Annotated in this window: 57 protein-coding genes, 1 tRNA gene and 1 pseudogene (2 of these 59 running past the window's edge); 46 read left to right on the top strand and 13 right to left on the bottom strand. The window is 62.8% G+C overall.

Translation table 11 applies throughout. The features are described 5' to 3' along the window. From ACQ4W7_RS10595 to ACQ4W7_RS10575, 5 genes are all read left to right on the top strand, one after another. Positions 1 to 345, top strand: partial view of a sugar dehydrogenase complex small subunit gene (locus ACQ4W7_RS10595; protein ID WP_436530293.1) — the 3' portion only. The gene continues 315 nt to the left of window position 1, outside the view; 345 of the gene's 660 nt are visible here — the last part of the coding sequence; the start codon falls outside the window, past its left edge; the stop codon is at positions 343 to 345. Next, on the top strand, positions 342 to 2000 hold the full coding sequence (locus ACQ4W7_RS10590; protein WP_436530291.1) for a GMC family oxidoreductase: 1659 nt from the start codon (positions 342 to 344) through the stop codon (positions 1998 to 2000). Before ACQ4W7_RS10595 ends, ACQ4W7_RS10590 begins: the two co-directional genes overlap by 4 nt. Next, positions 2000 to 3466, top strand: coding sequence for a c-type cytochrome (locus ACQ4W7_RS10585; protein WP_436530289.1), 1467 nt, complete (start codon positions 2000 to 2002; stop codon positions 3464 to 3466). The genes ACQ4W7_RS10590 and ACQ4W7_RS10585 overlap by 1 nt, the downstream gene beginning before the upstream one ends. A 151-nt stretch (positions 3467 to 3617) precedes the next feature. Continuing rightward, positions 3618 to 4025, top strand: coding sequence for a GtrA family protein (locus ACQ4W7_RS10580; protein WP_426070669.1), 408 nt, complete (start codon positions 3618 to 3620; stop codon positions 4023 to 4025). Between the two features lie 75 nt (positions 4026 to 4100). Continuing rightward, entirely contained in the window at positions 4101 to 5399 is a 1299-nt protein-coding gene (locus ACQ4W7_RS10575; protein WP_426070668.1) for an NCS2 family permease, read from the top strand. An 82-nt stretch (positions 5400 to 5481) separates the two neighbouring features. Here ACQ4W7_RS10575 and ACQ4W7_RS10570 read toward each other — a convergent pair whose 3' ends face one another. After that, positions 5482 to 6189, bottom strand: a complete 708-nt coding sequence (locus ACQ4W7_RS10570) for a GntR family transcriptional regulator (protein ID WP_436530286.1) — start codon at positions 6187 to 6189, stop codon at positions 5482 to 5484. Between the two features lie 415 nt (positions 6190 to 6604). On the opposite strand from ACQ4W7_RS10570, the gene ACQ4W7_RS10565 reads away from it, so the two are divergent. After that, positions 6605 to 6680, top strand: a tRNA-Asn gene (locus ACQ4W7_RS10565). A gap of 148 nt (positions 6681 to 6828) precedes the next feature. Here the strand turns inward: ACQ4W7_RS10565 and ACQ4W7_RS10560 are convergent. Next, complete coding sequence (locus ACQ4W7_RS10560) at positions 6829 to 7212, bottom strand: hypothetical protein (protein WP_426070666.1); 384 nt, start codon at positions 7210 to 7212, stop codon at positions 6829 to 6831. Positions 7213 to 7549: 337 nt separating this feature from the next. Between ACQ4W7_RS10560 and ACQ4W7_RS10555 the strand changes: the two genes are divergently transcribed. Beyond that, a complete protein-coding gene (locus ACQ4W7_RS10555; protein WP_436530284.1) occupies positions 7550 to 8341 on the top strand; it encodes an alpha/beta fold hydrolase in 792 nt (263 codons plus the stop codon). A gap of 39 nt (positions 8342 to 8380) precedes the next feature. After that, a pseudogene (locus ACQ4W7_RS10550) lies at positions 8381 to 8475 on the top strand (VOC family protein); the annotation flags it as partial. A gap of 30 nt (positions 8476 to 8505) precedes the next feature. Here ACQ4W7_RS10550 and ACQ4W7_RS10545 read toward each other — a convergent pair. Then, positions 8506 to 9222 (bottom strand): hypothetical protein, encoded by a 717-nt coding sequence (locus tag ACQ4W7_RS10545; protein WP_436530283.1) that lies wholly within the window; start codon positions 9220 to 9222, stop codon positions 8506 to 8508. Between the two features lie 138 nt (positions 9223 to 9360). Between ACQ4W7_RS10545 and ACQ4W7_RS10540 the strand changes: the two genes are divergently transcribed. The 4 genes from ACQ4W7_RS10540 (at position 9361) to ACQ4W7_RS10525 (ending at position 16031) form a co-directional block, all read left to right on the top strand. Further along, entirely contained in the window at positions 9361 to 10200 is an 840-nt protein-coding gene (locus ACQ4W7_RS10540) for a M15 family metallopeptidase (protein ID WP_436530282.1), read from the top strand. Between the two features lie 216 nt (positions 10201 to 10416). After that, on the top strand, positions 10417 to 14250 hold the full coding sequence (gene tssM, locus ACQ4W7_RS10535) for a type VI secretion system membrane subunit TssM (RefSeq protein ID WP_436530280.1): 3834 nt from the start codon (positions 10417 to 10419) through the stop codon (positions 14248 to 14250). Next, positions 14247 to 15227 carry a type VI secretion system-associated protein TagF gene (gene tagF / locus ACQ4W7_RS10530; protein WP_436530278.1) on the top strand — a complete coding sequence of 327 codons (981 nt, stop codon included), beginning with the start codon at positions 14247 to 14249 and terminating at the stop codon, positions 15225 to 15227. The genes tssM and tagF overlap by 4 nt, the downstream gene beginning before the upstream one ends. Positions 15228 to 15236: 9 nt before the next feature. Continuing rightward, a complete protein-coding gene (locus ACQ4W7_RS10525; protein WP_436530276.1) occupies positions 15237 to 16031 on the top strand; it encodes an OmpA family protein in 795 nt (264 codons plus the stop codon). Positions 16032 to 16045: 14 nt separating this feature from the next. Here the strand turns inward: ACQ4W7_RS10525 and icmH are convergent, their stop codons facing one another. From icmH to tssJ, 3 genes are read right to left on the bottom strand one after another with little or no spacing between them, the layout of a single operon-like run. Beyond that, positions 16046 to 16831 (bottom strand): type IVB secretion system protein IcmH/DotU, encoded by a 786-nt coding sequence (icmH, locus tag ACQ4W7_RS10520; RefSeq protein WP_436530274.1) that lies wholly within the window; start codon positions 16829 to 16831, stop codon positions 16046 to 16048. Continuing rightward, positions 16828 to 18198 (bottom strand): type VI secretion system baseplate subunit TssK, encoded by a 1371-nt coding sequence (tssK, locus tag ACQ4W7_RS10515; RefSeq protein WP_436530272.1) that lies wholly within the window; start codon positions 18196 to 18198, stop codon positions 16828 to 16830. Before tssK ends, icmH begins: the two co-directional genes overlap by 4 nt. Positions 18199 to 18241: 43 nt before the next feature. Beyond that, positions 18242 to 18841, bottom strand: coding sequence for a type VI secretion system lipoprotein TssJ (tssJ, locus tag ACQ4W7_RS10510; protein WP_436530270.1), 600 nt, complete (start codon positions 18839 to 18841; stop codon positions 18242 to 18244). A gap of 278 nt (positions 18842 to 19119) precedes the next feature. Between tssJ and ACQ4W7_RS10505 the strand changes: the two genes are divergently transcribed. From ACQ4W7_RS10505 to ACQ4W7_RS10450, 12 genes are all read left to right on the top strand, one after another. Then, positions 19120 to 19716, top strand: coding sequence for a hypothetical protein (locus tag ACQ4W7_RS10505; protein ID WP_426070656.1), 597 nt, complete (start codon positions 19120 to 19122; stop codon positions 19714 to 19716). Positions 19717 to 19754: 38 nt separating this feature from the next. Further along, a complete protein-coding gene (gene tssB / locus ACQ4W7_RS10500; protein ID WP_426070655.1) occupies positions 19755 to 20264 on the top strand; it encodes a type VI secretion system contractile sheath small subunit in 510 nt (169 codons plus the stop codon). Position 20265: 1 nt separating this feature from the next. Then, on the top strand, positions 20266 to 21756 hold the full coding sequence (tssC, locus tag ACQ4W7_RS10495; protein ID WP_436530267.1) for a type VI secretion system contractile sheath large subunit: 1491 nt from the start codon (positions 20266 to 20268) through the stop codon (positions 21754 to 21756). A gap of 35 nt (positions 21757 to 21791) precedes the next feature. After that, a complete protein-coding gene (locus ACQ4W7_RS10490; RefSeq protein WP_034750126.1) occupies positions 21792 to 22283 on the top strand; it encodes an Hcp family type VI secretion system effector in 492 nt (163 codons plus the stop codon). A gap of 66 nt (positions 22284 to 22349) precedes the next feature. After that, the gene (gene tssE / locus ACQ4W7_RS10485) at positions 22350 to 22826 is read left to right on the top strand and encodes a type VI secretion system baseplate subunit TssE (RefSeq protein WP_436530265.1); all 477 of its coding nucleotides are present in this window, start codon (positions 22350 to 22352) and stop codon (positions 22824 to 22826) included. Then, entirely contained in the window at positions 22823 to 25477 is a 2655-nt protein-coding gene (tssH, locus tag ACQ4W7_RS10480) for a type VI secretion system ATPase TssH (RefSeq protein WP_436530263.1), read from the top strand. Before tssE ends, tssH begins: the two co-directional genes overlap by 4 nt. 34 nt (positions 25478 to 25511) lie before the next feature. Then, a complete protein-coding gene (tssA, locus tag ACQ4W7_RS10475; protein WP_426070651.1) occupies positions 25512 to 26543 on the top strand; it encodes a type VI secretion system protein TssA in 1032 nt (343 codons plus the stop codon). A gap of 48 nt (positions 26544 to 26591) precedes the next feature. Continuing rightward, a complete protein-coding gene (locus ACQ4W7_RS10470) occupies positions 26592 to 27386 on the top strand; it encodes a substrate-binding periplasmic protein (protein ID WP_426070650.1) in 795 nt (264 codons plus the stop codon). 34 nt (positions 27387 to 27420) lie between these two features. Continuing rightward, positions 27421 to 27933 carry a lipocalin family protein gene (locus ACQ4W7_RS10465; RefSeq protein WP_426070649.1) on the top strand — a complete coding sequence of 171 codons (513 nt, stop codon included), beginning with the start codon at positions 27421 to 27423 and terminating at the stop codon, positions 27931 to 27933. A gap of 264 nt (positions 27934 to 28197) precedes the next feature. Further along, positions 28198 to 29952 (top strand): methyl-accepting chemotaxis protein, encoded by a 1755-nt coding sequence (locus ACQ4W7_RS10460; protein WP_436530260.1) that lies wholly within the window; start codon positions 28198 to 28200, stop codon positions 29950 to 29952. A gap of 95 nt (positions 29953 to 30047) precedes the next feature. Then, the gene (locus ACQ4W7_RS10455; protein WP_436530258.1) at positions 30048 to 30728 is read left to right on the top strand and encodes a tRNA-uridine aminocarboxypropyltransferase; all 681 of its coding nucleotides are present in this window, start codon (positions 30048 to 30050) and stop codon (positions 30726 to 30728) included. Between the two features lie 80 nt (positions 30729 to 30808). Further along, on the top strand, positions 30809 to 31999 hold the full coding sequence (locus tag ACQ4W7_RS10450) for a PA0069 family radical SAM protein (RefSeq protein ID WP_436530256.1): 1191 nt from the start codon (positions 30809 to 30811) through the stop codon (positions 31997 to 31999). 143 nt (positions 32000 to 32142) lie between these two features. Here the strand turns inward: ACQ4W7_RS10450 and ACQ4W7_RS10445 are convergent, their stop codons facing one another. Both ACQ4W7_RS10445 and ACQ4W7_RS10440 read right to left on the bottom strand, forming a co-directional pair. Next, positions 32143 to 32745, bottom strand: a complete 603-nt coding sequence (locus tag ACQ4W7_RS10445; protein WP_426070872.1) for a gamma-glutamylcyclotransferase — start codon at positions 32743 to 32745, stop codon at positions 32143 to 32145. Positions 32746 to 32806: 61 nt separating this feature from the next. Then, complete coding sequence (locus tag ACQ4W7_RS10440) at positions 32807 to 33772, bottom strand: LysR family transcriptional regulator (protein ID WP_426070645.1); 966 nt, start codon at positions 33770 to 33772, stop codon at positions 32807 to 32809. Positions 33773 to 33910: 138 nt separating this feature from the next. Here ACQ4W7_RS10440 and ACQ4W7_RS10435 point away from each other — a divergent pair, with 138 nt between their 5' ends. From ACQ4W7_RS10435 to ACQ4W7_RS10365, 15 genes are all read left to right on the top strand, one after another. Further along, complete coding sequence (locus ACQ4W7_RS10435) at positions 33911 to 34444, top strand: VOC family protein (protein WP_426070644.1); 534 nt, start codon at positions 33911 to 33913, stop codon at positions 34442 to 34444. Positions 34445 to 34506: 62 nt separating this feature from the next. Next, positions 34507 to 35535, top strand: a complete 1029-nt coding sequence (locus ACQ4W7_RS10430) for a fumarylacetoacetate hydrolase family protein (RefSeq protein ID WP_436530253.1) — start codon at positions 34507 to 34509, stop codon at positions 35533 to 35535. Positions 35536 to 35549: 14 nt separating this feature from the next. Beyond that, positions 35550 to 36206, top strand: coding sequence for a maleylacetoacetate isomerase (maiA, locus tag ACQ4W7_RS10425; protein WP_436530251.1), 657 nt, complete (start codon positions 35550 to 35552; stop codon positions 36204 to 36206). Between the two features lie 131 nt (positions 36207 to 36337). Beyond that, the gene (locus ACQ4W7_RS10420; RefSeq protein WP_436530249.1) at positions 36338 to 37117 is read left to right on the top strand and encodes a uracil-DNA glycosylase family protein; all 780 of its coding nucleotides are present in this window, start codon (positions 36338 to 36340) and stop codon (positions 37115 to 37117) included. Positions 37118 to 37155: 38 nt separating this feature from the next. Continuing rightward, a complete protein-coding gene (gene ybiA / locus ACQ4W7_RS10415; RefSeq protein WP_436530247.1) occupies positions 37156 to 37707 on the top strand; it encodes a riboflavin biosynthesis intermediates N-glycosidase in 552 nt (183 codons plus the stop codon). A 200-nt stretch (positions 37708 to 37907) separates the two neighbouring features. Next, positions 37908 to 38384 (top strand): Fe-S cluster assembly transcriptional regulator IscR, encoded by a 477-nt coding sequence (gene iscR, locus ACQ4W7_RS10410; RefSeq protein WP_426070639.1) that lies wholly within the window; start codon positions 37908 to 37910, stop codon positions 38382 to 38384. A 38-nt stretch (positions 38385 to 38422) separates the two neighbouring features. Beyond that, a complete protein-coding gene (locus ACQ4W7_RS10405) occupies positions 38423 to 39679 on the top strand; it encodes an IscS subfamily cysteine desulfurase (protein WP_426070638.1) in 1257 nt (418 codons plus the stop codon). A 54-nt stretch (positions 39680 to 39733) separates the two neighbouring features. Further along, a complete protein-coding gene (iscU, locus tag ACQ4W7_RS10400) occupies positions 39734 to 40120 on the top strand; it encodes a Fe-S cluster assembly scaffold IscU (protein WP_436507494.1) in 387 nt (128 codons plus the stop codon). A 157-nt stretch (positions 40121 to 40277) separates the two neighbouring features. After that, positions 40278 to 40598 carry an iron-sulfur cluster assembly protein IscA gene (gene iscA / locus ACQ4W7_RS10395; RefSeq protein WP_010399774.1) on the top strand — a complete coding sequence of 107 codons (321 nt, stop codon included), beginning with the start codon at positions 40278 to 40280 and terminating at the stop codon, positions 40596 to 40598. A gap of 66 nt (positions 40599 to 40664) precedes the next feature. Beyond that, entirely contained in the window at positions 40665 to 41180 is a 516-nt protein-coding gene (hscB, locus tag ACQ4W7_RS10390; protein WP_426070637.1) for a Fe-S protein assembly co-chaperone HscB, read from the top strand. An 88-nt stretch (positions 41181 to 41268) separates the two neighbouring features. Continuing rightward, complete coding sequence (hscA, locus tag ACQ4W7_RS10385; protein ID WP_436530244.1) at positions 41269 to 43149, top strand: Fe-S protein assembly chaperone HscA; 1881 nt, start codon at positions 41269 to 41271, stop codon at positions 43147 to 43149. A gap of 195 nt (positions 43150 to 43344) precedes the next feature. Further along, on the top strand, positions 43345 to 43686 hold the full coding sequence (gene fdx, locus ACQ4W7_RS10380; RefSeq protein ID WP_034750070.1) for an ISC system 2Fe-2S type ferredoxin: 342 nt from the start codon (positions 43345 to 43347) through the stop codon (positions 43684 to 43686). A 13-nt stretch (positions 43687 to 43699) separates the two neighbouring features. Further along, a complete protein-coding gene (iscX, locus tag ACQ4W7_RS10375; RefSeq protein ID WP_426070635.1) occupies positions 43700 to 43894 on the top strand; it encodes a Fe-S cluster assembly protein IscX in 195 nt (64 codons plus the stop codon). Further along, complete coding sequence (locus ACQ4W7_RS10370; protein WP_426070634.1) at positions 43881 to 44807, top strand: class I SAM-dependent methyltransferase; 927 nt, start codon at positions 43881 to 43883, stop codon at positions 44805 to 44807. Before iscX ends, ACQ4W7_RS10370 begins: the two co-directional genes overlap by 14 nt. Positions 44808 to 44888: 81 nt before the next feature. Further along, positions 44889 to 45656 (top strand): rRNA pseudouridine synthase, encoded by a 768-nt coding sequence (locus tag ACQ4W7_RS10365; protein ID WP_436530241.1) that lies wholly within the window; start codon positions 44889 to 44891, stop codon positions 45654 to 45656. Here ACQ4W7_RS10365 and ACQ4W7_RS10360 read toward each other — a convergent pair. The 5 genes from ACQ4W7_RS10360 to ACQ4W7_RS10340 form a co-directional block, all read right to left on the bottom strand. Next, positions 45653 to 46081, bottom strand: a complete 429-nt coding sequence (locus ACQ4W7_RS10360) for a group III truncated hemoglobin (protein WP_436530239.1) — start codon at positions 46079 to 46081, stop codon at positions 45653 to 45655. The two genes, ACQ4W7_RS10365 and ACQ4W7_RS10360, sit on opposite strands and share 4 nt — an antisense overlap. 63 nt (positions 46082 to 46144) lie before the next feature. Next, entirely contained in the window at positions 46145 to 46678 is a 534-nt protein-coding gene (locus tag ACQ4W7_RS10355) for an RDD family protein (protein ID WP_426070631.1), read from the bottom strand. Further along, complete coding sequence (locus ACQ4W7_RS10350; RefSeq protein WP_436530237.1) at positions 46668 to 47405, bottom strand: DUF3106 domain-containing protein; 738 nt, start codon at positions 47403 to 47405, stop codon at positions 46668 to 46670. The genes ACQ4W7_RS10355 and ACQ4W7_RS10350 overlap by 11 nt, the downstream gene beginning before the upstream one ends. A gap of 2 nt (positions 47406 to 47407) precedes the next feature. Beyond that, the gene (locus tag ACQ4W7_RS10345; RefSeq protein ID WP_426070629.1) at positions 47408 to 47812 is read right to left on the bottom strand and encodes a DUF3619 family protein; all 405 of its coding nucleotides are present in this window, start codon (positions 47810 to 47812) and stop codon (positions 47408 to 47410) included. Further along, positions 47809 to 48378: an RNA polymerase sigma factor gene (locus ACQ4W7_RS10340; RefSeq protein ID WP_426070628.1), complete on the bottom strand. Its 570-nt coding sequence runs from the start codon at positions 48376 to 48378 to the stop codon at positions 47809 to 47811. The genes ACQ4W7_RS10345 and ACQ4W7_RS10340 overlap by 4 nt, the downstream gene beginning before the upstream one ends. A gap of 495 nt (positions 48379 to 48873) precedes the next feature. On the opposite strand from ACQ4W7_RS10340, the gene ACQ4W7_RS10335 reads away from it, so the two are divergent. From ACQ4W7_RS10335 to ACQ4W7_RS10305, 7 genes are all read left to right on the top strand, one after another. After that, on the top strand, positions 48874 to 50604 hold the full coding sequence (locus ACQ4W7_RS10335; RefSeq protein ID WP_071076340.1) for an acetolactate synthase 3 catalytic subunit: 1731 nt from the start codon (positions 48874 to 48876) through the stop codon (positions 50602 to 50604). Between the two features lie 2 nt (positions 50605 to 50606). Then, entirely contained in the window at positions 50607 to 51098 is a 492-nt protein-coding gene (gene ilvN, locus ACQ4W7_RS10330; protein WP_010399754.1) for an acetolactate synthase small subunit, read from the top strand. A 75-nt stretch (positions 51099 to 51173) separates the two neighbouring features. Further along, positions 51174 to 52190: a ketol-acid reductoisomerase gene (ilvC, locus tag ACQ4W7_RS10325; protein ID WP_426070627.1), complete on the top strand. Its 1017-nt coding sequence runs from the start codon at positions 51174 to 51176 to the stop codon at positions 52188 to 52190. Then, entirely contained in the window at positions 52171 to 52698 is a 528-nt protein-coding gene (locus tag ACQ4W7_RS10320; protein WP_436530234.1) for a hypothetical protein, read from the top strand. The genes ilvC and ACQ4W7_RS10320 overlap by 20 nt, the downstream gene beginning before the upstream one ends. 232 nt (positions 52699 to 52930) lie before the next feature. Next, complete coding sequence (locus ACQ4W7_RS10315) at positions 52931 to 54157, top strand: MFS transporter (RefSeq protein ID WP_436530232.1); 1227 nt, start codon at positions 52931 to 52933, stop codon at positions 54155 to 54157. A 200-nt stretch (positions 54158 to 54357) separates the two neighbouring features. Then, positions 54358 to 55125, top strand: a complete 768-nt coding sequence (locus ACQ4W7_RS10310) for an SIMPL domain-containing protein (protein WP_436530230.1) — start codon at positions 54358 to 54360, stop codon at positions 55123 to 55125. 112 nt (positions 55126 to 55237) lie between these two features. Then, on the top strand, positions 55238 to 55580 hold the start of the coding sequence (locus tag ACQ4W7_RS10305) for an SIMPL domain-containing protein (RefSeq protein WP_436530228.1). 425 nt of this gene lie beyond the right edge of the window; 343 of the gene's 768 nt are visible here — the first part of the coding sequence; its start codon is at positions 55238 to 55240; its stop codon lies beyond the right edge, outside the window.

Here is a 55580-nt window from a genome sequence, read left to right as displayed (position 1 = left end):
CTGCTCGTCACGGGCCAGGAAGCCAAGGCGCTGCTGGCGGCCGCTACCGCCGCGGACGCCAGCTTGCGCGAGCTGGCGCTGGCCATCGTGGGCGCCTGGTACACGGGCACAGTGGCCGGCAACGCGGCGCAGGGCACGAAGTCCGTCGTCGTCGCCTATGCGGAAGCCTTGATGTACCGCACGGTGGCCGATGGCCAGGTCGTGCCCACGTATTGCAACTATGGCCCCCTGTGGTGGCTGAAGGCGCCGCCGGTCGTGCGCGTTTCCGCGCCCGTGGCGCCGAAACCCGTACCGGCCCCGGCCACCACTGGCACTCCCGAACCGAAAGGCAAGCAAGCAAAATGAAATCACCCCAATTCAAGAGTAATGGCGACGTCGTCGCCGATGTTGTCATCGTTGGCACCGGCGTGGTCGGCGCCATGATGGCCGACCAGCTGGCTGCCCAAGGCCATGCCGTGATCATGCTGGAAGCGGGCTTGCGCATCGAGCGGGGGCAAGCCGTGGAAAACTGGCGCAACATGCCGTTCGAGAACCGTGTCGGTTCGGACTTCCAGGGCCTGTATCCGCAGGCGGACAATGCGCCCGCACCGCTGTATTTTCCAAAAAACAACTATGTGGAATTGTCCGGCCCCAGCGGCAGTAGTTTCCAGCAGGGTTATCTGCGCACGGTGGGCGGCACCACCTGGCACTGGGCCGCGTCGTGCTGGCGTCATTTGCCGACCGACATGCGCATGAAAAGCGATTACGGGGTAGGGCGCGACTGGGCCATTTCCTACGATGAACTGGAACCGTACTATTGCCGCGCCGAGCAGGAAATGGGCGTGGCCGGCCCCAACGATCCCGCCTTGCAGTCGCCCAGCGAGCGCAGCGCGCCGTATCCGATGGACATGGTGCCCTGGGGTTATGGCGACCAGCGCTTCGCCGAAGTCGTCAACCCGCACGGCTACCGCTCCGTGCCGATTCCGCAAGGGCGCTCGACGCGTCCATGGCAGGGGCGTCCCACCTGCTGCGGCAATAATAATTGCCAGCCCATCTGCCCTATCGGCGCCATGTACAACGGCATCCACCATGTGGAACGGGCCGAGCTGAAAGGCGCGGGCGTGCTGGCCGAGGCCGTCGTCTACCGCATCGACACGGACCAGAACAACCGCGTGACGGCCGTGCATTGGTATGACGCCAAGAAACAGTCGCATATGGCGACGGGCAAGGCCTTCGTGATTGCCTGCAACGGCATCGAGACGCCCCGTTTGTTGTTGCTGGCGGCGAACCAGAACAATCCGAACGGCATCGCCAATAGTTCCGACCAGGTGGGCCGCAATATGATGGACCACTCGGGTTTTCACTGTACTTTCCTCGCCAATGAGCCGATCTGGACGGGCCGTGGCCCGGCGCAGAGCAGCTGCCTGGTGGGGCCGCGCGACGGCGCCTCCCGTGCGCAGTATTCGGCCAACAAGATGATCTTGAACAATATCACCCGCGTGGGACCGGCTACCCAGCAGTCGCTCAAGCTGGGCCTGGTGGGCAAGGACCTCGACGATGAAATCCGCCGCCGCGCCGCGTTTGGCGTGGACCTGTCGATCAGCCTGGAACCGCTGCCCGAGGCGCACAACCGCTTGACCTTGAGCAAGACGCGCAAGGACCCGCTGGGCCTGGCCTGCCCCGACATTTATTATGACGTGGGCGATTACGTGCGCAATGGCGCGAAGGCTGCGCATGTACAGCTCGAGCACATCGGCAAGCTGTTCGGCGCCGTGGAATTCAATATCACCAGCAGCCTGAACGCGAATAACCACATCATGGGCGGCGTCATCATGGGATCGAACCGCGCCGATTCCGTGGTCGATGGCAATTGCCGTGCCCACGACCATGCCAATTTGTGGCTGCCGGGCGGCGGCGCCATGCCGTCGGCCAGCGTGGTCAACACGACCCTCAGCATGGCCGCGCTTGGTTTGCGCGCTGCCGACGACATTGCCCGCACCCTGGCAAGGGAGGTCGCATAATGCGCCGCCTGTGCTTCGCTCTCAGCCTGGCGTTGCTGACTGGCAGCGCTGTAGCAGCCGTGCCCGCCTCTGCGCCGCCCGTCACCCTCACACCTGACCGCCCGGCCGCGCCTACGGCTGCCAGCCCTGATGCGCGCCTGGAGCGGGGCCGCTACCTGGCCATCGCCGCCGACTGCATGGCGTGCCATACGGCGGCCGGCGGCAAGCCGTATGCGGGCGGCTATGCCATCGACTCGCCGCTGGGCACGATTTATGCGACGAATATCACGCCGTCGAAAAACGGCGGTATCGGCCACTACACGGAAGCCGACTTTGCGCGCGCGCTGCGCAAAGGCGTGCGCGCCGACGGCAGCCATCTGTATCCGGCCATGCCCTACACCAGCTATGCGCAGCTGACGGATGAGGACGTGGGCGACCTGTATTATTACTTCATGCAGGCCGTCAAACCTGTCGATGAGCCAGCGCGCCAGACGGTCCTGCCATTCCCATTCAATATGCGCCTGTCCATGCTGGGCTGGAATACCTTGTTCCTCGACAATAAACGCTTCGTGCCCGATCCAGCGAAGAGCGCGCAAATCAACCGCGGTGCCTACCTGGCCGAAGGCCTGGCGCATTGCAGCGCCTGCCACACGCCGCGCAATATGCTGATGGCTGAAATCGGCAGCCAGACGCTGGCGGGTGCCGCGCTCGGTTCCTGGCATGCGCCGAACATCACGTCCGACAAGGTCAGCGGCATCGGCGCCTGGACGGACGCGGAACTCACTGCCTACCTGAAGACGGGCCATGTGGAAGGCAAGGGGCAGGCGGCGGGCGGCATGGCCGAAGCCATCCAGAACAGCCTGCAATTCCTGCGCGACGACGACGTGGCCGCCATCGTGGCGTGGCTGCGCACCGTGCCGCCCGTGCGCGCGCCGGGGCAGACCAAGGCCGCGTTCAGCCATGGCAGTGCCGGCAGCGAAGAACCGGTGCTGCGCGGCATGGCCAGCTCCACCGAGCACCATTCTCTGAATAGCGGCGCCGTCTTGTTTTCCGGGTATTGCGCCAGCTGCCATTCGGCCAGCGGCGCCGGCAGTACAGGCCAGGCGTATCCGGCCCTGTTCCGCAATACGGCGACGGGCGGCGCCACGCCGGCCAATCTGGTCTCGGCCATCCTGTTCGGCGTCGAGCGCAAGATCGAAGGCGAGGAGCACGAAGCGTTCATGCCCCGTTTCGACCAGCGTTCCTACGTGCAGCCATTGACGGACGAGCAGATCGCCTCGATCGCCAACTACGTGCTGAAGCAGTACGGCAACCCGGACGTGTCCGTCACCCCCGCCGACGTGGCGCAGGCGCGCAGCGGCGGCGAGAAGCCCGTGCTGGCGCGCATGCAGCCCTTCATGCTGCCCGGCGGCATCGTGGGCATCTTGCTGCTGATCGCGTTGTTCGTGTGGCTGCGCCGGCGCCGGTGCCGTCAATCCAACACCTGAGCGCCGTAGCGGTGGAGAAACGGCGGAGAATATGAACGTTGGGCGCAACTTGCAGTAAAATGCAGGCTGAAAAATGGTTACGAGCAATCGTAGCCATTTTTTATTCTGGCACTATCCTGCCGATTGCTTTCGCCTCATTTGAAAATTGACAATGTCCCATTCCCTGCATCACCAATTTTTACGTTTCGCCGCCGTCGGCGCTTCCGGTACGGCCGTGCAATACAGCGTGCTGTGGGGCGGCGTGGAATGGGCCGGCATCAGTGCCGCCGCCGCTTCCGGCATTGGCTACATCCTGGGTTCCGTCGTCAACTACCTCCTCAATTACTTTTTCACGTTTAAGAGCGACAAGGGGCATGGCGAGGCGGCTTCCAAGTATTTCACCTTGCTGGGCATAGGTTGGTGCATCAATACGGGCCTGATGTGGCTGCTGGTACACCAACTGGGCTGGTATTACTGGCTGGCGCAGGTGTTGGCCACCGGCATCGGGCTGGTCTGGAATTTCGCGGGCAGCCGCTGGTGGGCTTTCAAGCCGGCCAGCGCGGACCAAGTAAGCAAGTAAAGAGTTGTTGCAAGAAAAAAAGATGCGCATAGTCCAAGACCAGGCGCGCGGTTTTACCAAAACAAGGGGTTAATCATGCAGTTCCTGGAACGCTATTTCAAACTGAAGGACAACGGGACCAATGTGCGCACGGAGCTGCTGGCCGGCCTGACCACATTCCTGACGATGGCCTACATCATCTTCGTCAACCCCTCCATCCTTGGCGACGCGGGCATGCCGAAAGACGCCGTCTTTGTTGCTACCTGCCTGGCGGCCGCCATCGGCACCTTGATCATGGGCTTGTATGCGAACTACCCGATTGCGCTGGCGCCGGGCATGGGCTTGAATGCGTATTTCTCGTACACGGTGGTCAAGGGCATGGGCATGAGCTGGGAAGTGGCGCTGGGCGCCGTCTTCATTTCCGGCTGCCTGTTCATCCTGGTCAGCCTGTTCAAGGTGCGCGAGATGATCATCAACAGCATCCCGCCCGCGCTGCGCACGGCGATTACTGTTGGTATCGGCCTGTTCCTGGCGATCATTTCCTTGAAAAGCGCCGGCGTGGTGGTGTCGAATCCGGCTACCATCATCGCGCTGGGCGACTTGCACCAGGCGGCGCCCATCCTGGCCATCCTCGGTTTCTTCATCATCGTCGCGCTGGACCGCCTGAAAGTGCCGGGCGCCATCCTGATCGGCATCCTCGCCATCACCATTGCCAGCTTCTTCTTCGGCGGCAACCAGTTCAACGGCATCGTTTCGGCGCCGCCCGCCATCGAGCCGACGCTGTTCAAGCTCGACATCATGGGCGCGTTGTCGATCGGCATCGTCAATGTGGTGCTGGTATTTTTCCTGGTCGAGCTGTTCGATGCGACGGGCACCCTGATGGGCGTGGCTAACCGTGCCGGCTTGTTGAAAGACGGCAAGATGGAACGCATGAACAAGGCTTTGCTGGCCGACAGCACGGCGATTGCCGCCGGCGCCTGCCTAGGCACCTCCAGCACCACGGCCTTCGTCGAAAGCGCGGCCGGCGTGCAAGCGGGTGGCCGCACGGGCTTGACGGCCGTGGCCGTCGCGCTGCTGTTCTTGGGCAGCCTGTTCTTCGCCCCGCTGGCGCACACGGTGCCGCCGTACGCGACGGCGCCCGCGCTGCTGTACGTGGCGTGTTTGATGCTGCGCGAACTGACCTATATCGACTGGGATGACAGCACGGAAAGCATTCCGGCCGCCATCACGGCGCTGATGATGCCATTCACGTATTCGGTGGCCAGCGGCGTGGCTTTCGGCTTCATCACTTACGCGGTCTTGAAACTGTTGACGGGCAAGGGCAAGCAAGTGTCGGTGGTAGCCTACATCATCGCCGCCATCTTCCTGTTCAAGTTTATCTACCTGGGCGAATAGCCGATTCGGCGGCGAGTAGTTGCCGTCGCAATGACAAGGCCGCCCGTGCATACGCATCGGCGGCCTTTTTTGATGACGCGGCTTACATCAGCAGCGCCGCCACCAGGTCTTTCTTGTCGTCGCTGGCGCTGCCATCGAAGCGCAAGGCCGCTTCCACATGCGCCAGGTGCTCGACCATCAGGCACGCCGCCAGGTTCGCGTCGCCGCTGCGCGCCGCCTCAAGAAAGCGGCCGTGTTCGTCGCACGAGCAGGCGGCAGCATGGCCGGACTGATACAGCATGGTGATCAGCGAGCTGCGGCCCACCAGTTCACGCACAATGTCGCGCAGCACGGCGTTGCCGGCGATGTCGGCCAGTAAGACGTGGAAGTCGCCCAGCAGTTGCGAGCGTAGCGGCGTCGCTTGCGCCAGCGCCAGGCGTTCCGCTTTCAGGTGCCGCTCCAGCATCCTGTAGTCGGCGGGCTTGGCCCGCGCGACGAATTCGTGCGCCAGGGCCGCTTCGATGATGCGCCGCGCGGCGAAGATGTCGCGCGCTTCCGCTTCGGTCGGCTGGCTGACGAAGGCGCCCTTGTCGGGCACCATGCGTATGAGTTTGTCTTTGGACAGGATCAGCAGGGCGGCGCGGATCTTGGTGCGGCTGACGCCATACAGCCGGCACAGCGCTTCTTCGCGCAGCCTTGTACCGGGCGGCAATTGGCGTGCCACGATGGCTGCCGCCATATGCTCGGCAATTTCTGCCGAGCTGTCGCCGCTGCCGTGCTTGTCCACCAGGGGTGTGCTTGATTCTGTCATGTCGGGCGAGAGCAATAAGCCAGGGGCAAGGCGAACCTTGCAAGCGCATGCCCGCGCGGCGGCGTGGTTGACGCCCCGCTGCCGGCATGCCGTTGTGTGCCTTCCGTATCGGGAAAGCCTGGCTATTCTACTATCTTGCGTGGCGCCGCGCAGACGGACGCGGCTGCTGCCCGCAGGCTTGCTCCGGTTGGCGTCAGCGCCCCGTCCGGCCGATGCGTGCCATGTCACTGCAGCGCTCATTCAGCGCCTGTGCACATGGCGAAGGCGCGCCGCAGCACCTGCCGTGCCTTGGCACCCCGTGGCATCCCAACGAGGCAAGTAGCGGCAGGCAGCCTGTTTTTGCTGACCATGCAGCAACAGTCATGCAGCAACAACTGGACATGAGAAATTTTGACGTATATAATTCGGCCTCCTTTCCCTGATAGCTCAGTTGGTAGAGCGACGGACTGTTAATCCGCAGGTCCCTGGTTCGAGTCCAGGTCGGGGAGCCAGAACAAGTACTAGCAAAGGGCCACGTGGCAACACGTGGCCCTTTTGTCATGCGCGCACGGTTTCCCATTCACGCTTGCCATCCCTTCACTTAGCTATGTGCGCGATGCCGGCCCGCTGGTGGCAGGGGCACGCGCACTGTTTCCCGGATTAGGGATCGACAAACACGTCGAAACGGACCTTCAGCGGGCTGCCCCAGGAGATATCCACCCAGGCACGGAAGCCGCCGTTGTACGGTGCGATGTTGTACACGGCCATGCGGGCGGCGCCAATGAAGCGGTCCTGGGCATTCGCGCCAAATTCGCTGATGTTGAGCAGCACGCGCGAATTGGCTTTTACGTTGGCATTGGCGAAGTTGACCGAAGGATGCACGCCATTGGCGGTCCACGTGTAAAAGGTAGTGAAGGCGGCGGCGCTCAGGTTCAAGTCTTGTGCAGCAGCGCCTTTTGCGCTTTTGCCTTCCTGTTCCATCGGCAGATCCGTGGTTTCCGGGGCCAGGTTGCTACCGGTGCGATGTTCTACTTTCATTTCCATGATGTACTCCTGATCGATAGTTTGGACGCCGCGCCTAACGTCGTGCGGCAAGACGCCCTATCTGTTGCCGTGACGGCCAGTGTCACGTCCTGGCTGATAAGGTAGCCGCCTGCTCCATGCTGTTGGAGTAAGCCATTCTAGGCAAACGCACGGGGAAAAAGCGCGCAGGGCCGCCGGAAAAACAGCGCTCATTTGTGCTGGCGCAAACACCTTGCAGGCAAGTGCCAAGATCTTTTCCCGCAGGCTATTTTTATGGGGCGCCACGCATGCCGCGCAGGACGATGGCACAATAGACCCAGCCGACCTGCCGATGCGCAACCCGTTGCGAGCCTAGCCCATGCCGATACTGAACCTGAGTGCCGAAATCGATATCTATTACGAATTGATCGAAGGCGACCCCGCCAAGCCCTGCCTGGTATTCCTGCACGAGGGGCTCGGCTGTTGTGCGATGTGGAAAGATTTTCCCGTGCAGCTATGCCAGGCGACGGGGTGCCGTGGCTTGCTGTATGACCGCCACGGCTATGGGCAGTCGTCGCCGCTGGCGGCGCGCCGCCAACTCCATTATTTGCACGACTACGCACTGTGCGAGTTGCCGCAAGTGCTAGCGGCACTGCTGCCGGGACAAGACCATTTTCTCATCGGCCACTCGGATGGCGGCAGCATTGCCTTGATCTATGCGGCGCAGCAGCCGCCGCGTTTGCGCGGCATCATCACCGAAGCGGCGCACGTGTTTGTCGAGGGCATCACGCTCGACGGCATCCGTGTGGCGGACGCGGCGTTTGGCGCGGGCAAGCTGCGCGCGCTGGCGAAATACCATGGTGACAAGACGGAAACCATCTTCAAGGCCTGGACGGATACCTGGCTCAGCTATGGATTCCAGTTCTGGAACATCGAATACCTGCTGCCTTCCGTCGAATGCCCGGCGCTGGTGCTGCAGGGCAGCGAGGACCAGTACGGCAGCGCGGCCCAGGTCGACACCATCGTGGCGCAGGCGCTCAACGCCGTGCCCGCCATGGTCGAGCAATGCGGCCATACGCCGCACCAGGAGCAGCCGCAAGCCTTGCTGGCGCTGATGGAAGGTTTTTTGCGAGGCCGCATGGACGCGGCCACTCACCCGAGAAACACATGATGGCCGCACCTGGCGGCGCTGTGAATTGCCATCGAGTATGGGCCGGTGGCCCGCACGGGCGCCACCGGCCCATCCGTTCCGTCTACCTGCGCGACCCGGACCGCAACCTGATCGAAGTGTCCGAACGCGCCTGACGTCCCATTGGGCGCGCAGGCGCCAGGCATTCAATGGCAGGCGGGATCGCTGTCCCAGCGGCCCGAACAGATGCGCGAGCGGCACAGCATGCCTTCGATCATGCCCAACTGCTTGCAGCGCCGCAAGAGCTCCGCCGTTCCCTGTCCCTGTTCCTGTTTCTGTTCCTGGTCCTGCTTGCGCAGCACCACGTCGCGCACGGGCGCCGCCGTGCCTTCTTGCCGGTGCGCATGGGCCACCATCGCCGTCAGCAAGGCGACGTCGCTGTCGCCGGGCGCGGTAGCGGGCCTCGACTTTTGCGGGCGCGCAGCGGCCTGGCGCGCAGGCGGCGGCGCCTTGCGCGGCACGCCCGCGCTTGCCGTCGTCGCTGCGGCCGCAGACAAGGGCGGCGCTGGCGTATTGACGATGGTGGCCGCTTGCGCCGCGTGCGCGAGCACTGCTGGCGCGGGAGCGATTGCCAGTGCGGGCGGCGCCGTGGCCACGGCCGTGGTGGGCACCGGCGGCAGGGGCCGAGGCACGATGGTCGTGTCATAAGCGAGCACGGCCAGCACCGCCAGGCACAGCGCGCCAGCGGCCCAGTGTCGCCAGCCAGGGCGCCAGCGCAGGGCCGGCCTGGCTACGGGCGCGGCGGCGCCGTGTTCGAGCTGCGACAGGATGCCCTTGCTTTCGATGGGCATGCCAGCCGCGCCGGCCTTGCTCAGCAGGTTCGGGCCGCGCGCCTGGCCATCTCCGTTTTTCAATAAAGACAAAATATCACCTCCGCAGTGGATCAAACTCGACTGACCTTGATGTAAACCGCGCTCATGCGGGCTGTGGACGCCTACGATCTAGCGATACCGCCGGGAAATTTCTGTCCGGCCCAGACTTTCCTTGTCACGGAGCGCCCCATGTTCGTCGCCCTGGTCCTGATGTATTTCCTGCTGGCCTGTTTTGCCTGCTGGTTGCTGCTGTTTCCCGGCGGCCGTGCCGTCGTGCTGCACACCCTCGTCAACCTGGGCTGGCGCATGCAGCGGCGCGCGCAGCACTTGAAGGGCGGCAGCGGCGCGCAGTGGCAGCGGGTGCGGCAACACACGGGCTCGGGCGTGGCGCGCGCTTGGCAGATGTTGTTGCGGCATCGTTGGCTGAGCCTGGCCGGCAGCGTGCTGGTCATCGTGCCGCCGCTGCTGGCCTGGCTGTCCAGCGACAGCATCGCCCTGCGCGGCTATGCCGATCGGCAACACGTCATCAATGACCAGGTCAGCGACTTGCTGAAAGGCGAGCAGCTGGTGCCGCCGCCAACCTTGCCGCCGCTGCTGTTTTCCACGGCGGAGGTGACGCAGTTGCGCCCGCTGCTGGGCGGCGCCAGCCGCAATTGGCAATTGCTCGACCACGACTACGCGCAGCGCCTGCTGCTGGTCTTCAAAATCATGAAGGACGTGCATGGTTACGACATGGTCTTGCTGGAAGGCTACCGCAGTCCCGCGCGCCAGGACCAACTGGCGGCGGCCGGCCCGAACGTGACGAACGCCAGGGCGTTTCAAAGCTATCACCAGTATGGCCTGGCCGCCGATTGCGCATTCATGCATGAAGGAAAACTCATCATTTCTGAAAAAAATGCCTGGGCCATGCGCGGCTACCGTTTATATGGCGTGACGGCCGAATCGGTGGGCTTGCGCTGGGGCGGGCGCTGGACCATGATGGATTTTGGCCACACGGAATTGCCGCAACCGCGCGTGCTGGGCAAGTAAGCCGCGCCAGTCATTCTAGCGCCGCGTCGCGGCCTGATTTTCATCGCTGCAAGCTTGCTTGCGCAGCGTCAATGGCATACCAGCGCCTGCCGCGCGCTGGCGCCTGGTACTTGTCATATGTCAACAAAGGCGCGCCGCATTGCTGTCAGCATGGGCCGCATCCGCCTTGCTACGCGGCGGCGTCCATCTGCTTTGCGACCTCACCCTGGGCTCATCATGCTGCGACGAATCTGGCATTTCCTCACCGACAGCCGCAATCTGACCATCCTCGGCTTCGTGGCGCTGGCCGTTTTCCTGTACCTGGGCGCCGAGGTGCTGGAAGTGGCGCTGATCTGGGCGCTAGCCTTGCTGCTACTGGCCTTTCTCACCTGGCTGGGCCTGTGGCTGTGGCGCCGGCGCCGCGCACGGCGCGATGCGCAGGCGCTGGGCCAGGCCATCCTCAACGAGGCCGAGATCGCCGCTGCGCAAGCGGCCTCCGCCTCGACGGCCAGCAGCACCCAGCAAGGCGAACTCGATGCCGTGCGCACGGGTATGCTGGCCGCCATCGAGACCATCAAGACGTCCAAGCTGGGCCTCAAATCGGGCGCCGCCGCCTTGTACGAATTGCCGTGGTACATGATCATCGGCAATCCGGCCGCCGGCAAGAGCAGCGCCATCCTGCATTCGGGCTTGCAGTTTCCTTTCGCCGACGGCAAGATCGTGCAAGGCGTGGGCGGCACGCGCAACTGCGACTGGTTTTTCACCACGGACGGCATCGTGCTCGACACGGCGGGACGTTATTGCGTTGTCGACGAGCACCGCGGCGAGTGGTTCGGCTTTCTCGACCTGCTGAAAAAATACCGGCGCAAGGCGCCCGTCAACGGCATCCTCGTCGCCGTCAGCATCGCCGAATTGAAAGGCGATCCCGATGTCGGCATGCAACTGGCGCGCAGCCTGCGCAAGCGCGTGCAGGACGTCATCGAGCGCCTGGAAGTGTTCGCGCCCCTGTACATCGTGTTTACGAAGGCGGACCTGGTCGCCGGCTTCACGGAGTTTTTTGCGGATGCCGAGCGCAGCGAGCGCGAGCGCGTCTGGGGCGCCACCATGCCTTACCAGCGCAAGCTGCCCACGGCCGACCTGCTGGCCTTTTTCGACCAGAGTTTCGATGAATTGCACGATGGCTTGACGGAGCTGAGTCTGGCCAACATGGCGCACCGGCAACGCAAGACGATGGCGCCCGGCGTATTTACCTTTCCGTTGGAATTTGCCGCCGTCAAGCCGGCCCTGCGCGCCTTCATCGCCACCCTGTTCGAGGAAAACCCGTTCCAGTTCCAGCCCGTGTTCCGCGGCTTTTATTTCACCAGCGCGCTGCAGGAGGGCGAGCCCGTCAGTGCCTCCTCGCAGCAGGTGGCGCGCCGCTTCGACCTGGCCTATGCGCCGACCCCGGCCGCAGTAACGTCCGGTGCGCGCCAGCATGGCTATTTCCTGCTGGAACTGTTCCGCAAGGTGATTTTTGCCGACAAGCACCTGGTGGCCAACTATGCCAACCGCGCCAAGCTGCGCTTCAAATATGCCGTGTTTTTTGCCGCCACGGTGTCGCTGGGCGCCTGCCTGGGTGGCTGGAGCTGGTCTTACCTGGGCAACCGGCAACTGGTGGCCAACGTGGAGGCCGATTTAAATAAAGTGGTGAAATTGCAGGAGCGGCGCCTGGACTTGCAGTCGCGCCTGGAAGCGCTCGAGATCTTGCAGGACCGCATCGAGCAGCTGGAAGCGTACCGCACGCAACGGCCCTGGTCCTTGCGCCTGGGCCTGTACCAGGGGGAGCTGCTTGAACGCAAGCTGCGCGAGGAGTATTTTGCCGGCGCGCGCCGGGTCATGCTGGCCCCCGTGGCGGGCGCGCTGGAAGCCTTGCTGTTCGAGATGAACGCCGGCGCCGACCAGCTGCAGCCCACGGCGCGCACGCCGCAGACGCCAGGCGCCGCATCGCCCACTGCAGCGCCAGCCGCACCGCGCAGCGTGCAGTACCAGGCGGCCAGCGCGACGAATGTGGAGGATGCCTACAATGCGCTGAAAACCTATCTGATGCTGGCCGATAAGACGCATGCAGAGAGCAGCCACCTGAACGACCAGCTGACGCGCTTCTGGCGCGGCTGGCTGGAAGGCAACCGGGGTGCCATGCCGCGCGAGCAGATGATACGCAGCGCCGAACGGCTGTTGACGTTTTACCTGGCGCAGATCGGCGACCCGTCCTGGCCGCGCATCGAACAGAAGCTGGCGCTGGTCGACCAGGCGCGCGAAAACCTGCGCCGCGTGGTGCGCGGCATGCCGGCGCGCGAGCGCGTGTATGCCGACATTCGCGCGCGCGCCTCGACGCGTTTTCCCAGCATGACGGTGGCGCGCATCGTCGGCGAACAGGATCAAGCGCTGCTGGCGGGCAGTTACGCCGTCTCCGGCGCCTTTACGCGCCAGGCGTGGGAAAAGTTTGTCGAAGGCGCGTTTCGCGATGCCGCCAACCGCGAGCTGCAAAGCGCCGACTGGGTGCTGAAAAGCGCTTCCACCGATGACCTGACCCTGGAAGGCAGCCCGGAGCAGATCGAGAAAAACCTGGTGGCCATGTACAAGGCCGACTATGCGCGCGAGTGGCAAAAATTCGTGCAGGGTATCGCTGTCGCCGACCTGAAAGGCTTTGACGGCGCCGTGCAGGCGATGAATCGCCTGGGCGATCCGCAAGCGTCGCCGATCGCCAAACTGCTGACCACCATCTACGCAGAAACCTCGTGGGATAACCCGGCGCTGCAGAATGCGCAATTGCGCAAGGCCGAGCGGGGCATCATCGCCTGGTTCAAGGAAACCGTGCTGCGCCGCGCGCCATCGCAGTTGACGGCCAATCCGGGCATCAATGCGCAGATCGACCCGGCCCGCCTGGACAAACCCATGGGTCCCGTGGGACGCGAATTTGCCGGCGTGGGCAAGCTGGTGGCGGCCAACGATAACAATGCTTCGCTGATGCGCGCGTATCTGGAGGCGCTGTCGAAACTGCGCAGTCGCCTGAACCAGTTGAAGAACCAGGGCGACGCGGGGCCGGGCGCGCGCCAGTTCATGCAGCAGACGCTGGAGGGCAGCGGTTCCGAGCTGGCCGACAGCCTGAAACTGGTCGATGAGCAGATGCTCACGGGGATGAGCGACACGCAAAAGCAGGCCATCCGTCCCATCCTCGTGCGGCCATTGATGCAGACCTTTGCCGTCATCGTCGCGCCGGCGGAACTGGAGATCAACAAGACCTGGGCGGCGCAGGTGTACGAACCGTTCCAGAAATCGCTGGCGAACAAATATCCGTTTGCCCCAAACGCGCGCATCGAGGCGAGCAACCTGGAGATTGGCCAGTTCTTCGGCCCGGAAGGCCTGGTGGCGAAATTCGTCACCACCTCCATGGGTCCCCTGGTGGTGCGGCGCGGCGACGTGCTGGCGCCGCGCACCTGGGCCGACATGGGCATCAGCCTGTCGCCGCAGGTGGTGGCGCGCTTTCCCGGCTGGGTCGCGCCGCTGGGCGCGGGCGGCGTGGCGGCCACGTCTTCGGCGGCGCAAACCGTGTTCCAGATCCAGCCGTCGCCCGCGCCTGGCACCCTGGAATACACGGTGGAGATCGACGGCCAGCAGCTGCGCTACCGCAACACGCCGGCGCAGTGGACGAATATGCTCCATCCCGGCCCGCAAGGCGCGTCCGGCGTCCAGGGCGCGCGCATCACCGCCGTCACCTTCGACGGGCGCACGGTGGAACTGTTCAACGAGCCGGGGCAATTCGGCTTGAAGCGCATGATCGATGCGGCGACCAAGAAACGCAAGGATGGCGGCGTGTTCGAACTGCGCTGGGCGCGCGGCGAGGTGGCCGTGGCGGTCGACCTGAAAATCACCAGCGGCGCCGAAACGACGGGCGCCGGTGCCGCCACTGCGTTGCAGGAGCAGGGCTTTCGCGGCATGCAGCTGCCCGAGACCATCGTCGGCACGCCGGGCGTTCCCGCCGCGCCCGCGCCGGCTATCGCTGTCGCGGCGTTGCCCGGGGTGGCGCCATGATGCGCGCGCCGCAACAGGTGCGCCTCGGTTACTTTGGCAAGATCCCCACGCGCGGCGACTTCATCAAGGCCTGCGACAATCACGCGCTGGTGCAGCTGCTCGACGATTGGCTGGCGCAGGTCATGAATGCCTTGACGGTGGAACCGCGCTGGAAGCTCAATTACGACGCCTTGCCGCCGCTGCGCTTTGCCTTTGTCGGCACGCGCAGCCGGCGCGCCATCGCCGGGCGCCTGGAAGCGAGCAATGACCAGTCGCAGCGGCGCTTTCCCTTCATGGCCATGGGCGCGCTGGAAGTCGATGATGCCGAGCTCTTTGTCGGCTGCAGCCCGCTGGTGCTGGCGCCGCTGTGGCAGCGCGTGGAGCAGCTATCGCAAGGCATTTTGGCGAGCGCCGAACCGGGGCCGGCGCTGCTGGCGCTGGCTGGCAACGTGGTGGAAGTCGAACCGGCCGCACCGTGCCATGCGGCGCGCCTGGCCGCTTTTTTACAGGCGCAGACGGTGCATGGCCTGCAGGCGATGCTGGCCTCGCCCGCGTTCCCGGTGACGGTGCGCGAACTGCTGCTGGGACTGGGCCTGCTGCTGCAGCCGGTGCGCCACAGCGGCTTGCCGCGGCTGGAGAAAAGCCTGGTGCTGCCGCTGCCGCGCGAAGTGCAGCTGCGCGACCTGGTGGCCAGCTTCTGGCTGCACCTGATCGCGCCTTTCCTGCGCCAGGCTGATTTTGAACTGGCGCTGTTCTTTTCCCACCTCGACGAGGCGCCCGTGCTGGTGATCGGTTTTTGCGGCGCCGACCCGCATGGCTTGCGCGCGCTGATCGATCCGCAGGCCGGCAGCGAACGGCTGATCGTGTTCGACCAGCTGGACTGGGTTGAGGAGCAGCTGGGACACGATGCGGCGCTGCGCCATTTTTCCGCCTGCCTGCAGCAGGAGCAGCTGTCGCTGCGCTCGGCCTGCGCCATGTTTGCCGATACCTTTGTCTGAAGGACTGCGATGAAATCTCCTGTCATTTTCCTGCTGCTGCTTGCCGCTGCCGCTGCCGCTCCCTGCCGCGTCCTGGCGCAAGCGCAGGCGCCCCAGACGCCCATGCCGGGGCAGATCCTCGTCACGGGCACCCTGGCCGACGAGGCGGGCAAGGCGGCCGTGCTGGCCCGCTTGCGCGAATTGTACGGCGCCGAGCGCGTGGTCGACCAGATCGCCATCGGTAACGTGGCCGTGCCGGCCAACTGGCACGCCTACGTGCAAAAGCTGATTGCACCGAACCTGAAGCTTATTTCGCGGGGCCAGATCAGCATCGCCGGCAACAACGTCAGCGTGCGCGGCGAAGTGGCGAATGAGGCGCAGCGCCAGCAGATCGCCAGCGACATCGCCACCAGCCTCAATCCCACGTATGTCGTCAACAATGGCTTGCGCGTCAAGGCGGCCGAGGCCGAGCAGGGCTTGCTCGATGCGGCGCTCGACAAGCGCATCATCGAATTCGACAGCGGCAAGGCTTCCATGACGCCGGCCGGCCTGGCCATCCTCGACGAGATGGCGGCCGTCATGCTCAAGCTGCGGGGACGCAAGGTGGAAGTGATCGGCCATACGGACGACACGGGCCTGCGCGCCAGCAATGTGGCCTTGAGCCAAGCGCGCGCCGAAGCCGTGCGCGCCTATCTGGCCAGCAAGGGCATCGTGGCCGATTCGGTGCTGGTGTCTGGCCAGGGACCGGACCGTCCCGTGGCCAGCAACGCCACGGCCGATGGCCGGGCAAGAAACCGGCGCATCGAGTTCAGAATCGCGCAATGATCAGCGAATGATAATCAAGGCAGGGTAATGGTCAGGTGCGCCGGGCTTGGCGCCAGCTTGACCAGGTCCGCATACGCGGCCAGGGTGGTTTGCGTGCCGCGTGTCAAATGCGTTTTCAAACCCAGGTAGGCGCAGATGGCCAGCAGGGCGAAAAAGCTCGACAGCGCCCACAGCGGCACGTCGCTGCCGCGTTTGTTGACCACCTGGTCGGGGCGTTCCGCGCGCGGCGCGAAGCCGCGGCTCTTGCCCTTGATGTGGGCGATCTCGTCGCCCAAGCGCGCCGTCAGGTAGCTGAGTTTTTCGCCGCCGTCGATCGCATACTTGCCCTGAAATCCCAGCAACAGGCACATGTGGAAGATTTGCAGCGCCTGCACGCGCATGGCGCCCTTGCCGCGCAAGGCGTCGAGGCGATCGAAAAAATGTTCGCCGGCCAGCTGGTCGCCAAAGATCAGCAGTTGCAGCGGGCGTCGCTCCCACTGCTTGCGCAGGGCAAAGGGCGAGGCCAGGATGATTTCATCGACCGCCGCGCAAAACGCATACTTGGCCGCTTCGATATCGTCGCCATCGGCGCGGATCTTTTTCGCTTCCCGTTCGAAGTCGTCGAGGAAGGCCGTGATGCGGTCCATGAAGCTTTGTTCGTCGCCGGGCGCCGAACCGTGCTTTAGCATGAACAGCATATAAAAGCCTTCGTGCATCAGGTCCAGCAGGGCGCTGCCGGCATGCCGGCTGCTGCCTGCCGGGGCGGCACCGCGTGGTCCCAGCAGGGAGGGCGCCGCGCGCCGTTCGATGAGCTGGCTCATGCGGTCACCGCGATCAGTTCCAACTGCAGGTCGCGTATGCCGGCCGGCACGTACACGGAAATCGACTGCGCCTTGAGCATCTGTTCGTACAGTACGCCGCGGTTTTCAATCGCAAAATAATAGGTGTCGGGCCGCACGGGAATGGCTGCCGGCACTTGTGGCGCGTGTGACAGCTTCAGGCCGGGCATGGCCGTCAGCACGCATTTTTCCACGTCGTCTGGCGCGCCCACCTTGACGCGCAGCGGCACCACGTCCACCAGTTCGATGGCCGGCATGGCGGCGCGAATCGCCAGGTACAAGGTGGTGTGCTGGTCGATCTTGCCCGAATCGAGCTTGCCCAGGTAGTACGACGGTTTGTCTTCAAGCAGAGCGATGGAAAAATACTTCGACGAGATGACAGTGTCGAGCAGTTCGCGGATGATGCCATCGATGGCGTCGAAGCAGATGCCCGGCTGCGCGTGGTCGTAGGCGGGCAGGCTGGCCAAGGTGTAGTGCTTGGAATAGCTGAGCAGGCCGCCCGCCAGGCCCAGCAGCGCCTCGTACAGGCGCTCCGGATGCAGGGCCGGATGGCGCACATAGTGCATCAGCGCGGCGGCGGCCGTGCTGACCGTGTGCAGCAGCCAGAACGAGGACACGTCGCCCGAGCGGAATTCGATCACGTTGCGGCTCGGCTCCCGGTGGTGCCCGTGCAGCGCGCTCACTTTCGCCTGCAGCGCATCGAGCAGGTGTTCCAGTAGGCCCTGCAGGCGCGGCGCGCCGGCGATCGCCAGGCTTGGCGCCATGAACGATGGCACGGGCTCGAAGCCGCCCGACACCGTGCGCCGCAGGGCAATCAGCGGCAGGCAGTCGTAGGAACCGCGCGCCTCGCTGTCGGGAATCAGGCGCACGGTCTTCTTCAGGTACGCCACGTCGGCCACGGCGGACTCCGTAAACAGGTCGGGCGTGGCGCGCATGGCGTGCGCAAAGCGCGTGGCTGTAGGCGTACCTGCCTTTGACGCCTGCGCCGTGTAATTCATACCTTCGCGGTTGAGGATGGGCAGCGCTGCATAATATGTCACTTCCTGCACCGCCAGCGGCAGCGCTTCCAGGTCCACCGGCGGGGGCAGGGTGTCGCTGCCCGGTGCGCCGTCGCCCAGCGCCTCGAACACTTCGCCGTCGCGGAAGATCGCCGACAGGGCTTGCAGGTGCAAGGTGCCCGTTTTCAGCGCCGCCAGGTCCCACTGCATATGCGCCACGCCCCACAGGTAGGGATGCAGCGCGCTGGCCGTGTGATGCAGGCGCGCTTCGTGATATTGATCCTGGCGCTGGAAATGCTGCGGCCGCAGGAACAGGCCCTCTCCCCACAAGACTTTCGCTGACATGCCCATTTCGTTTCTCCTTGAATGTGTGGCGTGCCGGTCTGCGGCTACATTATTGGCAGCGCAGGGCGGACAGCGGTGCCATGCCGCTGTTCATGCTGGCCACGCTGAGCGCACACGCGTGCAGGCCGACGGTGATGCCGCCGCGTTCCGCGTCGGCGGCGGCAAAGGTGGCGCGCCAGCGCTGTGCCGCAGGCGCGCGGAACAGGGCCACCACGCCGATGAAATACGCTTCCTTGCTGACTTTTTCCTGCACTTCGTAGCGCTGGCCCGGCACCAGCAGCACCTCCTTCACTTCCATCAAGTCGGCGCCCAGCGCGGCCTTTTCGCGCTGCGTGTCGAGGAAGCTGTCGTATGGCGCCTGCTCGAAGGCGGCGCTCTGGCGCAGCTTGTAGATGCGTGCCACCAGCGCCAGTGGCCTGCCTTCGGCATCGGTGTTGAGGCGCTGCGCCGCGTGCAGGCGGATGCTGACGTTGCGCGGCGGTTTTTGCGCGTCGGGCAGTTCGGGCGGCGGTTTGGCCACGCCCGCCATTTGCAGCGCCGCGTTGGCCAGGGTGCCGATGGCGCCGCCCGCACAGCCGGCTTGCAGCAAGGCCAGCAGCAGTAGCGGGGTGGCGCGCGTCAGGCGGCGGAACAGGGCGTCAGATGGCATGGGTGATCTTTGCAAAAATAGTGGCTGGAAATAAAAGTGTTGCAGTCATTTAAACGCATGCACCGGCGGCCTGCTTGCGTTGACGCAAAGTCCGTCTGCGATCAAGACAATTACTGCGCCAAATCAGGATTCATGTCGCCGCACGCGGCTGTGATATGGAACTTCTTCTTTGCTGATTAATCTCAATCTGGCCAAAAAATTGGCGATCAATAATGGCCTCCACCAAGGCGCCGCCCATCTTTCCCAGCGGTAGCGTCCTCCACGTGAAGGAATGCCCGATGAAGCCAGCCACCATGTTGCCCCGTATTGCCTGCCTCGCCAGCGCCTTGCTGCTGGCTGCCTGCGCCACGCCAGAGCAGCCGGCATCCAGGAAACCTGCGGCGCCGACCCTGGCGCAGGTGATGAGCGACGCCGATGCGGCCGCGCGCGCCGGCCAATACGAGCGCGCCATGACCCTGCTCAAGGGCGGCAGCAGCAGCTACCCGGCCGACAAGGCGCCGTTGCTGCAAATGGCGCAGATGAAATTCGACCGCGGCCAGTACGGCGACGCCATCGGCCATGCGCTCGAAGCGCTGGAACGCGACCCGGACGACAAGGTCGCCAACAGCATCGTCGCCGTCAGCGGCTTGCGCCTGTCCGGCAAGGCGCTGGCCGACCTGTCGCGGCAAAACAATTTGAATGGCTCGCTGCGGTCGGAAGCGCAGGACCTGGCCAAGCTGCTGCGCGCGAGCATCGGCGAAGACGTGCTGGTGCCGCCGGCCAAGCGCCCGCCTGCGGCCGGCAAGCGCGCTCCCACATCCGGCTCCGGCACGCCGGCGGCGAAGGGCGCAGCGTCGCCAGGCAGCACGGCCGACCCGTTCAGCGGCCTGAAATAAGTCCGCGTTCCCACCCCACCCTTTGCAAAGGAAACGACATGCCCAAGTCCGACAGCGTGCAAAAACGCCTGCAAAAGATACGCGCGCCGCGCGTGCAAATGACCTACGACGTCGAGATTGGCGACGCGATTGAAAACAAGGAGCTGCCCTTCGTGGTCGGCGTGCTGGGCGACTTTGGCGGCAATCCGGACAGCGAGAAAAAACGCCTGAAGGACCGCAAGTTCGTCGCCATCGACCGTGACAACTTCGACGAAGTGCTGGCCGGCGTGGAGCCGGTGGCGCGTTTCGCCGTGCCGAACCGCATCAGCGAGGCGGGCGGCACGTTCGCCGTCGATCTGCACTTCCGCTCGATGGATGACTTTCGTCCGGAATCGGTGGTGCGCCAGGTCGACCCCTTGCGCAAGCTGCTCGAGGCGCGCACCAAGCTGGCCGACTTGCGTAACAAGCTGGCCGGTAACGACAAGCTGGAAGACTTGCTGACGGAAGTGCTGAACAACACGGACAGCCTGGCCAGTTTGAAACCGCAGTTTCCAGCGCAGGAGGATTGAGATGAGCGCGCAGGCAGAAGCCCTTGCAGTAGCCCCCCCCGGTGCGCCGGCCGCGACCGACTTGCTGGACCAGATCGTCGAGCAAAGCCGCGTCGCCAAGTCCGGCGCCGAACATGCGCGCGCGCGCGACCTGATCTCGGAACTGGTGGCGCAGGTGCTCGATGGCACGGTGCTGATGTCGAGCAGCCTGTCGGCCACGCTGGACGCGCGCGTGGCGGAAATTGACCGCCTGATTTCTGCGCAGCTCAGCGAAATCATGCACGCGGCGTCGTTCCAGCAGCTCGAGCAAAGCTGGACGGGGCTGCGCTACCTGGTCGGCAATTCCGACACGGGCACGCGCCTGCAGATCCGCATGTTCAACGCCACCAAGCGCGAACTGGTGAAGGATTTCCAGGCGGCGCTGGAGTTCGACCAGAGCAGCATGTTCAAGAAGGTATACGAAGAGGAGTTCGGCACCTTCGGCGGCGCGCCGTTCGCCGCGCTGCTGGGCGACTTCGCCATTTCCCGTCAGCCGGAAGACATGTATTTCGTCGAGCAGATGTCGCACATTGCCGCCGCCGCGCATGCACCGTTCATCGCTTCGGCCGCGCCGGAACTGTTTGGCCTGGAAAGCTACGGCGACCTGGGCAAGCCGCGCGACCTTGCCAAGGTGTTCGACACCATCGAGTACGCGAAATGGAAAGCCTTCCGCGAATCCGAGGATGCGCGCTACGTGGGCTTGACCTTGCCCCGCTTCCTGGGCCGGCTACCCTTCAATCCCGTCGACGGCACCACGGTGGAAGGTTTCAACTTTGTCGAGGAAGTCGACGGCAGCGACCATCACAAATACCTGTGGTGTAACGCCGCGTATGCGTTCGGCTGCAAGCTGACGCGCGCCTTTGCCGACTACGGCTGGTGCGCCGCCATCCGCGGCGTGGAGGGCGGCGGCCTGGTGGACGACCTGCCCACTCACACCTTCAAGACGGACGAGGGCGACGTGGCCCTGAAATGCCCGGCCGAAGTGGCGATCACCGACCGCCGCGAAAAGGAATTGTCGGACCTCGGCTTCATCTCGCTGGTGCACTGCAAGAACACGGCGTATGCGGCGTTTTTCGGCGCCCAGTCGGCGCAGAAAAGCCGCAAGTACAACAGCGACGCGGCCAACGCGAACGCGGTGCTTTCGTCGCAGCTGCAGTACATCTTCGCCGTTTCGCGCATCGCCCACTACATGAAGGCCATGATGCGCGACAAGATCGGCAGCTTTGCCGCCGCCTCCAACGTGGAAGACTTTTTGAACCGCTGGCTGATGCAGTACGTGCTGCTCGACGATAACGCCAGCCAGGAACAGAAGGCGCAGTTCCCCCTGCGCGAGGCTTCCGTGCAGGTGCATGAAGTGCCGGGCCGACCCGGCGTTTACCGCGCCGTGTCGTTCCTGCGGCCGCACTTCCAGCTCGATGAATTATCCGTATCGCTCCGACTGGTCGCGGAGTTGCCGAAGTCGACCAATTCCTGATCCATACGATCATCTTTCAACCAGAGGAGCACACCATGGCAATCGATGTATATCTGCAGATAGACGGCATCAAGGGCGAGTCCACCGATGACAAGCACAAGGACTGGATCGAGTGCAAATCGGTCAGCTGGAGCGTCGAGCAGCCGAAGTCCGCCACCGCCTCGACGGGCGGCGGCCACACGGCTGAACGCTGCGAGCACAAGGACATCGTCATCTCCAAGCTGGCCGACCTGGCCTCGCCGGTGCTGCTGCAAACCTGCTCGGCTGGCAAGACCATTCCCAAGGCGCGCTTCGAATTCATGCGCGCCGACGGCCAGGGTGAGCGCGTCAAGTACTTTGAAATCGAAATCGAGAATGTGCTGATCGGCGCCGTCACGCCGAACGTGGAAGAGGGCGACATCCTCGGTGAACACGTCGGCTTCAAGTTCTCGAAAGTGAAGTGGAAATACACGCAGCAAAAAGTGACGGGCGGCGCCGGAGGCAATACCTCGGGCGGCTGGGACCTGGCCGCGAACCGCGTGGCTTGATCCATGGTGCGCGGCGCGTAGCGGCCAGCTGCGCCCGCGCGCCGCGCCGACTTTTCAGGAGAGCGCATGGACAGTTATGTACCTGGCCTGTTCGACCGCCTGATGGGCGACGGCGGTGCGGCAGCGGGCGCAGTGGCGGTGCGCCTGTCGCTCGATCAGTTGAAGGATGCGGTAGCGCGCGACCTGGAAGAACTGCTCAACACGCGCGTAGCCCTGCCGCCCGGCGCGCTGGACGCGTATCCGGAATGCGCGGCGTCCATCGTCAACTATGGCTTGATCGATTTCGCCGGCATGTGCCTTTCCAGCAGCGATGACCGCGCCCGCATCTGCGCCGCGCTGAAGGCCGCCATCGAACGCCATGAACCGCGCCTGCGCAATGTGCGCGCCCGCCTGGAGCGCGAAGCGGGCAGCATCAACCGCGTGGGCTTCGTCATCAGCGGCACCCTGGCCGTGATATCCGGCGGCGAGACGGTCAATTTCGACGCCGTGCTGCAGCCGTCGTCGCTGCGCTATTCGATCAACCGTAAGGGAGCCGCCGCATGAGCAATAATTTGAAAACCCTGATCGCCAAACTGAATGACACGGCGCGCACGGCCGCCACCCGCGCCGCCGGCATCTGCGTGGGACTGGGCCAATATGAAGTCGATATCGAACACCTGTTCCTGGCGCTACTGGAGCAGGAGCGCAGCGATTTCGTCACCATCGCGCGGCGCAGTGAAATCAGCCTGACGGCGCTGGAGGCGGACCTGCGCCGTGAGATCGGCAGCTTCAGGACAGGCAGTGCGCGCACGCCCGTGTTTTCGCCCCACTTGCCGCTGTTGTTCGAACATGCCTGGCTGATCGCCTCGCTGGGCACGGTGGCGGATGCCACCCGGCCGGCCGCCATCCGCAGCCGCCATCTGTTGCTGGCGCTGTTGACGGAGCCGGAACTGTCGCAGCTCGCGTACCGCGGCTCGAAGCTGTTTGCCCGTTTCAGCGTCGAACAATTGAAGCATCATCCGGACAAACTGACGGCGGGCTCCGGCGAGGAGGAAAGCGCGGCAGTGCCGCGGCTTTCCGACACAGGCGACGACCCTGTTGCTACCCTGGCCAGCAAGACCCCGGCGCTGGAGCAGTTCACCACCGACCTGACGCAACTGGCGCGCGACGGCAAGCTCGATCCCGTGATTGGGCGCGAGACCGAGATACGTCAGGCTGTCGATATCCTGCTGCGCCGGCGCCAGAATAATCCGATCTTGACGGGCGAGGCGGGCGTGGGCAAGACGGCCGTGGTGGAAGGCCTGGCCTTGCGCATCGCTGCCGGCGACGTACCCGAGGTGCTGCAGGGCGCGCACATCCACGCGCTCGACATGGGCTTGCTGCAGGCCGGCGCCAGCGTGAAGGGCGAGTTTGAAAGCCGGCTGAAGAATGTCATCGACGAGGTGACGAAAAGCCCGCACCCCATCATCCTCTTCATCGACGAGGCGCACACCATGATCGGCGCCGGTGGCCAGGCGGGGCAGAATGATGCGGCCAATTTACTGAAACCGGCGCTGGCGCGCGGCGCCCTGCGCACGATCGCGGCCACCACCTGGAGTGAGTACAAAAAATATTTCGAGAAGGATGCGGCGCTGGCGCGGCGCTTCCAGGTAGTGAAGGTGGAAGAACCGGGCGAAGACATTGCCTGCGCCATGCTGCGCGCCATGGCGCCGCTGATGGAGCGCCATTTCGGCATCCGCGTGCGCGACGCCGCCATCGTCGAGGCGGTGCGCCTGTCGCACCGCTACATCAGCGGGCGCCAGCTGCCCGACAAGGCCATCAGCGTGCTCGATACGGCGTGCGCCAAGGTGGCGCTGGGCCAGCGCGCCACGCCGGCGCAGCTGGAAAACGTGAACCGGCGGCAGGAACGCATCGGCGCGGAAATCGCCGCCCTGATCCGCGAGGCCAGTGATGGTGAAGCAGCCGATAAAGCCGGCGCCACGCGCCTGGCGCAGCTGCGGCGCGAACATGAGGAAGGACTGGCGATGATCGCGGCGCTGGCGCAGCGCTGGGAGCGTGAAAAGGTGCTGGTGGCGCAGATCGGCGACTTGCGTGGGCAGCTGCGCGGCGAGCGGCCTGGCGAAGTCGGCGCGGCACGCCTGCTGGCGCTGAAGGAGGAGCTGGCGGCGCTGCAGGGAGAGTTTGCGCTGTCGCCGCTGGAAGTCGACGCACAGGTGGTGGCCGGCATCGTCGCCGGCTGGACCGGCATCCCGCTGGGGAAAATGCTCAAGGACGAGATTCGCACGGTGCTGACCCTGGAGGGGGCGCTGCGCGAACGGGTGCTGGGACAGGACCATGTCATCGAAGCGGTGGCGCAGCGCGTGCGCACGGCGCGTGCCAGCCTGGACGACCCGAACAAGCCGCAAGCCGTGTTTTTGTTCACAGGACCGTCCGGCACGGGCAAGACGGAAACGGCGCTGGCGCTGGCCGACCTGTTGTATGGTGGCGAGCGCAAGCTCCTTACCATCAACATGAGCGAATACCAGGAGGCGCACAGCGTGGCCGGCCTGAAAGGCTCGCCGCCCGGCTATGTCGGCTATGGCGAGGGCGGGGTGCTGACGGAAGCCGTGCGGCGCCAGCCCTACAGCGTGGTGCTGCTCGATGAGGCGGAAAAGGCTCATCCCGACGTGCTGGAACTGTTCTTCCAGGTCTTCGACAAGGGCGTGCTCGATGATGCGGAAGGGCGCGAAGTCGATTTTCGCAACACCATCATCATCGCCACTTCGAACCTGGGTTCGGGTGCGATGATGGCCGCCTGCCTGAACCGGGCAGCGCAGGACTTGCCGACGCCTGCCGCGCTGGAAAAGCTGGTGCGCCCGCAACTGGTGGCGCATTTCAAGCCGGCCTTGCTGGGACGCCTGAAAGTGCTGCCATTCTATCCCTTGAACGACGCGGTGCTGGCCGAGATCATCGCGCTGAAGCTGGCGCGCATCGGTGCGCGCATCGCGCGCAACCACCAGGCGCAGTTCAGCCATGACGCGGGCCTGGTCGAGGCGGTGCTGGCGCGCTGCACCGAGGTCGACTCGGGCGCGCGCAATGTCGACCAGATCCTCAACGGCAGCTTGCTGCCGGCGATCGCCGAAGCGGTGCTGGCACGCATGGCAGAGGGCGAGCCGATCGCCTCGATACGCGTCAGCGCCAGCAAGCAGGGGCAGTTCAAGTACATCATCAAATAACGTCATCAAGTAACGTCACCTCGCGGAGATTGCCATGTTCAATCTGGAGCAGTTACTGCACCCCGTCAGCGCCGTCAGTCCCTGCGGCGAAGACATCACTTTCAGCCAGGAGCTCGACGCCATCGCGCGTGCGCGCCAGCACGATGATCCCAGCCTGGACCAGGGCGAGTGGGTAACGGCGCTGAAGGAGGCCGACTGGCCTTTCGTGGCGACGCGATGCGAACAGCTGATCGCAGCGTGCAGCAAGGATTTGCGCGTGGCCGTGTGGCTGGCCGAGGCGCACGCGAAAACGCGCCACTTGCGTGGCCTGGGCGATGGCTACGCGCTGCTGGCCGGCCTGTGCGAACGTTACTGGGATGGTTTGTACCCGCCGGCGGAAGAGGGCGACCAGGAACAGCGCATCGGCAATGTCTTCTGGCTGCTGTCGCGCACGCCGCAGCTGCTGCGCGAGATCCCGCTGACCGATGGCGCCGATGGCCTGTTTTCACTGCAGGATTTCGATGCGGCGCGCCAGCGCGCGGCGGCCAGCCTGGCACAGGGTGCAGCGGAACAGGGCTGGGGCGATGCGCGCCACGACGAAGGGGCGACCCTGGCGCAGATGGAGGCGGCGCGGCAAAGGAATACACGCGCCTTTTCCGACGCATTGCTGGCCGATGCACAATACTGCATGCAGTCGCTGCTGGCCTTCGAACGCAGCGTCGATGCGCGTTTCGGCGCCGATGGCCCGAGTTTTCGCGCCGCGCGCGAAGCGCTGGAAAACGTCATTCATTTTATTGCGCCGCTGCCATCTGGCGTGGACTTTGCCGGCGCGCCGCCCGCCGCTGGCCAGGGCACCAGCAACGGCGGGGGCGCCATCGTGCAGCGCCAGCAGGCACTGGCCCAGTTGCGCCAGGTGGCCGATTTTTTCCGTCGCACCGAGCCGCACAGCCCTGTCGCGTATCTGGCCGACAAGGCCGCCAGTTGGGGCGAGCTGCCGTTGCACCTGTGGCTGCGCGCCGTCGTGAAGGACTCGGGCACCTTGGCGCAGCTCGACGAGATGCTGGGGACGAACAGCGCGAACGGGTGATCGCTGTTGGCGCTTCCATGCTAATCTTTGGGCATGCTTAGAATGCTCATGTTGCCTGCCACGCTATGCCTGTTTATCGCTGCCAGCGCGCAGGCCGGGCCTGCGACGCCGCTGGTGATCTATGGCGACGACGATTATCCGCCGTACTCCTACGTCGAGCATGGCCAGCTGAAAGGCATTTACACGGAGATCGTGCGTGTCGCCGTGCAATCGATGCCGCAGTATGCGGTGCAGCTGCGTCCCGTGCCATGGAAGCGGGGGCTGTTGATGCTGCAGACGGGCGAGGCGTTCGCCCTGTATCCGCCGTATTCGTGGCGCAGCGAACGGCCGCATGTGCGCTATTCCGTGCCGCTGCTGATGGAGCAGTTGGTGGTGCTGTGCAACCAGGACGTTCTGGCCAGGCGTGCGCTGCGGCAGTGGCCCGCCGATTACGGTGGTTTGCACATCGGCGTGAACGCGGGTTTCCTGCTTGGCGATGCGGCGCTGACGGCGTCCTTGCGCGCCGAAAAAATCGTGCTCGACCCGGCCAAGGGCACGCGCACGAATCTGCTCAAGCTGATGCGGGGGCGCATCGATTGCTATGTCAGCGACCGCCTGTCGGCGCAGTGGGAATTGCAGCGCATCCGGCGTGTAGGGCCGGCGGGCACGCCGATGCAGGCGATCCAGGCGATACAGGAAACCGCGCAACTGGCCAGCCAGCAGGGTCACCTGGGCTTTACGGCGCGCCGGCCGGCCACCTACCCTTATCGCGATGACTTTATCGAGCAATTCAATGCCGCCATCGTGCGCATGCAGCATAGTGGCGCGATCCGCCGCATCGTCGACCGTGCATTGCTACCCTGACGTTGCTACCCTGATTTCAGTTATGGAGAAGAGCATGAAAAAACTGTTGTTCCTGTGTGTGCTCGTGCTGGCCGGCTGTGTTGGCCGGCCCGAGAATATTCATCCCGTCAGTAACTTCGACACGACCCGCTATCTTGGGAAGTGGTATGAGATCGCGCGCCTCGACCATTCCTTCGAACGGGGCCTCAGCCATGTGACGGCCGACTATAGCCTGCGCCAGGATGGCGGCCTGAAAGTGCTCAATCGCGGCTACAAGGACGCGGACGCGAAGTGGAAGGAAGCCGAAGGCAAGGCGTATTTCGTGGACAAGAAAGACGTGGGCTACCTGAAAGTGTCGTTTTTTGGCCCCTTCTATGGTTCCTACATCGTGTTTGATTTGGACCCGCAAGATTACAGCTACTCCATGATCAGCGGCCCCGACAAGTCATACTTGTGGTTGCTGTCGCGCACGCCCACCATGGACCCTGCCTTGCAGCAGCGCCTGGTCGAGAAAGCGCGGGGGCTGGGTTTCGATACGTCAAAATTGATCTATGTGAAGCAAAACTGACCTTGCTTGGCTGCCGCCCGTTCGTGGCGGCATCGCGCCTTCAAATTGTTGCTTCTCTGCATGTTATTTCTTGCAATACCATCCTGATTCACTCACAATCTGCTCCAAAGTGGTGCGCTGCGGCGTGCTGCTATTCTGGTGACGCGGGTAGTGTCGCGTCGCCGCTCGTGATTGCCGCACGGCAGATGCCTGCTATATTGGTACGTAGCAGCAGGTCGGTTTCGTGGCGTCTGTGCATTGTTTTTTTCAGATAGGAATCACGCAATGAAAAACCTCAAAATCGGCGTCCGCCTCGGTGGCGCTTTTGCCGCCGTCTTGCTGCTGTTGACGAGCCTGACCGTGGTGGGCATCGTGCAGATGCAAAGCGCCAGCAAGGAAACCGATACACTGGTCAACGTCAAGGTGCGCAATGAGCGCCTTATTGCCGAGTGGACCAAGGTCATCGAGGTGAATGCGGCGCGCACGGCGGCCGCCTGGAAAGTCAGCGACCCGGAACACCAGAAACAGTTTGAAAAGGAAATGGCGGTCTCGTCCGCCCGCGCCACGGAAATCCAGAACGATATCGGCAAGAGCGAGCTGAACGCTGAAGAACAGGCGCTATACCAGGAGGTGCTGAGCACGCGCAAGGCCTACACGGAAGTGCGCAAAAATGTGTTCAAGGCCAAGAATGCGGGCGACCTGGAACTGGGCAAGCGCCTGTACGAAGGCGACATGGCAGCCAAGCGCGACATTTACCTGGCGGCGCTGAAGAAGTTGGAAGTGCTGGAAGCCAGATTGCTCGATGAAGCGGCTGTGCAAATCCGGTCGCGTTACGAAAACGGCCGTTTGCTGCTGATTTCGCTGGGCGCGGTCGCCATTTTGCTGGGCATCGCCTGCGCATACTGGATCACGCGTTCGATCACGCGTCCCATCACGCGCGCCGTCGAAGTGGCGGAAGCCGTTTCCGCTGGCGACCTGACCAGCCATATCGTGGTGGAAAGCCGCGATGAAACGGGGCAGCTGATGCATGCGCTGAAAAACATGAACGATAAACTGGTCAGTATTGTGGGCCAGGTGCGCGCCGGCACCGAATCGATCAGCACGGCATCGAGCGAAATTGCTGCCGGTAACCTGGACTTGTCGTCGCGCACGGAAGAGCAGGCCAGCTCGCTGGAAGAGACGGCGTCTTCCATGGAAGAGCTGACCTCGACCGTGAAACTCAATGCCGAGAATGCGCGCAGCGCCAACCAGCTGGCCATCGACGCCTCGCAGATCGCCAGCAAGGGCGGCGTGGTGGTGTCGGAAGTGGTCAGCACCATGGGCTCGATCAACGATTCCTCGCGTAAGATTGTCGACATCATCAGCGTCATCGACGCCATCGCCTTCCAGACGAATATCCTGGCCTTGAACGCGGCCGTGGAAGCGGCCAGGGCCGGCGAACAGGGTCGCGGTTTTGCCGTGGTGGCCTCCGAGGTGCGCAACCTGGCGCAGCGCTCCAGCGCGGCGGCCAAGGAAATCAAAGGCTTGATCGACGATTCCGTGCAAAAGGTCGAGGCCGGTTCGCAACTGGTGGACAAGGCGGGTCGCACCATGGACGAGATCGTGCAAAGCATCAGCCACGTGACGCAGATCATGAACCAGATCACCGATGCCAGCGATGAGCAGCGCGCCGGCATCGAGCAAGTCAACCAGGCCATCGGCCAGATGGACCAGGTGACGCAGCAAAACGCGGCCTTGGTGGAAGAGGCGGCTGCGGCAGCCGAATCCATGCAGGAACAGGCAGCCAAGCTGGCCGACGTGGTGGGGGTATTCAAGCTTGACGCCACGCAGCAATATGTCCCGGCAAGCGTGTCCGCCCGACCCGCCGCAGGTCAGCCTGCCGCAAGGCGCACCGTGACCGCTGCTGCGCGCACCTCCGCCCCCACTGTCGTCGCCCGCTCCGCCAGCGGCCCCGTCAAGGCAGCGAAACCGAACACGGTGCATACCAGCAAGCCGCGGACAGCGGTCGCTTCCGGCGCCGACGAGTGGGAAGAGTTTTAAGCGTTGTTTTAAGCTGCCCCTCACTCGGCCATTCCCGCTGGCATGGCGCGGGCGCTACAATCGCGGCTTGAAGAATCCCGCGCCCGCGCTCCGCCATGACCACCAGCCGCACCTCCAGCACCTCCAGCCAGACCTCTGCATTGCCCTCCCACGCCGAAGCGCCCAAACGCGAGCGCTGCCCGGTCTGCCTGCGCGCCGCCACCAGTTGCATCTGCCGCTGGATCGCTCCCGTTTCCCACGCGGTGGAGGTATTGCTCCTGCAACATCCGCTGGAAGTCCACAACGCCAAGGGCAGTGCCCGCTTATTACACCTGAGCCTGCCCAACAGCCAACTGCTGACAGGCGAGCATTTTGCACCCGACATCCTTGCCGAGTTGCTGGCCGACAAGCACAACGTGCTGCTGTACCCGGATACGCCTGGCGACCGTTCGCTGGGCATCGCGCCGCCGCCTGCGCTCGACCCTGCCATCTTGCTCGATCCTGCCCGCTTGCGCCTGGTGGTGCTGGACGCCACCTGGCGCAAGAGCCGCAAGATGCTATATCTGAATCCCCCGTTGCAACAACTGCCGCGCCTGCCCCTGCGCGATGCGCCCGCTTCCCATTACCTGATCCGCAAAGCGCATGCGCCGGACCAGTTATCGACTTTGGAAGCGACGTGTTATGCCTTGATGCAGTTGGAGCAGGACGCGCCCCGTTTCGTTCCCTTGATCGCGGCATTTGACGGCTTTGTCGCGCAGCAGTTGAGTTATGTCATGCCGCATGCTGAAAAAGCGTGAAACGGCATCACGCGAACCCTTGATCTTGCCCGCATAGCGGCATAGTATACTGTACGTATATACAGTCAATGGGGCCGTTCATGAAAGCAATCATTCCAGAGCACGATGACAGCTTCGCCGGGCAAGCCATGTTGCCGCCGCAATCGCTGAAAGCCCACAAGGGGCGCGGTGCCGTGTCGAACTTGCAAGGGCGCTACGAGGCGCATGCGCGCGCCGGATTTGATGATGGTTGGAGCACGGGCGGCCTGGAGGACGCCGCCGGAGAGGAGGCTGCTCCGGGCTGGAAGACGCAGGTCAGCGACGAGCAGGCACGCAGCATCCTTACGCGCAATGCCTCGCCCGATTTGCCCTTCAATGTGTCCCTGAACCCGTACCGGGGCTGCGAACATGGCTGCATCTATTGCTTTGCCCGTCCCACGCACAGCTATCTGGGCCTGTCCCCGGGCCTGGACTTCGAAAGCCGCATCTACGCCAAGGTGAACGCGCCCGAACTGTTGCGGCAGGAATTGGCCAAGCCGTCGTATGTGCCCGAACCGATCGCCCTTGGCGTCAATACCGATGCGTATCAGCCGTGCGAACGCGAACGGCAACTGACGCGGCGCGTGCTGGAAGTGTTGCGCGAGTGCGAGCATCCCGTGGCGCTGATCACGAAATCGTCGCTGATCGAGCGCGATATCGACATTTTGGCACTCATGGCGGCCAAGCGCCTGGCGGCCGTGGCCGTCACTGTCACCACCCTCGATCCCGCCATCGCGCGCACGCTGGAGCCGCGCGCGGCCGCCCCGGCGCGGCGGCTGCGCACCATCCGCACCCTGACGGAGGCGGGCATTCCCGTGGGCGTGAGCATCGCGCCCATCATTCCATTTGTCACGGAACCGGAAATCGAGCAGCTGCTCGAAGCCGTGCGCGACGCGGGCGCCATCCACGCCCATTACGTCGTGCTGCGCCTGCCGTGGGAGGTGAGTCCATTGTTCCAGCAATGGCTGGAAGCGCACTTCCCGGAACGGGCTCAGCGCGTGATGAACCGGGTGCGCGAAATGCGCGGTGGCAAGGATTACGATAGCGCGTTCGGCACGCGCATGCGCGGCGAAGGCGTGTGGGCTGACCTCATCCGCCAGCGTTTCGAGAAAGCCGTGCACCGGCTGGGGCTGCACGGCAAGGGCGGCCGCTTCAAGCAGCTCGATTGCACGCAGTTCCGCCGGCCGCTGGTGGTGCCGCCGTTGGGGGGCAGGGAGCAAGGGGGCAATGCGGGGCAGCTGGATTTGTTTTAAGTTAAACCATCGTCTGCAGCTGATGCTGCAGAGTGGCGCTTACGCGCTGGAATGCGGGCGACGGTTGCCTGGGGCTGGGGGAGTGCAGCCGGTCGTGGGGAAGGGCGCGCCGTCGTCCGGGAACCCCGAGGCAGGGTCTTGTCTCAGGTTCCCGAGGGCGTTGCGGCGTCGTCCTGGGTAGGTGTCTGGAGCTGTGCCAGATGTTGCTCGATGGCAAAGACGTGTGGGTCGCTCTTGCCCAGTTCGCGCAGGGCGCTGGCCAGGTGCAGCAGGTATTCGCTGTTCGGGCCGCTGGGGCCGTTTGATCGGGCAATCTGGCGCGCGATGTCCAACTCCGGTGCGGCGCCCAGGAAGGCGGCGTTTTCCTCGTTGGCGATGTACACCAGGCCTTCGACCTTGCCGCCATCGTCGAAGGTGATCTCGGTGGCCAGGCGCAAATAGCCATTTTTTTCGCGGTGGTCGAGGTGGGCGAAGACTTCGGGGGTGATCAAATAGGCCATGCCGTCGCACACGGCGCCCGCCTGTGGCACGATGGTGGCGACCCTGCCCGGCGCCATCGGCGTGCCCCGATGATCGTGCGAGCCTTGCCAGAAGCGTCGCGTCCAGCCGGCGATGCTGGCGGGGCGCCGCTCGATGTAGGGAAAGTCGGCCTTGTAGATCAGCGAGCCATAGCCGAACAGCCAGACTTGTGCATGGCCGTCGAATTTGTTCATGCGCTGGTTGAGGGCGATGGTGGCGGCGTCGATGCAAGACAGGTGGTTCTGGACAGGCTGGGTCATGGCGTAAGAGGCTAGGGACGATGCGCCATTATAAAGCGGCGCCCGCCGCGCCGCCGGTCGGGAGGGCATCGCGTGCGCCGTTGTTTCCGCCGACGTTCCACTTGTGCGTCTCGACGAACTGGAACAGGAAGGCCATGAAGCTTTCGGCCGCCGGCGACAGCGAACGGCCCGTCTTCGTGTAGACGAAAAAGCGCCGCCTCAGTTCTGGTTCGTGCAGGGCGCGCATCTGCAACTGGTACAGCTTGACCATCGGTTCGGCGTACGGCAGGCAGACCGTGATGCCCAGATTGGCGCTGACCATGGCCAGTGCCGTCGTCATGAAGGTCACTTCATTGTAGGGATTGAGCGACAGCTCGCGAAACGCGCCGTGCATGTCGCGCAGCAGGCGTTCTGTAAATTGCCCCTGCAGCGAAATGAACGGGTAGTCTCCCACGTCGGCCCAGGTGACTCTTTCCTTGTACTGCAGCGGGTGCTGCTCGGGGAAGACCAGCACGAAGGGCATCTCGAACAGCACTTGCGCGGCGATTTCCGCCGTCGGGTCGCGCTCGGGGCCGATGCCGAAATCGACTTCGCCGCTGAAGACGCGCGCCGAGACGTTCTCTACGGGGCAGTCGACCAGGCGCAGCTGCACGTCCGGGTGCGCCTGGCGGTAGGCGGCGATCACTTCCGGCAGCAGGGTGCAAGCCATCATCTGCGGCGCGGCGATGCGCACCATGCCTGTTTTCAGGGCCTTGCGCTGGGCGATGCCGGCCATGGCGCCATCGAGGTCCTCGATCATTTTTTCAAACAGCGGATACAGTTCGCGGCCGATTTCCGACAGCTGCGTCTTGCGCGTGCTGCGCTCGACCACGCGCACGCCCAGCACGCTTTCCAGCTCCTTGATCAAGCCGCTCAAGGCGGACTGCGTCACGTGCAGGTATTCGGCGGCCAGGGTAAAGCTGCCGGTCTTGGCCAGGGCCACGAAGGCGCGCATCTGTCGCAGGCTGGGACTCATAAGATAATCCGATAAATCAATGGTTAAAAATTGTTTGTATGATAGCTGTAACTCGATTCTAATGGTGAAAAGTTGAAAAACAAGCCAGCCATCGCGCCCCGAGCGCATCCATTGGAGACAATTCGCATGAATGACCACATGAAAATCAAGCAAATCCACCACGTCGCCTACCGCTGCATCGACGCGAAGAAAACCGTCGATTGGTACGTCAAGCATTTGAACATGAATTTCGTCCTCGCCATCGCCGAAGACCTGGTGCCGTCGACCAAGGCGCCGGACCCATACATGCATGTCTTCCTCGACGCGGGCCAGGGCAATGTGCTGGCCTTCTTTGAATTGCCGACGCAGCCGCCCATGGATCGCGACCGCAATACCCCGGCCTGGGTGCAGCACCTGGCGCTGGAAGTGGGCAGCATGGAGGAACTGCTGGCCGCCAAGGAGCGCCTGGTGGCCGCCGGCATCGAGGTGCTGGGCCCCGTCAATCACGCCATCTTCCAGTCGATTTACTTCTTCGACCCGAACGGCCATCGCCTGGAACTGGCGGCTAACGTGGGCACGCCCGAGATGATGGCCAAACTGGACGCCGTCAAATGGGAAATGCTGGAAGAATGGTCGCAGACGCGCCGCGCACCGAAGCACGCCGCCTGGATGCACGCGCCGGCCGAAGCCTGACCGCCGCAGATTGAACACTGCAGACTGACCCCATCTGACCACTACGCCACACAAGGAACACCATGAAACTCGCAACCCTGAAAAACGGCAGCCGCGACGGCGCCCTGATCCTCGTCAGCCGCGACCTGCGCCAATACCAGCGCGTGGCCGCCATCGCGCCCACCCTGCAAGCGGCACTCGACAACTGGGACGCCGTCGCGCCGAAACTGGAACAGGCGTACGCAAATCTGAATGCGGGCCAGGCGCCGGACGGGCAGCCGTTTGACGCGGCGCTGTGCCATTCGCCGCTGCCGCGCGCCTACCAGTGGGCCGACGGTTCTGCCTACATCAACCACGTGGAACTGGTGCGCAAGGCGCGCAACGCGGAAGTGCCGGCCTCGTTCTACACGGACCCGCTGATGTACCAGGGTGGCTCGGACAGTTTCATCGGCCCGCGCGACCCGATCTTCGCCCTGTCCGAAGAGTGGGGCATCGACCTGGAGGCCGAGGTGGCCGTCATCACGGGCGACGTGGCCATGGGCGCCGGCGTGGCGGATGCGGCAGCATCCATCCGCCTGGTGATGCTGGTCAACGATGTTTCGCTGCGCAACCTGATCCCGGGCGAACTGGCCAAGGGCTTCGGTTTCTTCCAGTCGAAGGCGGCCAGCGCGTTCTCGCCCGTCGCCGTCACGCCCGATGAACTGGGTACCGCCTGGGCTGACAGCAAGCTGCATTTGCCGCTGCTGGTCGACCTGAACGACAAGCCGTTTGGCAAGCCGAACGCGGGTGAAGACATGACCTTCAATTTTGCGCAACTCGTCGCCCATGCGGCGAAGACGCGCGAACTGGGCGCCGGCAGCATCGTCGGCTCGGGCACCGTGTCGAACAAGCAGGGCAACCTGTTCGGTTCCAGCATCGGGAACGGCGGCGTTGGCTACTGCTGCCTGGCGGAAGTGCGCATGTATGAAACCATCGAGCACGGCGCGCCAAAAACGGCCTACCTGCAGTTCGGCGACACGGTGCGCATCGAGATGCGCGACGCGGCGGGCGCCAGCATCTTCGGCAGCATCGAGCAGACCGTGGCCCTGTACGCTGGCGCCACACGCGCCTGAGGGGAGGGCGTCCCATGAAGCTGTACACCTATTTTCGCAGTTCGGCCGCTTACCGCGTGCGCATTGCCCTCAATGTAAAGGGCATCGATTACGACAGCATTCCCGTGCATTTGCTGCAGGATGGCGGCCAGCAACTGCTGCCCGCCTACCGCGCCGTCAACCCGGCGGCGCTGGTGCCGGCGCTTGACGACGATGGCGCCATCCTGACGCAGTCACTGGCGATGCTCGAATACCTCGACGAGACGCGCCCAGGCGTGCCGCTGCTGCCGCCGGACGCGCTGGGACGCGCCAAGGTGCGCGCGCTGGCGCTGGCGATCGCCTGCGATGCCCATCCGCTGACGAATCTGCGCGTCTTGAAGTACCTGAAAAACACCCTGGGGCTGTCGGAAGAGGCCAAGCAGGAGTGGTACCGCCACTGGATGGCCGAGGGACTGGCTGCCGTGGAAGCGCTGCTGGCGCAGGGCGACCCTTTTGGTACGGGCCTGTTCTGCCATGGCGACAGCCCGACCATGGCCGACTGCTGCCTGGTGCCGCAAGTATTCAATGCGCAGCGTTTTGCCATCGACCTGGCGCCATATCCGCGCGTGGCGCGCATCCATGCGCAGTGCGCCAGCTTGCCGGCCTTTGCCGCCGCCCATCCGTCGCAGCAGCCTGACGCCGAACAAGTTTGATCCGCGTCAAGCAGTGAGCAGCCCCGGCCAGCATGCAGGCCGGGGCTTTTTTACGCGTGATTGATTTGGGGCAGTCAATGCCAGCTTGCTGGTGCGCTACAATTTGCGTTTGTCCAAATACTTCACGCGCCATGACCGTTACCACCGTTCCTGCCGGCATCACTGATGCCCTGTCCTTGGCACATGCTTCCTGGCGTCCCATCCTGCTGCGCGGCTTGCACGCCGTGATGGCAGCCGATCCTGCCTACCTGCCGGCGCTGGCCGTTGACGATTACCTGCCCACGCAGGGCCGGCTGTTCGCCGCCTTTGCCCTGCCGCTGGCGCAGGTGCGCCATGTGCTGGTGGGCGAGGGGCCGTATCCGCGCGCCGAGAGCGCCACGGGCGTCTGCTTCATGGATGGCGCCGTCGGCAGTCTGTGGTCGGCGACGGGCCTGTCGAAACCCGTCAACCGCGCCACGTCCTTGCGCAACTTCATGAAGATGCTGCTGGTGGCCGATGGCCAGCTGCAGGGCGGCGACACGTCCGGCGCGGCCATGGCGCCCGTGGCGGCCGCCGCGCAGCAAGCCGGCAGCGGCGTGATCCAGACACTGTCCGACTTGCAGCGCAAGATGACGGAGCAGGGCTTCTTGCTGCTCAACGCGGCGCTGGTGTTTCGTTCCCACGTGCCGCCCGTGCAAGATGCGCGCGGCTGGCTGCCCTTCCTGCAAGTGGTGCTGGAAGCGCTGGCGCAGCAGGACGGCGCTGCCTTGCCACAACTGGTGTTGTGGGGCAAGATCGCCGAGCTCATCAAGCGCTTGCCGGTGGCGGCAATGCTGCCGCAGGTGACGGCGGAACATCCGTATAATCTGTCTTTTATCGGCAATCGTGACATGCAGGCCTTGTTTGGCCCGATGCAACTATTGCGTGCTTGAGCTTGAATGATCGCCTGTCTGGCGGAAGTGCGGGGAATATGCAAATCAGTAATGTGGAAGAATTGAAGGCGTGGATAGCGGCGGGCGGCGTGCCCGACTATCTGTATTTCTGGGGGCACACGCCGGCGCAGCCGCAGGTGCCCGACAAAAGCTGCTTCAGCCAGTGGTTTCCGTCGCCGTTCAGCCTCGCTGGCGTAACGTATGCCACGGCCGAGCACTACATGATGGCGCAAAAGGCGGCCCTGTTTGGCGACACGGCCGTGCAGGCGCGCATCGTGGCGGCCGGGCGGCCGTCGGAAGTGAAGAAGCTGGGGCGCGAAGTGGCGAACTTTGACGCCAAGGTATGGGAGGCGGCGCGCAGCGGCATCGTCTTCGATGGCAACTTTGCCAAGTTCTCGCAAAAGGCCGCACTGCGCAAGTTTTTGCTGGGCACGGGCGAGCGCGTCATTGTCGAAGCCAGTCCCGTCGACCGCATCTGGGGCGTGGGCCTGGCGTCGGACAATCCGCGCATCCTGGACCCCGCCAGCTGGGACGGCTTGAACCTGTTGGGTTTTGAACTGATGAAAGTGCGCAGCGCTCTCCGCGCTTGAGCCGTACTGTTGTTTTCCTGAAGCCGCCGCGCCTGGCGCGGCCGGCCATGCCCCTGCCAGCCCTGTGGTCATCGAGGGGCGCTCTGACAAACCCCGCTGAATTTGTTATACTTGACTAAATCATTCAACTACTCAGGGTTAGAGAAGTTGAAATGCCGCAATATTCTAAACCAGTTATTGAACAGTTGAGCCGAGGATGTATGCGTCTGACTACAAAAGGCCGTTTTGCCGTGACAGCGATGATCGATCTTGCCCTCCGCCAGGGCAAGGGACCGGTCACCTTGTCCGGCATCAGCCAACGCCAGTCGATTTCCCTGTCCTACCTGGAACAGCTGTTCGGCAAGCTGCGCCGGCATGAAATCGTCGAATCGATCCGCGGCCCCGGCGGCGGCTACAGCTTGGCGCGCCGTGCCGACAAGGTGACGGTGGCCGACATCATCATCGCCGTCGACGAACCGCTGGACGCTACGCAGTGCGGCGGCAAGGAACATTGCCACGGCGCCGATGCGACCACCGGTGCGCGCTGCATGACGCATGAATTGTGGTCCACACTCAACGAAAAAATGGTCGATTATCTGGATTCTGTGTCCTTGCAGGACCTGGTCGACCAGCAGAGACAAAAGAATGCCGAGCAAAGCGTGATGGTGATGCACCGTAATCACGCCGCGCTCGGTTGAAACTAAAAATACCAAGTTGCTGATTGCAGGAGTTATTGATGAATGCCCCAGAAAAAAACGTAGGCCAAGTGCACTTTGAAACCGCACCGCATTTTCCGATCTACATGGATTACTCGGCCACCACGCCGATCGATCCACGCGTCGCCGACAAGATGATTCCCTACCTGCGCGAGCAGTTCGGCAATCCGGCATCGCGCAGCCACATGTATGGCTGGACGGCGGAAAAAGCCGTGGAAGAGGCACGCGGCTACGTGGCGGCCCTGGTGAACGCCGATCCGCGCGAAATCATCTGGACTTCCGGCGCAACGGAAAGCAACAACTTGGCCATCAAGGGCGCGGCACAGTTCTACAAGACCAAGGGCAAGCACATCATCACCGTCAAGACCGAGCACAAATCGGTACTCGACACGGTGCGCGAACTGGAACGCATCGGCTTCGAGGCGACGTATCTGGAACCGCAGGACAACGGCCTGATCACCGTCGAGCAGCTGGCCGCGGCCGTGCGCCCGGACACCATCCTCGTGTCGGTGATGTTGGTGAACAACGAAATCGGCGTGATCCAGCCGATCGACGAGATCGGCGTGTTCTGCCGCTCGAAAGGCATCATCTTCCATTGCGACGCCGCGCAAGCGACGGGCAAGGTCGTCATCGACCTGCAAAAGACCAAGGTCGACCTGATGACCTTCACGGCGCACAAAACCTACGGCCCAAAAGGCGTGGGCGCCCTGTACGTCTGCCGCAAGCCGCGCGTGCGCCTGGAAGCGCAGATGCACGGTGGCGGCCACGAGCGCGGCTTGCGCTCGGGCACCCTGCCTACGCACCAGATCGTCGGCATGGGCGAAGCGTTCCGCATCGCCAAGGAAGAAATGGATAGTGAAATCGGCCGCATCAAGGCCTTGCGCGACCGTCTGGCCAAGGGCTTGCAGGAAATCGAAGAAGTTTACATCAACGGCGACATGGAACACCGCGTGCCGCACAACCTGAACGTCAGCTTCAACTACGTCGAAGGCGAGTCGCTGATCATGGCAATCAAGGATATCGCCGTGTCGTCCGGTTCGGCCTGCACCTCGGCCAGCCTGGAGCCATCGTACGTGCTGCGCGCGCTGGGCCGCAGCGATGAACTGGCGCACAGTTCGATCCGCTTCACCATCGGCCGTTTCTCGACCGAAGAAGATATCGACTTTGCCGTGAACCTGCTGAAATCGAAAGTACACAAGCTGCGTGAGCTGTCGCCGCTGTGGGATATGTTTAAAGATGGCATCGACATCAATTCGATCCAATGGGCAGCCCACTAACCAACACCGTGGCCCCGTGAATGGGGCCGGCAAGAATATTTAAGGAGCATCAAAATGGCTTACTCGGACAAAGTACTCGATCACTACGAAAACCCGCGCAACGTGGGCGCTTTCGACAAGGGTGATGACACCATCGGCACCGGCATGGTAGGCGCGCCCGCCTGCGGCGACGTGATGAAACTGCAGATCAAGGTCGGCGCCGATGGCCTGATCGAAGATGCGAAATTCAAGACCTACGGCTGCGGTTCGGCCATCGCGTCGAGCTCGCTGGTGACCGAATGGGTCAAGGGTAAGACCCTGGACCAGGCGCTGGCCATCAAGAATACGCAGATCGCCGAAGAACTGGCCCTGCCGCCAGTGAAAATCCATTGCTCCATTCTGGCGGAAGACGCCATCAAGGCGGCAGTATTGGACTACCAGACCCGTCATCCGGCAGCGTAGAGCACCTGAGAAAACGCCCATGGCTGCGTTGCATTGCCTTGTCGTACTAGTCGTACTGCCTGCGGCAATGCGCCTTGCCCTGAACGTTTTTCAGGCACTCTAGAATTTGTTGGATTTTGATACCTGTTCCCTTGAGGGAACAGGAGCGGAGAAATACATGATCACACTGACCGAAAAAGCGGCGAAACATATCAACCGCTATATCGAACGGCGCGGCAAGGGCATGGGCCTGCGCTTTGGCGTGCGCACCACGGGCTGCTCGGGCCTGGCCTACAAGCTTGAATATGTCGATGAAGTGGCGGCCGAAGACAGCGTCTTCGAATCGCACGGCGTGAAAGTCTTCGTCGACCCGAAAAGCCTGCCTTACATCGACGGCACGGAACTCGATTTCGCGCGCGAAGGCTTGAACGAAGGCTTCAAGTTCCATAATCCGAACGAAAAAGACGCCTGCGGCTGCGGCGAGTCCTTCAGGATTTAAACAGCTGGCAAGACCCCGGTCGGTGCGCTGTACCCATCGATTGCGGTACAGCGACCACCGACCATTATGCAAAATCACTTCGAATTATTCCAGTTGCCGGCGCAGTTCGGGCTCGACATGAGCGCGCTCGACGCGGCCTACCGCGACGTGCAGGGCAAGGTCCATCCGGACCGTTTCATCAACGCCAGCAGCGCTGAAAAGCGCGTGGCGATGCAATGGGCCACGCGCGCCAATGAAGCCTATCAAACCCTGAAAAGCCCGCAAAAGCGCGCGCAGTATCTATGCGAACTCCATGGCGTCGATTTGCAGACGGAATCGAACACGGCCATGCCGGTCAGCTTCCTGATGCAGCAGATGGAATGGCGCGAAGAACTGGGTGACGCGCGGGCCGGCAAGGACGCCGACGCGCTCGACGCCCTGGACCGCCGGCTGCGCGGCGAACGCAAGGCGCTGCTGGCCCAGGTGGCAGCTCAGCTGGACGCCGCCGACTATGTGAATGCCGCGCAAAGCGTGCGCGCCCTGATGTTCCTCGATAAATTCGGCGAGGAAGTCCGTTTTGCATACGAGGCCATGGAAGCCTGACTGACCAAGCGCCAGTCCGGCGCGCGTCTTATAATGCGCGACAGGCATCAGCTGCATCACGCAAAAAATTAATCGAGGCACGAATACAATGGCACTTCTGCAAATTTCCGAACCAGGCATGTCGACCGCGCCGCACCAGCACCGCCTGGCCGTCGGCATCGATCTTGGCACCACCAATTCCCTGGTCGCCACTGTCCGCAACAGCATTCCCGAGGTGCTCAACGACGAAGACGGGCGTTCCTTGCTGCCTTCCGTCGTGCGCTACCTGCCGAACGGCCATGCGAACATCGGCTACAAGGCCCTGTCCGCGCAAACCACCGACCCGAAGAACACCATCGTGTCTGTGAAGCGCTTCATGGGCCGCGGCCTGGCAGACATCGCCTATGCGGAAAACCTGCCCTACGACTTCCAGGATACGCCTGGCATGGTGCAGCTGAAAACCGTGGCCGGCGTGAAAAGCCCCGTCGAAGTGTCGGCGCAAATCCTCGCCACCCTGCGCCAGCGCGCGGAAGACTCGCTGGGCGACGACCTGGTGGGCGCCGTGATCACCGTGCCCGCCTACTTTGACGATGCGCAGCGCCAGGCGACCAAGGATGCGGCGCAGCTGGCCGGTATCAATGTGCTGCGCCTGCTGAGCGAGCCGACGGCCGCCGCCATTGCGTACGGCCTCGACAACGCCTCCGAAGGCGTGTACGCCGTGTATGACCTCGGTGGCGGCACCTTCGACATCTCGATCCTGAAACTGAGCAAGGGCGTCTTTGAAGTGTTGTCCACGGGCGGCGACTCGGCCCTGGGCGGCGACGATTTCGACCGCCGCCTGTTCTGCTGGATCGGCGAGCACGCCAAATTGGCGCCCCTGTCGGACGAAGACACGGCCATCCTGCTGGTGAAAGCGCGCGAGATCAAGGAAACGCTGTCGACCAAGTCGGAAACGATGATCGACGCCGCCCTGAATTCGGGCGAAGAAATCCACCTGCACATCACGGCAACTGAATTTGCCGCCATGACGCAGCACTTGGTGGGCAAGACCATGAACGCCATCAAGAAGGCCTTGCGCGACGCGAACGTGGATGCGGACGATGTCGACGGCGTGGTGATGGTGGGCGGCGCCACGCGCATGCCGCACGTGCAGCGCGCTGTCAGCGAATTTTTCCACACGACGCCGCACGCGAATATCGACCCGGACAAAGTGGTGGCGCTGGGCGCGGCCATCCAGGCGAACTTGTTGGCCGGCAACCGCGCCGCCGGCGACGACTGGCTGCTGCTGGACGTGATCCCGCTGTCGCTGGGCATCGAGACCATGGGCGGCCTGGTGGAAAAGATCATCCCCCGCAATTCGACGATTCCGTGTGCGCGCGCGCAGGAATTCACGACCTTCAAGGATGGCCAGACGGCGCTGGCCGTGCACGTGCTGCAGGGCGAGCGCGAACTGGTGAGCGACTGCCGCTCGCTGGCGCGCTTCGAGCTGCGCGGCATTCCGCCGATGGTGGCGGGCGCCGCGCGCATCCGCATCACGTATCAAGTCGATGCGGATGGCTTGCTGTCGGTCTCGGCACGCGAACTGCGCTCGGGCGTGGAAGCGTCGATCAGCGTCAAGCCGGCCTACGGCCTGGGCGACGACGACATCGCCCGCATGCTGCAGGAATCCTACACCTCGGCCGACGTCGACATGGTGGCGCGCGCGCTGCGCGAAGAGCAGGTGGAAGCGGAACGCATCGTGCTGGCCACGCAGTCGGCCCTCGATGAAGACGGCGGCTTGCTCGACTCGCTTGAGCGCGCCACCGTGGATGGCTTGATGAGCAAGGTGCGCAACGCCATTGCGCAATCGCAAAGCGGCGCCATCGACCACCAGGCATTGAAACTGGCGATCGAGGCGCTGGCCGACGGCACCGAGGATTTCGCCTCGCGCCGCATGGACCGCAGCGTACGCACTGCTCTGAAGGGCAAGTCCCTGGATCAAGTCGTGTGAGGACACCTGACTAAACCTACTGCGCGTCGCGCTTTGTGGCCGGCGATGCTCACCGTACTAGAGTACGGTTGCGCTTCTCGGTCACAAATCACTGCCGCTCGCTACGGTTTTGTCAGGTGCTGTAATAGTGTTGATATGCGCGCCGTGTGCCATTGCTGCGGCAGCGCCCCAAATCATTGAAATTGTAGAGGTAATATGCCCCAAATCGTCATTCTGCCGCACGCCAAGCTTTGCCCGGACGGCGCCGTCATCGAAGCCCCGGCCGGCAAGTCCATCTGCGACATCCTGCTGGAAAACGACATCGACATCGAGCACGCCTGCGAAAAATCGTGCGCCTGCACCACCTGCCACGTGCTGGTGCGCGAAGGCATCGAATCCTTGAACGAAGCGACGGAACTGGAAGAAGACATGCTGGACAAGGCCTGGGGCCTGGAAGCCGTGTCGCGCCTGTCGTGCCAATCCATCGTGGCCGAGGCCGACCTCGTTGTCGAAATCCCGAAATACACGATCAATCAGGTCAGCGAAGGCAGCCACTAATATGGCAACCAACATGAAATGGTCCGACATTCACCTGATCGCCGAGGCGCTGTACGACGCGCATCCGAACATCGATCCCCTGACCGTGCGCTTCACCGACCTGCATAACTGGGTGGTGGAACTGGACGGCTTTGACGATGACCACACGCGTGGCGGCGAAAAAGTGCTCGAAGCGATACAGATGGCGTGGATCGATGAAGCGCGCTAAGGGCGCGGCGCCCGCCGCCGTGGCTTCCGTGCCGAAAGACATCATCACGGCCGCCAGCAACATGCCTGAGATCAAGGATGGCCAGTCGGTTGCCTTGCTGCAGGAATTGCACATCCTGACGCGCGACGGCAAGATGAACCAGGACAGCCGCCGCAAGCTCAAACAGGTGTATCACCTGACGCAGTTCATCGAGCCGCTGCTGCGCGAATTGAGAGGCGATCATCCCGAGGTTGCCAAACCCTTGTCGCTGGTCGACCATGGCGCCGGCAAGTCCTACCTGGGCTTCATCTTGTACGACCTGTTCTTCAAGAATGGCAATGACGGCTCGCATATCTACGGCATCGAGACGCGCGAAGAGCTGGTGCAGCGCTCGCAGGAACTGGCGAAGAAATTCAAGTTCCCCGGCATGTCGTTTTTGCCGCTGTCCGTGGCCGAATCGACGGAGTCGAGCTTGCTGCCGCAGCAGATCGACATCGTCACCGCCTTGCATGCATGCAACACGGCCACCGATGACGCGATCCATTTCGCCCTGAAGAAAAAGGCGAAGTTCATGGTGCTGGTGCCATGTTGCCAGGCCGAAGTCGCTTCTGTCTTGAAGAAGAACAAGGGCAAGAGCTTGGGCAAGAATGTCTTGACGGAACTGTGGCGCCACCCGCTGCACACGCGCGAGTTCGGCAGCCAGATCACCAACGTGCTGCGCTGTTTGCAACTGGAAGCGCATGGCTACCAGGTCAGCGTGACGGAGCTGGTGGGCTGGGAGCATTCGATGAAGAATGAACTGATCATCGCCAGTTACAAAAACTTGCCGCGCCAGCGTCCGACGGAACGCCTGCAGGAAGTGCTGCAGACGCTGGGCCTGGAAGAGATGGGCCACCGTTTCTTTGCCGAAGAGTTGGCCAAGGCCACCGCGTAAGCATACGCTGTCGCACACGAGGGGAGGAGCGGGTCGGTTACAATACCGGCTTTCTCCTCCTCTTGCTTTTTGCGCCTCTCCATGACCACACCTATTGAAATGCCCACCGTCCGCCTGGCCAAGCGCCTGTCTGAAGACGTGCCCTGTTCGCGCCGCGAGGCCGAACTGTATATCGAGGGCGGCTGGGTCACGGTCGACGGCGTGTTGGTGGAAGAGTCGGGCGCGCGCGTGGCCGACAATCAAGCGGTGGTGCTGCTGCCGAACGCTACACTGGAAGAAATGCCGCCCGTGACGATCTTGCTGCACAAGCCGGCCGGGATCAATGGTGGCTTGGGCGGCGTGGGCGCGGAAGGCAAGCCGGCCCTGACTTGTTTGCGTCCTGAAGAGCTGTTCACCCCGGAAAATGTACTGCCCAGCGCCGTCACGCGCTTCCTCAGGCGCCATTTGATCGGCCTGACCATTACCAATCCGCTGGAGACCATGGTGTCCGGCCTGCTGGTGTTCACGCAGGATTTCCGCGTCGCCCGCAAGCTGGTCGACGAAGCAAAAACGGTGGAGCAGGAATTCATCGTGGAAGTATCGGGCGACATCATGGAAAACGGCCTGGCGTTGCTGAATCATGGCTTGCCTTTCAATGGCAAGCCATTGCCGCCGATCAAGGTCAGCTGGCAGAACGAGACGCGCTTGCGCTTCGCCCTGAAGAACGTACAGCCCGGCCAGATCGCCCATATGTGCAAGATGGTGGGGCTGGAAGTGGTCGCCATGAAGCGCTTGCGCATCGGCCGCATCCCGATGGGCGCCATGCCCGTGGGGCAATGGCGTTACTTGCAAGGCTACGAACGCTTCTAAAGCTGCGGCGCCACGATGGCATGGCTTTCCGCAAAGCTTTTCCATAGCCGTTCGGCAATATTCAAGGCGATGGTATCGGCCTTCTCCTGCAGGGCCGGGTTGCCCATGCTCTCGGTCGTGGCAAAGAACAGGGTCAGCCAGCGGCGGAACATGCAGGGCGTGAGGTGTTCCATTTGTGCGTGCTGGGCCAGCGGCTTGCCGTGATAGCGCATGGTGCCGCGCAGCAAGCCTGACCAGAAATCGACCAGTGTTGCCAGATGGGCATCCCAATCCTTGACCTCGGCGGCAAAGATGGGGCCCAGCATGGCGTCGTCGCGCGCGGCCGCATAAAAGGTGTGGACGAGATGCTTGACGTCGTCTTCGCTGCAGACTTCCTCGCGGTAGGGAGCGAAGCGTGTGTGGGGGAGGGGGGCGGTATTATTCATGGCATGCCATGATCGCAGAGCCCCCGTGGCGCTTCAATGACCCAGGTCAAGCCGCGCAAAAACTCAGGCGGCGACTTTCTTCGACTTCTTGGCCGGTGCGGGCAATTGCACGATCTGTGTGCCCACCAGCTTGTCGTGCAGGAATTGCCCATTGCCCGTGAACAGGGCTGTGGCAGACCAGGCCAGGATGCCGATGCCGATGGCGCCCAGGGCTGTCCAGTGCTGCAAATCGAATACATATGACACCAGCAGTGCCGGCAGCAGCCACATCCACGACAGGAGGTAGCGGCAGGCGGCCACGCGCAGCGGCACGTGGGCGTGGCCCGCCAGCACCAGTTGCAAACGCCAGGTCTTCATGGCCAGGGTTTGCCCTTCGCGGCTCCACTGATGGATGAAATACGCCCCCATGACGAGGAAGGCCAGGCATTGGCGCATGTGTTCCGTCAACGGTGTGTGCGCGCCCTGCACGGCCAGTTCAAACAGCAGGAAGGGCAGGAATAGCACGGCCAGGGCCAGCAGCGACTCGTACACCATGGAAATCAGGCGGCGCTTGATCGTGGGATGGGTGATGCTGGCAGCAGGCGTGCTATTTGGCATAGTTCGGCAGTGGGGCAGGTGGCGTGACGGGGGCTGCGGCAGGATCGGCTGGCGGCACGCTTGCCGCTGCGGGAGCGGGCGGCAGGGAGGGCGCGGCGGTGGCCGGTGCTGCAGGCGCGGTGGGCGCTAGGATCACGGCTGGCTTGCTGGTGTTCGAATTGATTGCCGGCACTTTCTCCAGCGGCTTTTTTGGCACCAGTTCCGTTGCCAGCTTTTTCTTTTGATCTTCCGGCAATTGCTGGTATTGCTCCCATTGCGCAGTTTTTTGACCAGGATCAATCTTCTTCGTACGCGTATAGTTTTCGCGCACCAGGCGGCGCTGTTCCGGCGTCAGCTTGATCCATACACGCATGCGTTCATGCACGCGGGTTTGTTCGTCGGGTGTCATGGAGGCAAAACGGTTGGCGATATCGAGCCATTTCTGCTTGCGCAAGGCTTCCAGCTTGTTCCATTCGCCCGCCAGCGGCTGCAGGGCTTCCTGCTGCGCGCGCGACAGCTTGTTCCAGGACGGGTTGTCGCTGGCCTTGGGCGGCGTGCCGGCTTTGCCTGCCGTACGGGGCGAGCCGGGCTTGACGGCCGGGGCAGGTGCTACCGCCGTCGCAGGCGTTGCTGCCACGGCGGCGGGAGGCGTCTGGTGCTGGCCTATCCATGCGGCGCCAGCCAGGGCACAGGCACCCAGGCCGATACCGCCAGCCAGCCAGCCTTTGCGTACGCTCAAGCGTGCCATGCTTATTGCTCGCGTTTCGTCAGGTAGGCGTTGAAGCCATGGTCCATATAGGCGGAGAGCGGCAATTCGTCCGACAGCACGGCGGCATCGATTTCTGCCAGTTCGGCAATATGTTGTTCTTGCTCAAACTGATAGATGCCCACCATGCCGCCGACCAGCAGCAACAGCGGGATGATGACGCTCATGCGGCCCAGCCACGACAGCGGCTCGACCAGCAAATGGCTGGCGACGCCGGCGAACACGTTCTGGCGCACGCTAACAGCGGCGGGCGCGTCCGCCTTTTTGCGCGACAGGGCCAGCTTGCGTGCCGCTGCCAGGCGATCGGTGGCCGATGCGGGCAGGTCGTCGAGTTTTTCGTTCAGTGCATGGCGCACTTTGTAAGCGAAATTGAGATCGTCGGTGTTCATAATTTTATTCCCTTGGCTTTCAGCGATTCGGCGAGCGTGTGGGTAGCTCTAGAGCAATGTGTTTTCACGCTACCTTCGGAGCAACCCATCGCTTCCGCTGTTTCAGCCACATCCATGTCCTGCCAGTAACGCATGAGGAAGGCTTCGCGTTGACGTGACGGCAGTTTTTGTACCTCTGCATCAATCAAATCAAGCATTTGCGCGCGTTCGACCTGATCGGCCGACGATTCGGCGGCACTCGATCCCTGTTCCGATTCATACGTGTCAAGTAGTTCAAAATCCTCATGCTCGTCGCCCGAGGGCTTCATGCCGGAAAACAGGCTGACCCAGGTGTTGCGCACTTTTTCACGGCGGAAATAATCAAGTATGGTGTTCTGCAAGATGCGCTGGAACAACATCGGCAGTTCGGCGGCCGGCTTGTCGCCGTATTTCTCGGCCAGCTTGATCATGGCATCTTGCACGATGTCGAGTGCCGATTCTTCCTTGCGGACCGCGTAGGCGGCTTGCTTGAAAGCGCGCCGCTCGACATTTTCTAGAAAGTCGGATAATTCTTTGTCTGTTGCCATGCGGTATGGGGGATCTTAGCGGCTGCGGGTGCGGTGGGCGAATTGGGGCGGGTATGCTTTTTGCATCCCTGTGCATGCTAGCAAAAAATGTGCGTTTCCGCAGGGTTTTTGCACGTCGTGCGAGCAAAAATGCAGCGAGGCCGACATTTTCCTTGACCATAATGGTGCAACGCGATAACGTATGGGACGCTTTGAACACCCCAAAGCCCTATGGTCAAGTCGCGACCGGCACACAAGGCCATCCGCGGCAAGACGCGCTTTCATTTGTAGGCAGTTTGTTCTAACCCGTGCCACAAGCGCGAGCGGTTCGTACAGGCGCCACAGAAACTCCGGCCAAACGAGTTGCGTTAAGCGTTGTTTTGTAAGGTATCTATGGGTGCCCAAAGAAATTGCGTGACCGCATGAAAAGGGAAGCAGGAGCACTGTCGCGCACAGCGAACTTCGTCAGGAAAGAACATCCGATCAATCTCCAATGGACCTTGAAAGGAATGTTTCATGAATACCGAAGCAGCAGCAGGACCTATCACCGGCGCAGAAATTGTCGTGCGCTGTCTGGCTGAAGAGGGCGTCGAGCACGTCTTTGGATACCCGGGCGGAGCCGTACTCTACATCTACGACGCCATTTTCCAGCAAAACAAATTCCAGCATATCCTGGTACGCCACGAGCAGGCCGCGATCCACGCCGCCGATGCCTATTCGCGCAGTTCGAACAAAGTTGGTGTCGCCATCGTCACGTCCGGTCCGGGCGTCACGAATGCCGTCACGGGCCTGTCGACCGCCTATATGGACTCGATTCCCATGGTCGTGATCTCCGGCCAGGTGCCGAGCCACGCCATCGGCCAGGATGCGTTCCAGGAATGCGACACGGTCGGCATCACGCGCCCCGTGGTCAAGCACAACTTCCTCGTCAAGGATGTCAAGGACCTGGCGGCAACGATCAAGAAAGCCTTCTTCATCGCCCGTACCGGCCGTCCGGGACCCGTGCTGGTCGATATCCCCAAGGATATCAGCATGCATAAATGCCATTTCGACTATCCGAAGGAAGTCGAAATGCGTTCCTACCGTCCCGTCGACAAGGGCCACTCGGGCCAGATCCGCAAGGCCGTGCAGCTGTTGCTGCAAGCCGAACGCCCGATGATCTACACGGGCGGCGGCGTGATCCTGGCGAATGCGGCCCCCGAGCTGAACAAGCTGGTCGACCGCCTGGGTTTCCCGTGCACCAACACCTTGATGGGCTTGGGTGGCTACCGCGCCTCGAGCGAGCAGTATGTCGGCATGCCCGGCATGCACGGCACCTATGAAGCGAACATGGCGATGCAGAACTGCGACGTCCTGATCGCCATCGGCGCCCGTTTCGATGACCGCGTGATCGGCAACCCGAAACATTTCGCCTCGCATCCGCGCAAGATCATCCACGTGGACATCGACCCATCGTCGATTTCCAAGCGCGTGAAGGTTGACATTCCCATCGTCGGCAACGTCAAGGATGTGTTGATCGAATTCCTCGCGCAACTGGACGCGGCCGAAGCCAAGCCGAACGTCAATGCATTGAGTAACTGGTGGAAGCAGATCGCCGAATGGCGTGGCCGCGAATGCCTGAAATACCCGACCTCCGACCTGGTCATCAAGCCGCAATCGGTGGTGGAAAAAGTGTTCCAGCTCACCAAGGGCGATGCTTTTATCACTTCCGACGTGGGCCAGCACCAGATGTGGGCAGCGCAGTACTATGGTTTCGACAAGCCGCGCCGCTGGATCAATTCCGGCGGCCTGGGCACCATGGGTGTCGGCTTGCCGTATGCCATGGGCGTGCAGATGGCCAATCCGGACGCCACCGTCGCTTGTATTACCGGCGAAGGCTCGATTCAGATGTGCATCCAGGAACTCGCCACGTGCAAGCAGTATCATTTGACGCCGAAGATCATCATGCTCAACAACCGATTCCTCGGCATGGTACGCCAGTGGCAGGAAATCGATTACGGTTCGCGCTATTCCGAGTCGTACATGGATTCGCTGCCCGACTTCGAAAAGCTGGCCGAAGCTTATGGCCACGTGGGCATGAAAATTGAAAAACCGGGCGACGTTGACGGTGCCCTGAAAGAGGCGTTTGGCATGAAAGACAGGCTGGTATTCATGAACTTCATTACCGACCAGTCCGAAAACGTGTGGCCAATGGTGAAAGCCGGCAAGGGCCTGTCCGAAATGATGCTCGGTTCGGAGGATCTCTAATCATGCGCCATATTATTTCTGTCTTGCTGGAAAACGAAGCGGGCGCCCTGTCGCGCGTGGTGGGCCTGTTCTCTGCACGCGGCTACAACATCGAAACCTTGACGGTGGCGCCGACGGAAGACTCTACCCTGTCGCGCATGACCATCGTCACCAGCGGCTCGGACGACATCATCGAGCAAATCACCAAGCACTTGAACCGCCTCATCGAAGTGGTGAAAGTGGTGGACCTGACCGAAGGCCAGCATATCGAACGCGAGTTGATGCTGATCAAGGTTCGTGCCGTGGGCAAGGAGCGCGAAGAAATGAAGCGCACCGCCGATATCTTCCGTGGCCGCATCATCGATGTCACCGAAAAGACGTACACGATCGAACTGACCGGCAACAAGGTCAAGCTCGACGCGTTCATCGATTCGATCGACCGCGCTGCCATCCTGGAAACCGTCCGCACCGGTGGTTCCGGCATTGGCCGCGGCGAACGCATCCTCAAAGTATAAAAGCACACAGCAGCACTACGCGGCCCTGGCGCCGCATTTAAAACAACAACGCATCATCAAATTATAGGAAATACCATGAAAGTTTTTTACGACAAAGACGCTGACCTCTCCTTGATCAAAGGCAAAAACGTTGCCATCATCGGCTACGGTTCGCAAGGCCACGCGCACGCACAAAACCTGAACGATTCGGGCGTCAACGTCACCGTCGGCCTGCGCAAGGGCGGCGCTTCATGGACCAAGGTCGAGCAAGCCGGCTTGAAAGTGGCGGAAGTCAACGACGCCGTGAAAGCGGCCGACGTCATCATGATCTTGCTGCCAGATGAAAACATCGCCCAGGTCTACAACGAAAACATCGCCCCGTTCGCCAAGCAAGGCGCCGTGCTGGCCTTCGCCCACGGCTTCAATGTGCATTATGGCCAAGTCGTGCCACGTGCCGATCTGGACGTGATCATGGTTGCGCCGAAAGCCCCGGGCCACACCGTGCGCGCCACCTACACCCAGGGTGGCGGCGTGCCCCACCTGATCGCCGTGTACCAGGACAAATCGGGCATCGCCCGCGATATCGCCCTGTCGTACGCGTCGGCCAACGGCGGCGGCCGTGCCGGCATCATCGAAACGAACTTCCGCGAAGAAACCGAAACGGACTTGTTCGGCGAACAGGCCGTGCTGTGCGGCGGCGCCGTGGAACTGATCAAGGCCGGCTTTGAAACCCTGACGGAAGCTGGTTACGCGCCAGAAATGGCGTACTTCGAGTGCTTGCACGAACTGAAACTGATCGTCGACCTGATCTATGAAGGCGGCATCGCCAACATGAATTACTCGATCTCGAACAACGCGGAATACGGCGAATACGTGACCGGCCCGAAAATCGTGACCTCGGCCACCAAGGATGCGATGCGTCAATGCCTGAAAGATATCCAGACGGGCGAATACGCGAAGAGCTTCATCCTGGAAAACAAGGCAGGCGCACCGACCCTGATCTCGCGCCGTCGTTTGACGTCCGAGCACCAGATCGAAGAAGTGGGCGCGAAACTGCGCGCCATGATGCCTTGGATCGCCAAGAACAAGATGGTTGACCAGTCGAAAAACTAAGCAGTCTGTTGCACAGCAAAGCCGGCGCAAGCCGGCTTTTTTTTCGTCTGAGCCGATCACGGCGGGAATATGCGTATATTTAAATATTTCTTTTTGTTATTATTGCCTCCCAGAATTTTTTAGGATCAGTATCGTGAATGCCGTCAATGCCTTGCGTCGCCGTCCCATGTCCCTCGGCATTATTACCTTCCTCATGCTGTGGGGTTCCGTGGTTGCCGCGCTTGAGTTGCTGGCGCAGGGTGCGTTGCCGACATCGCTGCGTTACACCATGTTTTGCGGCGGCATCATCAACGTGGTGGCAGCGGTCGCCATGCTCAAGAGACTCAACTGGGGCCGGCTGCTGTATGTGGGCTGGAATGTGGCCGCTGGCGTCATAGGTTTGGCCAGCGTACCGGACAAAGCGGCGCTGCTGCCTGGCTTGGCGGTGTTTGCCATTTTTTTATTCTTTCTTTTTCGTCCCAGCGTCAATACCTATTTCCGCAGCTTGAACGCGGCGAACGATGCCTGAGCGTCGCCTTCGCCCATGAATGGGCTGGACTGCAAGCCAGGTCTGCACGAGGAACCTGGCTTTTTTCTTGCGCGCACGTTTTTCGCCCGCCTCCTATATAATCCCGCCCTTCCTTTGCAGTTTCCTATGGACTGCATCTGTTTCGGTATCTGCCGACCGCAACGCGCATCACCGCTTTCGTAGCACGCCAGGCGCTAGCTTCTTAGCCGCTTGCGCAAGCAGAAGGACCCCCATGACTGACCGTATCACCGCCACGGCGCCCTCACAGGCTGCTGTTGACTCTTCCATTCCCATCCTGGCCTTGCTGGCCCTGGCCATGACGGCGTTTCTTGCCCTCCTGTCGGAAACCTTGCCGGCCGGTTTGCTGCCGCAGATCGCCCGGGACCTTAATATTTCCGAAGTCATGACGGGCCAGCTGGTGACCATGTACGCCATCGGCTCCATATTGACGGCGATTCCCCTGACGGCGCTCACCAGCACCTGGCGCCGGCGCAATGTATTGCTGCTGGCCATCATCGGCTTCTTGATCTTCAATACGGCGACGGCCCTGGCGCCCAACTACATCGTCGCCCTCGTCTCGCGCTTCGTGACGGGCATGGCTGCCGGGCTGGCCTGGGGCTTGATGGCTGGCTACGCGCGCCGCATGGTGAGCGCCGAGCAGCAGGGCAGGGCGATGGCCATTGCCATGATCGGCACGCCGCTGGCCCTGTCGCTGGGCGTGCCGTTGGGCACCCTGATGGGCGGCGTGCTGGGCTGGCGCAGCATCTTCGGCATCATGTCCGGCCTGGCCGTGGTGCTGGTCGCGTGGGTGTTGGTGGTCGTGCCCGATTATCCAGGGCAAAAGAATGGCGAACGCCTGTCGATCCGTCAGGTGTTCGTGACGCCGGGCGTGCGGCCGATTCTGTTTGTTATCGTCGCCTGGATGCTGGCGCATAACATTTTATATACGTATATCGCACCGTTCCTGGCGCCGTCCGGCTTGCGTCCCCGCGTCGACCTGGTGCTGCTTGTGTATGGCGTGGGTTCGCTGGCCGGCATCTGGCTGGTCAGCCAACTGATCGACCGCTGGCTGCGCCCGCTCGTGCTGGGCTGCATCGCCGCCTTTGCTCTGGTGGTGGTGGCGCTGGGACTGGCGATGGACTCGCCGGCCGTCATCTATGTCAGCATGGCCATCTGGGGCATCACCTTCGGCGGCGCGGGCACCTTGCTGCAGACGGCGTCGGCGGACGCGGCCGGCGACGGCATGGATGTGGCGCAAGCGATGGTGGCGACCATCTGGAACGTGGCCATCGCGGGCGGCGGCCTGGCGGGCGGCATGCTGCTCGACGGCTATGGCGCGGCATCCTTCCCGTTGGCCATGCTGGCCTTGCTGCTGGTGGCATTGACTATCGCCTGGCGCGCGCATCGCCACAGTTTCAAGCCGGGCCGGCGCAGTGGCAGCGCGGTGGTAGGTCACTAATAACATTGTTATTTTTAATGTCAGTGTGTTGAGATGTGAGCAGATGTGACTGGTCAGCACATTTTGTGACGATTTGTTAATTTGCGCCACAGGAATGAATGAGGCGTTAGAATCTACACAGTTTGACAAGTTTCTCAGGCGAAACGGGGTGCCCCCCCCTTCGCGGACTGTCAGCCACATTAACTACCTAGGAGTACCCCATGACCGTGATGAAATCCCTGCTTGTTGCCGCCGCAGCCACCGTTGCCCTGAGCGCGCAAGCCCACGCACAAGCTCAAACCTTGCCAACCAACGGCACCCTGGTGGTCGTACCCGCATTTGGCGAAGTCAAGCATGTCAATGACCAGGTGGTCGCTACCCTGGCCGTGGAAGAGCAGGACAAGGACAAGGCTGCCGCCGCGTCGCGCGTGAACCAGAAGATGAATAAGGGCATCGCCATCGTCAAGCAGGCCGATCCGTCGGCGGCACTCAAATCGTATGGCTATTACACTTATCCCGTCTATCCGGAAGAGCGTCCGCTGCCGGCGGGCGCTGTCGCCAAGCCGCGTTTGCCAACGGCCTGGAGAGTTGGCCAGTACCTGGAAGTGACGACGGCCAATCTGGCGTCCTTGCCAAAAACCGTGTCGGCGGCGCAAGGCGTGCTGACCCTGAATGGCTTGAATTTCGGTCTGAAACCGGAAACCATCCGTCTGCTGGACGACCAGCGCATCGCTGCCACGTATAAAAACCTCAATGAGCGCGTGGCCGCCATCGCCAAGGCCATGGGTCGTAACGTCTCCGACGCCGTGCTCGATACGGTGGACTTCGAAGGTTCGGGCAACTACGCCACCGAAAGCCGTCCTGCCGCCGCACCGATGATGATGCGCAGCGCCAAGATGGCCGAAGACAGCGCCGTTGCCGAGCCGAGCTTCGAGCCGGGCGAAACCACCCTCGACATGCGTGTCGTCGGCAAGGTCAAGTTCAAGTAAGCTGAAGTCAGCGCGCCAGCGTGGAAATATTTCCGCGTTAGCATGTTTTAAAAAATCATGGGGCTGTTGGCCCCATGGTCGTTTTTGCCCCATTATTTTCCAGGAGAACACCATGACCGTCATGAAATCGATGCTGGCTGCCGCCGTTGTTGTTACTGTCGCTACCGTTGCCCTGAGCGCACAAGCCCAAACCTTGCCTACCTCCGGCACCCTCGTGGTGGTGCCCGCGAATGGCGAAGTGGTGCATGCGAACGACCAGGTGACCGTCACCCTGGCCATCGAAGAGCAGGACAAGGACAAGGCCGCTGCCGCCTCGCGCGTCAACCAGAAGATGAACCAGGGCGCGGCCATCGTCAAGAAAGCCGATCCGCAAGCCGTGCTGAAGACCCAGGGCTACTACACGTATGCCGTGTACCCGGAAACGGCGCCCTTGCCGCCAGGCACCGTCGCCAAGC

Origin of the sequence: Janthinobacterium algoris (assembly GCF_051380935.1) — a bacterium.
Taxonomy (GTDB): domain Bacteria; phylum Pseudomonadota; class Gammaproteobacteria; order Burkholderiales; family Burkholderiaceae_D; genus Janthinobacterium.
This window is presented reverse-complemented; position numbering and strand designations above follow the sequence as displayed.

Bases quoted from the DNA above. Each gene is read 5' to 3' on its own strand.
- ACQ4W7_RS10585 (WP_436530289.1), top strand. From the start codon at position 2,000: ATGCGCCGCCTGTGCTTCGCTCTCAGCCTGGCGTTGCTGACTGGCAGC.
- tagF (WP_436530278.1), top strand. From the start codon at position 14,247: ATGATGCGCGCGCCGCAACAGGTGCGCCTCGGTTACTTTGGCAAGATC.
- ilvC (WP_426070627.1), top strand. From the start codon at position 51,174: ATGAAAGTTTTTTACGACAAAGACGCTGACCTCTCCTTGATCAAAGGC.
- ACQ4W7_RS10335 (WP_071076340.1), top strand. From the start codon at position 48,874: ATGAATACCGAAGCAGCAGCAGGACCTATCACCGGCGCAGAAATTGTC.
- ACQ4W7_RS10505 (WP_426070656.1), top strand. From the start codon at position 19,120: ATGAAGCCAGCCACCATGTTGCCCCGTATTGCCTGCCTCGCCAGCGCC.
- tssM (WP_436530280.1), top strand. From the start codon at position 10,417: ATGCTGCGACGAATCTGGCATTTCCTCACCGACAGCCGCAATCTGACC.
- iscX (WP_426070635.1), top strand. From the start codon at position 43,700: ATGAAATGGTCCGACATTCACCTGATCGCCGAGGCGCTGTACGACGCG.
- ACQ4W7_RS10470 (WP_426070650.1), top strand. From the start codon at position 26,592: ATGTTGCCTGCCACGCTATGCCTGTTTATCGCTGCCAGCGCGCAGGCC.
- tssE (WP_436530265.1), top strand. From the start codon at position 22,350: ATGGACAGTTATGTACCTGGCCTGTTCGACCGCCTGATGGGCGACGGC.
- iscU (WP_436507494.1), top strand. From the start codon at position 39,734: ATGGCTTACTCGGACAAAGTACTCGATCACTACGAAAACCCGCGCAAC.
- ACQ4W7_RS10435 (WP_426070644.1), top strand. From the start codon at position 33,911: ATGAAAATCAAGCAAATCCACCACGTCGCCTACCGCTGCATCGACGCG.
- tssK (WP_436530272.1), bottom strand. From the start codon at position 18,198: ATGGGCATGTCAGCGAAAGTCTTGTGGGGAGAGGGCCTGTTCCTGCGG.
- fdx (WP_034750070.1), top strand. From the start codon at position 43,345: ATGCCCCAAATCGTCATTCTGCCGCACGCCAAGCTTTGCCCGGACGGC.
- icmH (WP_436530274.1), bottom strand. From the start codon at position 16,831: ATGAGCCAGCTCATCGAACGGCGCGCGGCGCCCTCCCTGCTGGGACCA.
- ACQ4W7_RS10575 (WP_426070668.1), top strand. From the start codon at position 4,101: ATGCAGTTCCTGGAACGCTATTTCAAACTGAAGGACAACGGGACCAAT.
- ACQ4W7_RS10580 (WP_426070669.1), top strand. From the start codon at position 3,618: ATGTCCCATTCCCTGCATCACCAATTTTTACGTTTCGCCGCCGTCGGC.
- ACQ4W7_RS10315 (WP_436530232.1), top strand. From the start codon at position 52,931: ATGACTGACCGTATCACCGCCACGGCGCCCTCACAGGCTGCTGTTGAC.
- iscA (WP_010399774.1), top strand. From the start codon at position 40,278: ATGATCACACTGACCGAAAAAGCGGCGAAACATATCAACCGCTATATC.
- ACQ4W7_RS10440 (WP_426070645.1), bottom strand. From the start codon at position 33,772: ATGAGTCCCAGCCTGCGACAGATGCGCGCCTTCGTGGCCCTGGCCAAG.
- ACQ4W7_RS10525 (WP_436530276.1), top strand. From the start codon at position 15,237: ATGAAATCTCCTGTCATTTTCCTGCTGCTGCTTGCCGCTGCCGCTGCC.
- tssC (WP_436530267.1), top strand. From the start codon at position 20,266: ATGAGCGCGCAGGCAGAAGCCCTTGCAGTAGCCCCCCCCGGTGCGCCG.
- ACQ4W7_RS10430 (WP_436530253.1), top strand. From the start codon at position 34,507: ATGAAACTCGCAACCCTGAAAAACGGCAGCCGCGACGGCGCCCTGATC.
- ACQ4W7_RS10420 (WP_436530249.1), top strand. From the start codon at position 36,338: ATGACCGTTACCACCGTTCCTGCCGGCATCACTGATGCCCTGTCCTTG.
- ACQ4W7_RS10370 (WP_426070634.1), top strand. From the start codon at position 43,881: ATGAAGCGCGCTAAGGGCGCGGCGCCCGCCGCCGTGGCTTCCGTGCCG.
- ACQ4W7_RS10345 (WP_426070629.1), bottom strand. From the start codon at position 47,812: ATGAACACCGACGATCTCAATTTCGCTTACAAAGTGCGCCATGCACTG.
- ACQ4W7_RS10560 (WP_426070666.1), bottom strand. From the start codon at position 7,212: ATGGAAATGAAAGTAGAACATCGCACCGGTAGCAACCTGGCCCCGGAA.
- ACQ4W7_RS10360 (WP_436530239.1), bottom strand. From the start codon at position 46,081: ATGAATAATACCGCCCCCCTCCCCCACACACGCTTCGCTCCCTACCGC.
- tssB (WP_426070655.1), top strand. From the start codon at position 19,755: ATGCCCAAGTCCGACAGCGTGCAAAAACGCCTGCAAAAGATACGCGCG.
- ACQ4W7_RS10310 (WP_436530230.1), top strand. From the start codon at position 54,358: ATGACCGTGATGAAATCCCTGCTTGTTGCCGCCGCAGCCACCGTTGCC.
- ACQ4W7_RS10590 (WP_436530291.1), top strand. From the start codon at position 342: ATGAAATCACCCCAATTCAAGAGTAATGGCGACGTCGTCGCCGATGTT.
- tssA (WP_426070651.1), top strand. From the start codon at position 25,512: ATGTTCAATCTGGAGCAGTTACTGCACCCCGTCAGCGCCGTCAGTCCC.
- iscR (WP_426070639.1), top strand. From the start codon at position 37,908: ATGCGTCTGACTACAAAAGGCCGTTTTGCCGTGACAGCGATGATCGAT.
- ACQ4W7_RS10555 (WP_436530284.1), top strand. From the start codon at position 7,550: ATGCCGATACTGAACCTGAGTGCCGAAATCGATATCTATTACGAATTG.
- ACQ4W7_RS10540 (WP_436530282.1), top strand. From the start codon at position 9,361: ATGTTCGTCGCCCTGGTCCTGATGTATTTCCTGCTGGCCTGTTTTGCC.
- tssH (WP_436530263.1), top strand. From the start codon at position 22,823: ATGAGCAATAATTTGAAAACCCTGATCGCCAAACTGAATGACACGGCG.
- tssJ (WP_436530270.1), bottom strand. From the start codon at position 18,841: ATGCCATCTGACGCCCTGTTCCGCCGCCTGACGCGCGCCACCCCGCTA.
- ilvN (WP_010399754.1), top strand. From the start codon at position 50,607: ATGCGCCATATTATTTCTGTCTTGCTGGAAAACGAAGCGGGCGCCCTG.
- ACQ4W7_RS10350 (WP_436530237.1), bottom strand. From the start codon at position 47,405: ATGGCACGCTTGAGCGTACGCAAAGGCTGGCTGGCTGGCGGTATCGGC.
- ACQ4W7_RS10570 (WP_436530286.1), bottom strand. From the start codon at position 6,189: ATGACAGAATCAAGCACACCCCTGGTGGACAAGCACGGCAGCGGCGAC.
- hscA (WP_436530244.1), top strand. From the start codon at position 41,269: ATGGCACTTCTGCAAATTTCCGAACCAGGCATGTCGACCGCGCCGCAC.
- hscB (WP_426070637.1), top strand. From the start codon at position 40,665: ATGCAAAATCACTTCGAATTATTCCAGTTGCCGGCGCAGTTCGGGCTC.
- ACQ4W7_RS10490 (WP_034750126.1), top strand. From the start codon at position 21,792: ATGGCAATCGATGTATATCTGCAGATAGACGGCATCAAGGGCGAGTCC.
- ACQ4W7_RS10355 (WP_426070631.1), bottom strand. From the start codon at position 46,678: ATGCCAAATAGCACGCCTGCTGCCAGCATCACCCATCCCACGATCAAG.
- maiA (WP_436530251.1), top strand. From the start codon at position 35,550: ATGAAGCTGTACACCTATTTTCGCAGTTCGGCCGCTTACCGCGTGCGC.
- ACQ4W7_RS10465 (WP_426070649.1), top strand. From the start codon at position 27,421: ATGAAAAAACTGTTGTTCCTGTGTGTGCTCGTGCTGGCCGGCTGTGTT.
- ACQ4W7_RS10460 (WP_436530260.1), top strand. From the start codon at position 28,198: ATGAAAAACCTCAAAATCGGCGTCCGCCTCGGTGGCGCTTTTGCCGCC.
- ACQ4W7_RS10455 (WP_436530258.1), top strand. From the start codon at position 30,048: ATGACCACCAGCCGCACCTCCAGCACCTCCAGCCAGACCTCTGCATTG.
- ACQ4W7_RS10405 (WP_426070638.1), top strand. From the start codon at position 38,423: ATGAATGCCCCAGAAAAAAACGTAGGCCAAGTGCACTTTGAAACCGCA.
- ACQ4W7_RS10450 (WP_436530256.1), top strand. From the start codon at position 30,809: ATGAAAGCAATCATTCCAGAGCACGATGACAGCTTCGCCGGGCAAGCC.
- ACQ4W7_RS10340 (WP_426070628.1), bottom strand. From the start codon at position 48,378: ATGGCAACAGACAAAGAATTATCCGACTTTCTAGAAAATGTCGAGCGG.
- ACQ4W7_RS10365 (WP_436530241.1), top strand. From the start codon at position 44,889: ATGACCACACCTATTGAAATGCCCACCGTCCGCCTGGCCAAGCGCCTG.
- ybiA (WP_436530247.1), top strand. From the start codon at position 37,156: ATGCAAATCAGTAATGTGGAAGAATTGAAGGCGTGGATAGCGGCGGGC.